Origin of the sequence: Kitasatospora sp. NPDC004799, from assembly GCF_040609095.1 — a bacterium.
Taxonomy (GTDB): domain Bacteria; phylum Actinomycetota; class Actinomycetes; order Streptomycetales; family Streptomycetaceae; genus Kitasatospora.
Map to the genome: position 1 here is coordinate 1 of NZ_JBEXJK010000022.1, position 42,705 is coordinate 42,705.

At 73.6% G+C, this 42,705-nt stretch carries 44 protein-coding genes, 2 pseudogenes and 1 riboswitch; of the genes and pseudogenes, 16 read left to right on the forward strand and 30 right to left on the reverse strand.

Annotated elements, in window-relative coordinates; translation table 11 throughout:
- Positions 1-311: 311 nt before the first annotated feature.
- From ABZW03_RS05240 to ABZW03_RS05275, 8 genes are all read left to right on the forward strand, one after another.
- Positions 312-1,520 (forward strand): serine hydrolase domain-containing protein, encoded by a 1,209-nt coding sequence (locus ABZW03_RS05240; protein ID WP_355252488.1) that lies wholly within the window; start codon positions 312-314, stop codon positions 1,518-1,520.
- A 44-nt stretch (positions 1,521-1,564) separates the two neighbouring features.
- Positions 1,565-2,494, forward strand: a complete 930-nt coding sequence (locus ABZW03_RS05245) for an aminoglycoside phosphotransferase family protein (RefSeq protein ID WP_355252491.1) — start codon at positions 1,565-1,567, stop codon at positions 2,492-2,494.
- A gap of 148 nt (positions 2,495-2,642) precedes the next feature.
- Positions 2,643-2,999: a DUF6204 family protein gene (locus ABZW03_RS05250; protein WP_355252494.1), complete on the forward strand. Its 357-nt coding sequence runs from the start codon at positions 2,643-2,645 to the stop codon at positions 2,997-2,999.
- A gap of 128 nt (positions 3,000-3,127) precedes the next feature.
- Positions 3,128-3,616 (forward strand): MarR family transcriptional regulator, encoded by a 489-nt coding sequence (locus tag ABZW03_RS05255; RefSeq protein ID WP_355252496.1) that lies wholly within the window; start codon positions 3,128-3,130, stop codon positions 3,614-3,616.
- 138 nt (positions 3,617-3,754) lie between these two features.
- Positions 3,755-4,441, forward strand: coding sequence for a class I SAM-dependent methyltransferase (locus ABZW03_RS05260; RefSeq protein ID WP_355252499.1), 687 nt, complete (start codon positions 3,755-3,757; stop codon positions 4,439-4,441).
- Positions 4,438-4,803: a sulfurtransferase TusA family protein gene (locus tag ABZW03_RS05265; RefSeq protein WP_355252502.1), complete on the forward strand. Its 366-nt coding sequence runs from the start codon at positions 4,438-4,440 to the stop codon at positions 4,801-4,803. The genes ABZW03_RS05260 and ABZW03_RS05265 overlap by 4 nt, the downstream gene beginning before the upstream one ends.
- A gap of 99 nt (positions 4,804-4,902) precedes the next feature.
- The gene (locus ABZW03_RS05270; RefSeq protein WP_355252504.1) at positions 4,903-5,859 is read left to right on the forward strand and encodes a polysaccharide deacetylase family protein; all 957 of its coding nucleotides are present in this window, start codon (positions 4,903-4,905) and stop codon (positions 5,857-5,859) included.
- A gap of 41 nt (positions 5,860-5,900) precedes the next feature.
- Entirely contained in the window at positions 5,901-6,350 is a 450-nt protein-coding gene (locus tag ABZW03_RS05275) for a hypothetical protein (RefSeq protein ID WP_355252507.1), read from the forward strand.
- Between the two features lie 51 nt (positions 6,351-6,401).
- Here the strand turns inward: ABZW03_RS05275 and ABZW03_RS05280 are convergent, their stop codons facing one another.
- The 4 genes from ABZW03_RS05280 to def all read right to left on the reverse strand — a co-directional run bounded on the left by ABZW03_RS05280 (position 6,402) and on the right by def (position 11,191).
- Positions 6,402-7,442, reverse strand: coding sequence for a MerR family transcriptional regulator (locus ABZW03_RS05280; protein WP_355252510.1), 1,041 nt, complete (start codon positions 7,440-7,442; stop codon positions 6,402-6,404).
- A gap of 674 nt (positions 7,443-8,116) precedes the next feature.
- Positions 8,117-9,550: a transcription antitermination factor NusB gene (locus tag ABZW03_RS05285; protein ID WP_355252512.1), complete on the reverse strand. Its 1,434-nt coding sequence runs from the start codon at positions 9,548-9,550 to the stop codon at positions 8,117-8,119.
- A 102-nt stretch (positions 9,551-9,652) separates the two neighbouring features.
- The gene (gene fmt / locus ABZW03_RS05290; RefSeq protein WP_355252515.1) at positions 9,653-10,591 is read right to left on the reverse strand and encodes a methionyl-tRNA formyltransferase; all 939 of its coding nucleotides are present in this window, start codon (positions 10,589-10,591) and stop codon (positions 9,653-9,655) included.
- Positions 10,592-10,645: 54 nt separating this feature from the next.
- Positions 10,646-11,191, reverse strand: coding sequence for a peptide deformylase (gene def / locus ABZW03_RS05295; protein ID WP_355252518.1), 546 nt, complete (start codon positions 11,189-11,191; stop codon positions 10,646-10,648).
- A 253-nt stretch (positions 11,192-11,444) separates the two neighbouring features.
- Between def and ABZW03_RS05300 the strand changes: the two are divergent.
- A pseudogene (locus ABZW03_RS05300) lies at positions 11,445-11,801 on the forward strand (hypothetical protein); the annotation flags it as partial.
- A gap of 613 nt (positions 11,802-12,414) precedes the next feature.
- On the opposite strand, the gene ABZW03_RS05305 reads toward ABZW03_RS05300, so the two are convergent.
- From ABZW03_RS05305 to pyrR, 14 genes are all read right to left on the reverse strand, one after another.
- The gene (locus tag ABZW03_RS05305) at positions 12,415-14,499 is read right to left on the reverse strand and encodes a primosomal protein N' (protein ID WP_355252521.1); all 2,085 of its coding nucleotides are present in this window, start codon (positions 14,497-14,499) and stop codon (positions 12,415-12,417) included.
- A 135-nt stretch (positions 14,500-14,634) separates the two neighbouring features.
- The gene (metK, locus tag ABZW03_RS05310; protein ID WP_355252524.1) at positions 14,635-15,858 is read right to left on the reverse strand and encodes a methionine adenosyltransferase; all 1,224 of its coding nucleotides are present in this window, start codon (positions 15,856-15,858) and stop codon (positions 14,635-14,637) included.
- Positions 15,859-16,009: 151 nt separating this feature from the next.
- Positions 16,010-17,245 (reverse strand): bifunctional phosphopantothenoylcysteine decarboxylase/phosphopantothenate--cysteine ligase CoaBC, encoded by a 1,236-nt coding sequence (coaBC, locus tag ABZW03_RS05315; protein ID WP_355252527.1) that lies wholly within the window; start codon positions 17,243-17,245, stop codon positions 16,010-16,012.
- 164 nt (positions 17,246-17,409) lie between these two features.
- On the reverse strand, positions 17,410-17,676 hold the full coding sequence (gene rpoZ, locus ABZW03_RS05320; protein WP_030056185.1) for a DNA-directed RNA polymerase subunit omega: 267 nt from the start codon (positions 17,674-17,676) through the stop codon (positions 17,410-17,412).
- Between the two features lie 37 nt (positions 17,677-17,713).
- Positions 17,714-18,271, reverse strand: coding sequence for a guanylate kinase (gmk, locus tag ABZW03_RS05325; RefSeq protein ID WP_355252530.1), 558 nt, complete (start codon positions 18,269-18,271; stop codon positions 17,714-17,716).
- A 49-nt stretch (positions 18,272-18,320) separates the two neighbouring features.
- Positions 18,321-18,647 carry an integration host factor, actinobacterial type gene (gene mihF / locus ABZW03_RS05330; RefSeq protein WP_030056187.1) on the reverse strand — a complete coding sequence of 109 codons (327 nt, stop codon included), beginning with the start codon at positions 18,645-18,647 and terminating at the stop codon, positions 18,321-18,323.
- A 361-nt stretch (positions 18,648-19,008) separates the two neighbouring features.
- Positions 19,009-19,842 (reverse strand): orotidine-5'-phosphate decarboxylase, encoded by an 834-nt coding sequence (gene pyrF / locus ABZW03_RS05335; RefSeq protein WP_355252535.1) that lies wholly within the window; start codon positions 19,840-19,842, stop codon positions 19,009-19,011.
- Between the two features lie 31 nt (positions 19,843-19,873).
- Positions 19,874-20,977, reverse strand: coding sequence for a quinone-dependent dihydroorotate dehydrogenase (locus tag ABZW03_RS05340; RefSeq protein WP_355252538.1), 1,104 nt, complete (start codon positions 20,975-20,977; stop codon positions 19,874-19,876).
- Positions 20,978-21,110: 133 nt separating this feature from the next.
- Positions 21,111-24,419 carry a carbamoyl-phosphate synthase large subunit gene (gene carB, locus ABZW03_RS05345; protein ID WP_355252541.1) on the reverse strand — a complete coding sequence of 1,103 codons (3,309 nt, stop codon included), beginning with the start codon at positions 24,417-24,419 and terminating at the stop codon, positions 21,111-21,113.
- Positions 24,412-25,569, reverse strand: a complete 1,158-nt coding sequence (gene carA / locus ABZW03_RS05350; RefSeq protein WP_355252543.1) for a glutamine-hydrolyzing carbamoyl-phosphate synthase small subunit — start codon at positions 25,567-25,569, stop codon at positions 24,412-24,414. The genes carB and carA overlap by 8 nt, the downstream gene beginning before the upstream one ends.
- The gene (locus ABZW03_RS05355; RefSeq protein ID WP_355252547.1) at positions 25,566-26,132 is read right to left on the reverse strand and encodes a hypothetical protein; all 567 of its coding nucleotides are present in this window, start codon (positions 26,130-26,132) and stop codon (positions 25,566-25,568) included. The genes carA and ABZW03_RS05355 overlap by 4 nt, the downstream gene beginning before the upstream one ends.
- Positions 26,129-27,433: a dihydroorotase gene (locus ABZW03_RS05360; RefSeq protein WP_355252550.1), complete on the reverse strand. Its 1,305-nt coding sequence runs from the start codon at positions 27,431-27,433 to the stop codon at positions 26,129-26,131. Before ABZW03_RS05360 ends, ABZW03_RS05355 begins: the two co-directional genes overlap by 4 nt.
- On the reverse strand, positions 27,430-28,434 hold the full coding sequence (locus tag ABZW03_RS05365; RefSeq protein WP_355252553.1) for an aspartate carbamoyltransferase catalytic subunit: 1,005 nt from the start codon (positions 28,432-28,434) through the stop codon (positions 27,430-27,432). The genes ABZW03_RS05360 and ABZW03_RS05365 overlap by 4 nt, the downstream gene beginning before the upstream one ends.
- Positions 28,435-28,439: 5 nt before the next feature.
- Positions 28,440-29,063 carry a bifunctional pyr operon transcriptional regulator/uracil phosphoribosyltransferase PyrR gene (gene pyrR / locus ABZW03_RS05370; RefSeq protein WP_355252556.1) on the reverse strand — a complete coding sequence of 208 codons (624 nt, stop codon included), beginning with the start codon at positions 29,061-29,063 and terminating at the stop codon, positions 28,440-28,442.
- A gap of 330 nt (positions 29,064-29,393) precedes the next feature.
- Here pyrR and ABZW03_RS05375 point away from each other — a divergent pair, with 330 nt between their 5' ends.
- On the forward strand, positions 29,394-29,897 hold the full coding sequence (locus ABZW03_RS05375; RefSeq protein ID WP_030056198.1) for a transcriptional regulator: 504 nt from the start codon (positions 29,394-29,396) through the stop codon (positions 29,895-29,897).
- Positions 29,898-30,039: 142 nt separating this feature from the next.
- Here the strand turns inward: ABZW03_RS05375 and ABZW03_RS05380 are convergent, their stop codons facing one another.
- The 10 genes from ABZW03_RS05380 to rpmB form a co-directional block, all read right to left on the reverse strand.
- Complete coding sequence (locus ABZW03_RS05380) at positions 30,040-30,957, reverse strand: hypothetical protein (RefSeq protein WP_355252559.1); 918 nt, start codon at positions 30,955-30,957, stop codon at positions 30,040-30,042.
- A 134-nt stretch (positions 30,958-31,091) separates the two neighbouring features.
- Complete coding sequence (locus tag ABZW03_RS05385; protein WP_355252561.1) at positions 31,092-31,919, reverse strand: thioesterase family protein; 828 nt, start codon at positions 31,917-31,919, stop codon at positions 31,092-31,094.
- Between the two features lie 139 nt (positions 31,920-32,058).
- Positions 32,059-32,496 (reverse strand): transcription antitermination factor NusB, encoded by a 438-nt coding sequence (gene nusB / locus ABZW03_RS05390; protein ID WP_316520206.1) that lies wholly within the window; start codon positions 32,494-32,496, stop codon positions 32,059-32,061.
- 4 nt (positions 32,497-32,500) lie between these two features.
- Positions 32,501-33,064 (reverse strand): elongation factor P, encoded by a 564-nt coding sequence (gene efp / locus ABZW03_RS05395; protein WP_355252564.1) that lies wholly within the window; start codon positions 33,062-33,064, stop codon positions 32,501-32,503.
- 76 nt (positions 33,065-33,140) lie between these two features.
- Positions 33,141-34,247 carry an aminopeptidase P family protein gene (locus ABZW03_RS05400; protein ID WP_355252567.1) on the reverse strand — a complete coding sequence of 369 codons (1,107 nt, stop codon included), beginning with the start codon at positions 34,245-34,247 and terminating at the stop codon, positions 33,141-33,143.
- 239 nt (positions 34,248-34,486) lie between these two features.
- The gene (rpmF, locus tag ABZW03_RS05405) at positions 34,487-34,660 is read right to left on the reverse strand and encodes a 50S ribosomal protein L32 (protein ID WP_355252569.1); all 174 of its coding nucleotides are present in this window, start codon (positions 34,658-34,660) and stop codon (positions 34,487-34,489) included.
- 10 nt (positions 34,661-34,670) lie between these two features.
- Positions 34,671-34,907 carry a 30S ribosomal protein S18 gene (gene rpsR / locus ABZW03_RS05410; protein ID WP_355252572.1) on the reverse strand — a complete coding sequence of 79 codons (237 nt, stop codon included), beginning with the start codon at positions 34,905-34,907 and terminating at the stop codon, positions 34,671-34,673.
- Between the two features lie 62 nt (positions 34,908-34,969).
- Positions 34,970-36,145 (reverse strand): GTP-binding protein, encoded by a 1,176-nt coding sequence (locus ABZW03_RS05415; RefSeq protein WP_355252575.1) that lies wholly within the window; start codon positions 36,143-36,145, stop codon positions 34,970-34,972.
- Entirely contained in the window at positions 36,142-36,447 is a 306-nt protein-coding gene (gene rpsN / locus ABZW03_RS05420) for a 30S ribosomal protein S14 (protein ID WP_355252578.1), read from the reverse strand. The genes ABZW03_RS05415 and rpsN overlap by 4 nt, the downstream gene beginning before the upstream one ends.
- Positions 36,447-36,683: a 50S ribosomal protein L28 gene (gene rpmB / locus ABZW03_RS05425; RefSeq protein WP_355252581.1), complete on the reverse strand. Its 237-nt coding sequence runs from the start codon at positions 36,681-36,683 to the stop codon at positions 36,447-36,449. Before rpmB ends, rpsN begins: the two co-directional genes overlap by 1 nt.
- Before the next feature lie 123 nt (positions 36,684-36,806).
- On the opposite strand from rpmB, the gene rpmG reads away from it, so the two are divergent.
- A complete protein-coding gene (rpmG, locus tag ABZW03_RS05430) occupies positions 36,807-36,971 on the forward strand; it encodes a 50S ribosomal protein L33 (RefSeq protein ID WP_097238718.1) in 165 nt (54 codons plus the stop codon).
- A 47-nt stretch (positions 36,972-37,018) separates the two neighbouring features.
- The gene (locus ABZW03_RS05435; RefSeq protein ID WP_355252585.1) at positions 37,019-37,267 is read left to right on the forward strand and encodes a type B 50S ribosomal protein L31; all 249 of its coding nucleotides are present in this window, start codon (positions 37,019-37,021) and stop codon (positions 37,265-37,267) included.
- Positions 37,268-37,331: 64 nt separating this feature from the next.
- Here the strand turns inward: ABZW03_RS05435 and ABZW03_RS05440 are convergent, their stop codons facing one another.
- A complete protein-coding gene (locus ABZW03_RS05440) occupies positions 37,332-37,904 on the reverse strand; it encodes an XRE family transcriptional regulator (RefSeq protein ID WP_355252588.1) in 573 nt (190 codons plus the stop codon).
- Between the two features lie 153 nt (positions 37,905-38,057).
- Here ABZW03_RS05440 and ABZW03_RS05445 point away from each other — a divergent pair, with 153 nt between their 5' ends.
- On the forward strand, positions 38,058-38,915 hold the full coding sequence (locus ABZW03_RS05445) for an EamA family transporter (protein WP_355252591.1): 858 nt from the start codon (positions 38,058-38,060) through the stop codon (positions 38,913-38,915).
- Here ABZW03_RS05445 and ABZW03_RS05450 read toward each other — a convergent pair.
- A complete protein-coding gene (locus ABZW03_RS05450) occupies positions 38,912-40,030 on the reverse strand; it encodes a HoxN/HupN/NixA family nickel/cobalt transporter (RefSeq protein ID WP_355252594.1) in 1,119 nt (372 codons plus the stop codon). The two genes, ABZW03_RS05445 and ABZW03_RS05450, sit on opposite strands and share 4 nt — an antisense overlap.
- Before the next feature lie 30 nt (positions 40,031-40,060).
- A riboswitch (cobalamin riboswitch) is annotated at positions 40,061-40,274 on the reverse strand.
- A gap of 81 nt (positions 40,275-40,355) precedes the next feature.
- On the opposite strand from ABZW03_RS05450, the gene ABZW03_RS05455 reads away from it, so the two are divergent.
- The 3 genes and pseudogenes from ABZW03_RS05455 to ABZW03_RS05465 form a co-directional block, all read left to right on the forward strand.
- Complete coding sequence (locus tag ABZW03_RS05455) at positions 40,356-40,739, forward strand: metalloregulator ArsR/SmtB family transcription factor (RefSeq protein ID WP_355252597.1); 384 nt, start codon at positions 40,356-40,358, stop codon at positions 40,737-40,739.
- Between the two features lie 90 nt (positions 40,740-40,829).
- Positions 40,830-42,503 carry a hypothetical protein gene (locus ABZW03_RS05460; RefSeq protein WP_355252600.1) on the forward strand — a complete coding sequence of 558 codons (1,674 nt, stop codon included), beginning with the start codon at positions 40,830-40,832 and terminating at the stop codon, positions 42,501-42,503.
- Between the two features lie 53 nt (positions 42,504-42,556).
- Positions 42,557-42,705: pseudogene (locus ABZW03_RS05465) on the forward strand (IS701 family transposase); the annotation flags it as partial.

Sequence of the window (42,705 nt, forward strand, 5' to 3'; positions counted from 1 at the left end):
CCACCGGGCTCGCCCTGCGCAACACCGCCGGCCGCTACGGCTCCGGACTGGGCTGAGCTCGAACCCGCCCGGTCGGTGCCTCGGGATTCCTGCCGATCGGCACATGTGCGAACGGGGTCCGGTCGATCAATCTTGGAGTCACCGCGACGGCGGCCACCCGGGCCGCCGCAGAAGGGAGACCCCACCGTGTTCTGCCGCCGAGCCACCCACCTCCGCACCGGCGAGGTGCAACTGAATGATCGTCAGCTTCGTGTTCTCCAGGGTGGCGGTCCTGTCCGCCCCACACCCGCCCCTTCGGCACCGGAGCGCCCATGGCCGTCACCAAACCCGCCGCCCTCGCACTCGGACTCGGCCTCGCCGCCCTGCTCCTCGCAGCCGCGCCGGCCGCACCCGCCTACGGCCGGGCGGCACCCACCGGTCCCGGTCCGGCCGTCCTCGACGCCGCGATCGCCGCCCGGCCGGGAGATCCGGCGGCAGGCACGGTCGCCCGGGTGACGGTCGACGGAGCGGTCTGGCGCGGCAGCGCCGGCGATCCGGTGAGCGGGCGGCCGGTGGCACCGAACGCGGCGTTCCGGATCGGCAGCATCAACAAGACCTTCGTCGCCGCGGTGCTGCTCCAACTCGCCGCCGAACAGCGGATCTCCCTGGACGGCACCGTCCAGCAGTACCTGCCCGGCACCCTGCCCGCGAGCTTCACGCTGCCGATCACCGTCCGCCAACTCCTCGACCACACCAGCGGGCTGCCGCAGGCCGTCGAGGGCCCGGAGGTCGAGGACGGCGACCGCGACGGCCTGATCGCCCACCGGTTCGCGATCGAGACGCTCGACCAGGTCATCCAACGGACGCTGCGGCCCCACCCGGAGAAGGGCCTGCCCGAGGCCGGCCCGGCCTTCGATCCGGGCACCGAGCAGGAGTACAACAACTTCAACTACCGGCTGGCGGGCCGGATCGTCGAGCAGGTGACCGGACACACGATCAGGGAGGAGGTGACGGCCCGCATCCTGAAGCCGCTCGGCCTGCGGCACACCGAGGTGACGGAGGGCAGGCCCTCCATGCCCGATCCCCACCTCGCCGGCTACTTCCCCGACAACGCCGACGTCCCGACGGACGTCTCCGAACAGGGCGGCAACCCGGAGTCGATGGTGTCGACCCCGGCCGACCTGGACCGCTTCCTGCGCGCCCTGCTGGACGGCGAACTCCTGCCACCCCAGCAGCTGCACGACCTGCTCACCCTGCCGCGGGACGCCTCCGGCCGGCTGCTGCCCGTCCGTGGGGCGGGGGAGTGCCGGTTCGGCCCGGACAAGGGGCGGGCCTGCTACAGCGCCGGGCTGATGACCATCCCCCTCGAGGACGGCACGGCACTCTGGGGCAAGACGGGGCACGACCTCGGGTACTCCGACGGCTTCTTCACCACGCCCGACCTGCGCAGGCGACTGGTCTACTCCGTCGGCACCGGCGGCGGCACCCCGGCACCGGCGCTCCGCCTCGCCGTCACCGCCTTCGGCCCCTTCGCCCCCTGAATCGACCGGGCCAACGACCACCCAACCACCCGAAAGGAGCCTGCATGATCATCGTCCCCGACGGGCTCGCCCGTACCACCGTCGACCGCGAGGGAGCCCCCGGCGCCGCCTGGATCGCCGAACTCCCCGGCCTCACCGCCGAACTGCTGGACCGCTGGGGCTGCGTGCCGGACGGCGCGGCCACCCACGGCGGCGTCGGCCTGATCCTCCCGGTCCGGCAGGCGTCGGGGCGCGAGGCCGTGCTGAAGGTCTCCTTCCCCCACCCCGGCAACGTGCACGAGCCGGACGCCTTCACGGTGTGGGCGGGCCGGGGCGCCGTCCGGCTGTACGAACGGGACGACGAGCGCTTCGCGATGCTGCTCGAGCGGGCGAGCCCCACCACGCTGGCGGAGGTCCGGGACGGCGACGAGGTACTGACGGTCGCCGGGCGGCTCAGCCGTCGGCTCGCCGTCCCGGCGGCTCCGGGCCTGCCCCGGCTGAGCGAGCAGGCGGCAGGCTGGGAGGCTGCTCTTCGCACGGACGCCGCGTCCCTGCCCCACCCCCTGCCGGCCCGTACGGTGGAGGCCGCCCTCGCGACCGTCCGCGAACTCGCCCGCGACCAGCCGGAGGTGCTCGTCCACGGCGACCTCCACCCCCGCAACATCCTCCGGGCGGAGCGCGAGCCCTGGCTGGCGGTGGACCCCAAGGGCTACGTGGGGGACCGCGCCTACGACGGCGGCACCTTCCTCAAGGTGCACGCCCTGACCCTGCTCGGCGCGACGGACGTGCACCGCGCCCTCCTCCGCGCGCTCGACGTCTTCGCCGAGGCCGCCGAGCTGGACCGCGAACGCACCCGCCGCTGGCTCCAACTCCACGCTGTCCAGGCCGCGTTCTGGGGCCGACGGCACGGCTTCCGGCGCGCCCGAGGAGGCTCCGAGCTGGACCGACTCACCCGCTACGCGGACGGTCTCGCGGTAGCACTCACCCCCGCCTGAAAGGACTGCCACGACCACCGAAGCCCACCTGACCACACCCCGCGCCCCGTGATCACGCCCCGCGCCCCGCCGGCCTCCCGTACGGTTCCGCACCCTGCGTCCGGAATCGCATTGGCGGTCAGTGGCCCGCGCTGCCTATGGTCGGGGGATGACCATTCGAACCTTCCGCATCATGGTGCGCGGTGTCTTCGACGGCCTGACCGACGAACAGCGCGCCGACCTGCTCGCCGCCGCACCCGAGCACGACGTGCTGCACGCCGCCTTCAACCGCGAGGGCCACCTCAGCTACGACCTCTCCGCGCGGGCCGCCTTCACCTTCCGCTTCCTCGACGAGGGCGAGGCCGAGGAGGACATCCTGGAGGCCACCGAGCGGGCCGAGCAGTCGGCGCAGAACTGGCTCGCCGAACGCGGCTACGGCTACAAGAACCTCCGCTCCCAGGCCGAGGACCTCTCGCAGGCACCGCTCGGCAAGCGTCAGCGCCGCGCCGCCGGCACCGGGTACTGACCCTCCCCCTCCCCCTCTGCCACCTCCTTGACGGCTCTCCCTAGGGATATACTTGAGCAGTCAAGGAGGTGGCAATGACAGAGCAGCCAGGAACCCGGTCAGCAGCACGGCCGGAACAGGAGCCGCAGGTGGAACGAGCCGCGACCGCACCGGCCCCCGCCGGCCCCGGCCCCGACCCGCTGGACACCGCCCTGCGGCTGGTCCGCGCCCAGACCGCCGTGGTCAAGCGCTTCGACGCGAGCCTCAGCGGCCTGCACGGAGTCAGCCTGGCCGACTTCACCGTGCTGCTCCACCTCTCCCAGGCCCCCGGAGCCCGGATGCGCCGGGTCGACCTCGCCGAAGCCCTCGGGCTGACGGCCTCCGGCGTGACCCGTGGCCTCGCGCCGCTGGAGCGGATCGGCCTGGTCGCCCGCGAGTCCGCCGCCCGCGACGCCCGGGTCGCCTACGCCGCCCTCACCCCGACCGGCCGCGAGCGGCTCGCCGAGATGCTGCACACCGCCCGCCAGGTCGCCGCCGACCATTTCGCGGCCGAGCAGTGGAGCGTCGAGGACCTCGGCCTGCTGTCCGCCCTCCTCACCCGCCTCGGCGGCACCGCCCCCGGCCAGCGCCTCAGCTGAGCCGCCCCTCCCCGCACCCGCCCTGCCGCATCCCCGCACGCACACCCCCGCCCCACCCGCCGCCCGGCCCCACCTCCTAGGCTGGCCCCGAACGACCGCACCACCCGCACCACCCGCACCCCCGCGAAGGGCAGCACCATGACCGACACCCCCGGCACCGGGCCCGGCTCACGGCACACCCTCGCCGACACCCAACGCACGCACTGGCAGCAGACCTACACCGCCAACCCCGGGATGTACGGCGAGCGGCCCTCCGCCCCCGCCGAGTACGCCGCCGAGGCGTTCACCGCCGCCGGGGCCCGGGAGGTGCTGGAACTCGGTGCCGGTCACGGCCGGGACGCCCTGCACTTCGCCCGTACGGGCTTCCGCGTGCTGGCCGCCGACTTCAGCCCGACGGGCCTGGACCAGTTGCGCGCCGCCGCCGCGGAGCAGGGCCTCGCCGACCGGCTCTCCGTCCTCACCCACGACGTCCGCGAGCCGCTGCCCCTCCCCGACGCCTCCGTCGACGCGGTCTTCGCCCACATGCTGCTCTGCATGGCGCTCTCCACCGAGGAGATCGAGGCACTCGTCGCCGAGGTCCGCCGGGTCCTGCGCCCGGGCGGCACCTTCGTCTACACCGTCCGCCACACCGGCGACGCCCACTACGGCGCCGGCACCGGCCACGGGGACGACATCTGGGAGCACGGCGGCTTCGCCGTCCACTTCTTCCCCCGCGAGCTGGTGGACGAGCTCGCCGACGGCTGGCACCTGACCGAGGTCCACCCCTTCGAGGAGGGCGAACTGCCCCGCCGCCTCTGGCGCATCACCCAGGAGACGCCCCGATGACCGCCCCCGACACCGCCACCCCCGAGGTCCCCGCCCCCGAGGCCGCCGAGCCCGGCGCCGCCACCCCCGCCCAGTCCCCCGACCTCACCATCGACGGCACCGGCCTGCTCTGCGTCCAGCTCCTGCTGAAGCTGCGCGCCCGGATCGCACACCTCCCGGCCGGCGCGGTGGTCCACATCCACACCACCGACCCCGCAGCCCCGCTCGACCTCCCCGCCTGGTGCCACCTGACCGGCCACGAGTACCTCGGCCAGGTCCCGTACGAGGCGACCGACCGCGAGGTGTACGCGCTGCGCCTCACCTCCGCCCCGGTCCGGACCCGCCCCGACCGCCCCTGGCACCCCGCCCCCGACGCCGACTGACCGGCCCGCCCGTCACCTCCTGCCCGCCCACGCCCCGCCCGAGCGCGCGCCCCGGAAAACCCCGCGCGCCCACCCCCGCCGCCGGGCCAGACTGCACCCGTGCCCGCAGCCGACGCCACCCCCGCACCCCGACCCCAGCCCCCATCCGCAAACGCCGCCACCGCCAACCACCTCCTCGGCCACCCGCCCGACGCCCGCCTCCTGCTGCTCAACTGCGACGACCTCGGCCTGACCGAGTCCGCCAACCTCGCCGTGATCGACGCCGTCCGGAACGGCATCGCCGCCTCCTGCAGCCTGATGACGCCCTGCGCCGCCGCACCGCACGCGCTCCGCCTGCTGCACCGGCACCCGGAGGTCCCCTTCGGTGTCCACCTCACCCTGGTCTGCGAGTCTGCGGCGCGCCGCTGGGGCCCGCTCGCCGCCCGCGACCGGGTGCCCTCCCTCCTCGACGCCGCCGGCGAGCTCTTCGCCCCCACCCCCGCCGGACGCGCCGAACTGCTCGCCCGGGCCCGACTCGACGAGGTCGAGCGCGAGTTCCGCGCCCAGATCGACGCGGTGGCGGCGGCCGGCCTCGCCCCGACCCACCTCGACTTCCACTGCCTGGCCGACGGCGGCCGCGAGGACATCCTCGACCTCACCCTCGCCCTCGGCGCCGAGTACGGCCTGGCGGTGCGGGTCTGGCTGCCGACCGCACTGGCCCGGATGCGCGGGCGCGGCCTGCCGGTGGTGGACCACGGCTTCCTCGACAGCTTCACCGTCCCCCTGGCGGACAAGCCCGCCCACTACGCCCGTCTGCTCGCCGCGCTCCCGCCGGGCCTCACCGAGTGGGCCCTGCACCCCGGCCTGGCCGGCCCGAACCCCCGCGACCCGGACGACGGTTGGCGCGTCCGGCGCACCGACCACGCGTTCCTCGTCTCCCCCGAGGCCCGCCGGCTGCTCACCGAGCAGGGCATCACCGTCGTCGGCTACCGCGCGCTCCAGGAAGCGTGGCAGCGCGCCCGAGGACGGCTCACGCCTGACGACCCAGCCCCCGACCCGCCCGATGTGCCACGATGAGGAGGTACGAACGACCCAGCGCCACAGGGAGGTTGATCCCCGTGAAGCCGATCATCAGCTGCCGCTGGCAGGACCGGAACGGCGAGTGGGCCCTGACTGTCGGCCACAACGGCGACGACTGGGAGCTGCTCGCCTCGGCGCCCTACTGGTCGGAGTCGATCCCCTTCGCGAACCCCGACGAGGTCCGCCGGCTCGCCCAGGCCCTGCTGGACCTGCCGGCCGAACCCGAACCGTACGAGTTCGAATGGCAGCTCACCCGCACCCGACCGGCCGCCGCCGAGAGCGAGCCGCAGCCCCACTTCGCGACCTTCGCCGTCGGCCTCGACCCCACCGACGACCACCGCCCGTACCTCGCTTACCAGTCCTACTACGACCTGGGCCGGGCGACCGGAATCGGCCTGGAGGTGATCTGCGAGGACCCGCCGGTCGACCACCTCCGCGCCCAGGCCCACGCCTTCCTCACCACCTTCCCCGGGTCCGCCCGCCGGTAGCCGCACAGTCCGCCCCACCCACGGCCCCCACACCCGGCCCCCACGCCGGGCTCACGCCACGGCACGCACCGCCCAGTCCAGCTCGGCCTGCCAACTCTCCGGCGCGACCCAGTCGTTGACCACCGCCAGCAGCTCCAGGTACCGCTGCCGCCGCGGGTCGGCCATCGCCGTCAGCCGCTCCGCCAACCGGTCCCGCACCGCCCCGGCATCCCCCGGCACCGCCCCCGCGCACCACGGCCCGTACCGCTCCACCAGCGCCGCGACGACGGCCGCCCCCTCCGCCGACCCCGGCTCCACCCCGGCCGCGACCGCCGGTCCGGCCAACTCCCGTACCGCCACCGCCAGTCCGGGCCTCGGCACACCCGCACCGCCCCGCACCACCACGGCCGGCCCCGGACCAGACCCCGGACCAGACTCCGCCGACGTCACCGCGTCCGCCTCCGCGACCTCCGCCTCCGCGACCTCCGCCTCCGCGAGCCCGCGCAGCAGCTCCCGGAACCCGGCGTCCCCCGCCAACCGCGCCAACTCCACCCAGGCCTCGACCTGTTCGACCGAAGGATCCTCCGGAAGCTCCGGCGTCAACGAGCGCGCCGCGGCGGCGAACCGCCCGCCACTCCCGGTCCCACTCCCGATCCCGCTTCCGATCCTGCTTCCGATCCCGCCGAACACCCCTGCCAGGAACTCCCCGATCAGGCGCCCCCGTTCGTCCTCCGTGAGCCGGGCCAAACGATGCACGAGCGTCAACTCCTCTGCTGTCGACCCGAGTCCGGCCACCACCCCGAGCACCGCCCGCCGCAGCCGCAGCACCCGGATCTGGACGTCGATCACCTCCGCCTGCGCGGCGGCGACCTCGGCCGGCGTCAGTTCACGCTCCACCACCCGCCGGATCTCGGGCAGTCCGAGCCCGAGCTCCCGCAGGGTGCGGACCAGTTCCAGGCGCGCGACGGCGTCGGTGCCGTACCGCCGATGGCCGGCCGGGTTGCGGTCGGCCGGCGACACGATCCCCTGGTCCGAGTAGAAGCGGACGGTCTTGACCGTCAGCCCCGTCCGCCGGGCCAGCTCACCGATGGTGTACGTCGTGTCGCCGTTCATGTCCACCACCCTGCTACCTCCCCCTACGGGAGATGCAAGCCCCCGCCCCCGGCCGCGATCGCGCCTCACCCCCGGGGCCCGCGCCGACGGCCCTCCTCCCGCCCGAACCGCCGCGAAGGCCCCGATAGCCGTGAAGTCCCCGAAGGCCGTGAAGTCCCCGAAGGCCGAGGCGCCCGCCAGGCGGCGAACAGGACACCCGCCGCTCCGATGACCGCCTGAAGCGCCCCCGGCCCGGCCAGCAGAAAGATCAGGGCACACACCGCCAGGATCGCCAACAGGGCGACCAGATCGAGCCGGCGGCCGTCCGCCCCCGCCCGACGGCCGTCCGGCACGGCCCCCCACGAACCGGCGGGTCCGTCCTGCGCACGTCGAATCTCCGATGACACCGCACGCCTCCCAGGGTCCAGGAGGGCAGCCGCCGGGATCACAGCCCGCACAAACGCAACAGCCGCATCGCGCCGCATGTCTTGTGGGGTCGCTTCCCCGGCTCCGCCGCTCGACGCGACGAAAGCCTGCCCCCCAAAGTCATGCAGCCGAGCGGCTACACGAGGACCATGGAAGCCGACACCCGAAACGGTGTCAACCCCACCCCCGCACACGGCAGTTCCGGTGCCGCCTCCCCCACCGGGAAGGCGGCACCGGAACAACACCGGAACACCATCAGACCGACGACCTCAGGCCGTCCGCCGCAGCAGCGCCAGGTACATCGCGTCCGTCCCGTGCAGGTGCGGCCACAGCTGCACGTCCGGCCCGTCGCCGAGCGCCGGGACGCCGGGCAGCAGCGGACGCGCGTCGATCCACTCGACCCGGCCGCCCTCGCCCCGCAGCACGTCGTCCACGACCGCCCGGGTCTCCGCGAGGTGCGGCGAGCAGGTCGCGTAGCCGACCACGCCGCCGACCCGGGTCGCCTCGATCGCCGAGCGCAGCAGGTCCCGCTGGAGCGGCCCGAAGGCCGCCACGTCGGCCGGCCGGCGCCGCCAGCGCGCCTCCGGGCGGCGGCGCAGCGCGCCGAGGCCCGAGCACGGCACGTCGACCAGCACCCGGTCGAAGCCGCCGGACCGCCAGGCCGGGCGCGTCCCGTCCGCCGCGATCACGGTGTACGGGCCGGGGTTGCCCGCCAGCGCCCGCGCCACCAGCCGGGCGCGGTGCGGCTGCTTCTCGCTCGCGACCAGCGCCGCCCCCCGCTCGGCGGCCAGCGCGCCCAGCAGCGCGGCCTTGCCGCCGGGGCCGGCGCAGCCGTCCAGCCAGAGCCGGTCCGGCCCGTCCAGCGGGGCCGAGGCCAGCGCCAGCGCGACCAGCTGGCTGCCCTCGTCCTGCACGCCCGCCCGGTTCTCCTGCACCGCCGCGACCGAGCCCGGGTCGCCGCCCTCGGCGAGCCGCAGCGCGAACGGGGACCAGCGGCCCGGCTCGGCCTCCGGCAGCGCGTCGGCCAGCTCGCCGACGGTGGCGCGGCCGGGGCGGGCGACCAGGGTCACCTCGGGCCGCTCGTTGTCGGCCCGCAGCAGCTCCTCCATCGCGGTGCGCCCGGAGGCGTCCGGCTGCCAGCGGCCGAGCGAGTCCCAGAGCGCGGAGACCACCCAGCGCGGGTGCGAGTGCACGACCGCCAGGTGGTCCTCGGCGTCCTTGTCGTACGGCGGGGCGACCTGCTCGATCCAGGCGTCCAGGTCGTGGGCGCTGATCCGGCGCAGCACCGCGTTGACGAACTTGGCCTTGCCGTCGCCGAGCACCACCCGGGCCAGCTCGACGGTCGCCGAGACGGCCGCGTGGCTGGGGATGCGGGTGGTGAGCAGCTGGTGCGCGCCGAGCGAGAGCACGTCCAGCACCGGCGGGTCGACCTTGCTGAGCGGCCGGTCGATGCAGGCGGCGATGATCGCGTCGTAGGTGCCCTGCAGGCGCAGGGTGCCGTAGACCAGCTCGGTGGCGAGGGCCGCGTCGCGCCGGTCCATGCCCTTCTGCTCGGCCTCGCGGAGCAGCGAGGGCAGGATCAGGTTGGCGTACGCGTCGCGCTCGTCGACGGCGCGCAGCGCGCGGAACGCGACGATCCGGGCCGGGTCCTTCTTCGGGCGGCGGTGCGGGCGGGGGGCGCGCTGGGCGCTGGGGGTGGTCACAGGTGCCTCAAGGTGCTGCGGTGGTTATCGACAACATCGGACGAACACTGGCAAATCGAAAACGAACGGATCTCAAACGAACAGTAGCGCCAAACCGGAGCGTCAGCCCCCGAAGCGCTCCCCCGCCTCCAGCCGCGCGCCCCGGGCCCAGTCGGCGGCCCGCATCTCCTTCTTCCCCTGCGGCCGTACCTCCCCCAGCTCGACGTCGTGGCTGCCGGTGCCGACCCGGACGCTGTTCTTGCCCACCATCGCGACCTCGCCCGGCGCCAGCTCCGTGGAGTCCGGCAGCAGCTTGACCGGCCCGGTCACCTTCAGCCGCTCGCCCCGGAACTCCGTCCAGGCCCCCGGCGCCGGCGCGCAGCCGCGCACCACCCGGTCGATCCGCAGCGCGGGGTGGTTCCAGTCGATCCGGGCGTCCTCGACGGTGATCTTCGGCGCCAGCGTGACGCCCTCGGCCGGCTGCGGCACGGCGTGCAGCGAGCCGTCCTCGATGCCGTCCATGGTGGCCGCGAGCAGCCGCGCGCCGGAGATCGAGAGCCGGGTGAGCAGCTCGCCGCTGGTGTCGGTCGGGCGGATCTCCTCGGTGATCACGCCGTAGACCGGGCCGGAGTCCAGGCCCCGCTCGATCAGGAAGGTGGACGCGCCGGTGACCTCGTCGCCGGCCAGCACCGCGTGCTGGACCGGGGCCGCGCCGCGCCAGGCGGGCAGCAGCGAGAAGTGCAGGTTGACCCAGCCGTGCTTGGGGATCTCCAGGGTGCCGGGGCGCAGCAGGGCGCCGTAGGCGACCACCGGGCAGCAGTCGGGGGCGAGTTCGGTGAGCCGGGCGACGAAGTCCGGGTCGCTGGGCTTCGCCGGCTTGAGGACCTCGATCCCGGCCTCCTCGGCGCGCTGGGCGACGGGGCTGGCCACCAGCTTGCGCCCGCGCCCGGCCGGGGCGTCGGGGCGGGTGACCACCGCGACGACCTCGTGCCGGTCCGAGGCCAGCAGGGCGTCCAGGGCGGGAACGGCGACCTCGGGGGTGCCGGCGAAGACGAGACGCATCAAGTGCCTTTCTGCAAACGGAAGTTCAGGAGACCAGCGAGAAGAAAACCGAGGTCAGCGGGCGGAGCCGAAGGTGCTGTGCGGCGAGACCTTGACCACCGGAGCGGGCCCGCCGCCCCAGTCCGCCTCCCGGATCGCCTTCAGCGCGGCCTTGCGCTGCTCGCGGTCGAGCCGGTCGATGAAGACGATGCCGTCCAGGTGGTCGGTCTCGTGCTGGATGCACCGGGCGAGCAGCTGGGTGCCCTCCACCGTCACCGGATCGCCGTACATGTTGAAGCCCCTGGCCACCACGCCGTACGCGCGCCTGGTGTCGTAGCGCAGGCCGGGCAGCGACAGGCAGCCCTCGGGGCCGTCCTGCTCCTCCTCGCTCAGCGACAGGTCCGGGTTGATCAGGTGCCCGGTGACGCCGTCCACGTGGTACGTGAACACCCGCAGGGACACGCCGAGTTGGGGCGCGGCGAGGCCGGCGCCGGGGGCGTCCAGCATGGTGTCGGTGAGGTCGCCGACCAGCTTGCGCAGTTCCTTGTCGAAGGTGGTCACCGGCTGGGCGGTGGACCGCAGGACGGGGTCTCCGAAGAGACGGATCGGCTGGATCGCCACGGGGTACGGGCTCCTGTCCGTAGGGGCGCGGGCTGCGGTCGGCCGCTGGTTCACCCGCCAGTCTATGCAACCCGCGCGGCCGCCCGCCGGGGGCTTCCCCGGGGCCCGATCGGCGGCCGGTCCGGGCCGACTGTGCCGAGCCGCGTTACCCCGGCCCCCGATTCGGCGTTGGTCAAGAGAGATTGACCGGGGCCGGGCACACGGGACACCGAGTCCGGCCGAGCCGAACCGTACGGAAGGTGGCACGTAGGCCATGGCCGAGCAGATCAACCACGACGCCCGGGCGCGGGCGAGCCTGCACCTGCTGGTGCGGGACATCGAGCGGGTGAGGCGGCAGGTCGACGCGCTGCGGACGCTCACCGCTCAACTGGGCAACGTCTACCGTCCGCGCCGACCGAGCACCTCGGCCGGCTTCGTGGTGTACGGGCGGGCGCCGGCGCCGACCGTGCGCCTGGCGCAGGAGCTGCGGGAGAGCGTCGAGACCCTGGTCGCGGCGGCGGTCGAGTTCGACCGGGCGCTGGGCTTCTCCTGGGACTCGGTGGGCTCCGCCCTCGGGGTCACCAAGCAGGCGGTGCACCGGCGCTACGGCATGCGCCGTCCGACCAGCGAACTCCTCGCCGCGAGCGGTGCCGTCCCGGGCCAGAGCCGCCCGGACCGCTCCGAGGAGCTGCCGGCCGGCGCCGAGCGCACCGGGCTGGCCACGACCGTCCCGGCGGCCCGCCAGGGCGGCCTGGACCGCAGCAGCCTGGACCGCGCCCCGCTGGAGCGCGCCACGATGGACCGTCCCGCACTGGACCGCGCCCCGCTCGAGCGCACCACGATGGACCGTTCCGCGATCGACCGCACCCCGCTGGACCGTGCAACGCTGGACCGCACGACGCTGGACCGCACGACGTTGGACCGGTCGCCGCTGGACCGCACGGCGATCGACCACAGCCCGCTGGACCGCACCACGACCGACCGCGGCACCCCCGTCGACCGCTCCCAGGCGGACCGACCCGGCATCCCGCTGCGCGGCTGACCGAGCCGCCGCAGCCGGGCCGTCCGGGGCGGGGTGGCCCACTCACCCCGCCCCACCGGCCCCCCGGCCCCGAAGCCCGGCACACCCACACCCCTGCCCCGACCCGCAGCCCACCAGCCCCGAACCCGAACCGATCCCGCCCCGAGCCCGCGCCGAACCCCCACCGAACCCGCCCGAAGCCCCAGAGCCCCCGCACGCCCCCTCAGCCGATGTCCGTCGGATCCACCCGCACCCGCACCGGCTCCGCCGTCCGCAGCGCGATCCGCGCGATCTGCGCCGCCTTGAGCGCCCCCGCCAGCGCGGCCCCCTGCCCCGGCGGCACCCGCAGCAGCGCACGCTCCTGCTCCTCCCCCCGCAGCGCCGGCACCGGCACCGGCCCGAGCACGTCCGCCCCCTCCGGCAGCCGGATCAGGTTCAGCAGGTCCGCCACCGCCGCGGGGCTCCCGCTCACCGAGGCCATCCGGGACACCGGCGGGAAGTGCAGCTGCGCCCGTTCGTCCCGTTCCAGCCCGGCGTGCCCCAGCGGGTCCCAGCGCACCAGCGCCTGCACCGGACGGGCCGAGCGCTCGGCGACCACGACCACCGTCCCGCCCTCCGTCGAGGGCCGCACCAGCGCGGCCGCCGCGAGCCAGAGCCGCAGCGTCTCCTCCCCCGCCCGCAGGTCCGGCCGGCTGAGCAGCGCCCAGCCGTCCAGCAGCAGCGCGGCCCCGTACCCGCCGCCGCCCTCCACCACCGGCTCCGCGCCGGGCGTGGAGATCACCAGCGAGGGCTCGTCCGGCACCGTGGTCAGCACCGCCTCCCGGCCCGAGGTCCGCACCGGGATGCGCGGGAACGCCTTGCCCAGTTCCTCCGCCGTCCGCCGGGCGCCGACCACCTGGGCCCGCAGCCGGAAGGACCCGCACTCGGGGCAGTGCCAGTCGTTCTCCGGCTCCCCGCACCAGCCGCAGCACAGCGCGGCGTCCGCCGAGGGCGCCTCCAGCGGCCCCTCGCAGCGCCGGCAGCGGGCGGGGGTGCGGCAGCGCCCGCAGGCCAGCCGGGGCACGTAGCCGCGTCGGGGCACCTGGATGAGCACCGGGTGCCCGGCGGCCAGCGACTCCCGGGCGGCCTCCCAGGCCACCGAGGGGAGCCGGGCGGCCTGGGCGGCGGCGTCCCGGTGCTGGTCCTGGTCGGTGACGGTGCGCACCCGGGGCGCGACCTGCCGCACCGTCTCTCGGTCCGCGACCAGCGGGCGCGCCCAGCCGGTGCTGACCAGCTGCGCGCCCTCCACCGTCACCGCGTGCCCGCCGAGCAGCACCGCCGCGCCCTCCTCGGCGGCGCGCAGCAGCGCCACCTCGCGCACGTGCGGGTGGGGGGCGCGCGGGTCGCTGTGGCTGCCGTCCCCGTCCGACCAGACGACGACCAGCCCGAGGTCCCGGACCGGCGCGAACATGGTGGCCCTGGTCCCGATCACGGCGTGCACCGAGCCCCGGCTCACCGCGAGCCAGCGCTTGTAGCGCTCGCGCGGGCCGAGGTCGGCCTCCAGCGCCACGTGCATCCCGGGGCCGAGCAGCTCGGTCAGCGCCTGGTCGACCCGGGCCACCGAGCGCCCCTCCGGGAGCACGACCAGCGCCCCGCGCCCGCCCGCCAGCGTCGCGGCGACCGCCCGGGCGATCTCGTACGGCCAGCCGGGCCCGGGCAGCGCCGACCAGACCGCGCGCGGCGCGCCGCCCCCGGCGAGCGAGGCGAGGAAGTCGGGTCCGGCCGGGTAGCGCTGCCAGCCGCCGGGGGCCGGGGCGGCCGGGCGCGGCAGCGGCGGCGGCGAGGGTTCGGCCTCGGCCTTGGCGTGCCGGGGCGGGACGGCCAGCTGCAGCACGTCGGCCAGCGTGCCGGCGTACCGGTCGGCGACGGTCCGGCACAGCCGCAGCAGCTGCGGGGTGAGCACCGGCTCGGGCGAGAGCACCTGGGCCAGCGGGGCGAGCGGACCGGCGAAGTCGCTCTTCTCCAGCCGGGCGACGATGAACCCGTCGTGCAGTTCCCCGCCCTCGCGCTGGCCCTTCACCACCCGCGCCCCGAACCGCACCCGGACCCGGACACCGGGCTGGGCCTCCTCGGCCATGGCGGCCGGCACCTCGTAGTCGAAGAACTTGTCGATGGTGAGCACGCCCTTGTCCACCACGACCCGGGCCACCGGCAGGTGCTCGGCCCGCTTGGCCCCGCGCCAGCTGCGCGGCTTGGCCCGCTTGACCGTCTCCCGGATGAACGCCAGCTGCTCCGGCTCGCCGGCCCCGTTCTCCCCTGTGCTGCTCATCGCCACCAAGTACTACCAGGTCACACCGACAATCCACGAAGCGGCGCCATCGCACGAAGCGGCGGCACCAACGCACGAAGCGGCGCCCACCCCCGTACGGGGCGGGCGCCGCTCGGCGAAGCGACGAGCCGCGGGTCAGTCCTGGACGGCGGCCTTCAGCTGCTCCACCCGGTCGGTCCGCTCCCAGGTGAAGTCCGGCAGCTCACGGCCGAAGTGGCCGTACGCGGCGGTCTGGGAGTAGATCGGGCGCAGCAGGTCCAGGTCGCGGATGATCGCGGCCGGGCGCAGGTCGAAGACCTCGGAGACGGCCTTCTGGATGCTGAGGACCGGCACGGTCTCGGTGCCGAAGGTCTCCACGAACAGGCCGACCGGCTCGGCCTTGCCGATCGCGTACGCGACCTGCACCTCGGCGCGGCGGGCGAGGCCGGCGGCGACGATGTTCTTCGCCACCCAGCGCATCGCGTACGCGGCCGAGCGGTCCACCTTGGACGGGTCCTTGCCGGAGAAGGCGCCGCCGCCGTGGCGGGCCATGCCGCCGTAGGTGTCGATGATGATCTTGCGGCCGGTGAGGCCGGCGTCGCCCATCGGGCCGCCGATCTCGAAGCGGCCGGTCGGGTTGACCAGCAGGCGGTAGCCCTCGGTGGTCAGCTTGATGCCCTGCTCGGCCAGCGCCTTCAGCTCCGGCTCGACCACGAACTCGCGGATGTCCGGGGTGAGCAGCGACTCCAGGTCGATGTCGCTGGCGTGCTGGGTGGAGACGACCACGGTGTCCAGGCGGACGGCCTTGTCGCCGTCGTACTCGATGGTGACCTGGGTCTTGCCGTCGGGGCGCAGGTACGGGATGGTCCCGTTCTTGCGCACCTCGGTCAGGCGGCGGGAGAGGCGGTGCGCCAGGGTGATCGGCAGCGGCATGAGCTCGGGCGTCTCGTCGGACGCGTAGCCGAACATCAGGCCCTGGTCGCCGGCGCCCTGCTTGTCCAGATCATCAGTGTCGTCCCCCTGGGAGGCACCCTCGACCCGGGCCTCGTACGCGGTGTCGACGCCCTGCGCGATGTCGGGCGACTGGGCCCCGATGGACACCGACACGCCGCAGGAGGCGCCGTCGAAGCCCTTCTTGGAGCTGTCGTAGCCGATCTCCAGGATCTTGTCCCGGACGAGCTGGGCGATCGGCGCGTACGCCTTGGTGGTCACCTCGCCGGCCACGTGCACCTGGCCGGTGGTGATGAGCGTCTCCACGGCGACCCGGGACGTCGGGTCCTCCCGCAGGAGAGCGTCAAGGATGGTGTCGCTGATCTGGTCAGCGATCTTGTCGGGGTGTCCCTCGGTGACGGACTCCGAGGTGAACAGGCGGCGAGACACAGCGCTCCCTGGGGTTGCAGCGGCTGCTGACTGAAGTTCCCCGGCTGAACCGGGGAACTCCGGAAAGACTTGATTCCTGGAGTCTAACGGTCTGGTTCCGCCGAACGTCACCCGCTTCAGGAATTCTCGACCGCCGCGCGATCGGTTCCGATCAGTTGCCGCCCGTTTCCAGCCGCTTTGCGACCAGGTCCCAGACCACGTCCGCGAGCGCCTCCTTCGGACCCACCGGAACGGCCGTCTCACTGCCGTCCGAGCCCAGCACCACGGCCTCGTTGACGTCCGTGCCGAAGGCCTTGCCGTTGCCCACCTCGTTCACGACGAGCAGGTCACAGCCCTTGCGGGCGAGCTTGGCGCGACCGTTGGCGAGCACGTCGTCGGTCTCCGCCGCGAAACCCACCACGAGTTGACCCGAACGGGCGCGGTGGGCCGACAGCTCGGCCAGGATGTCGGGATTGCGGACCAGGACGACGGGCGGCTGCTCGACCCCCTCGACCTTCTTGATCTTGCCGGTCGCGTACTCGGCGGGCCGGAAGTCCGCCACCGCCGCGGCCATCACCACGGCGTCCGCGTCCCGGACCGCCTCCAGCGCCGCATCGCGCAGCTCCAGCGCGGTCGAGACGTGCACCACGTCCACCCCGGCCGGGTCCGGCAGCTCGGCATTGGCCGAGAGCAACGTCACGCGGGCCCCGCGCGCCGCGGCCGTCGCGGCGAGCGCGTAGCCCTGCTTGCCGGAGGAGCGGTTGCCCAGGTAGCGCACCGGGTCCAGCGGCTCGCGGGTGCCGCCGGCCGAGACCACCACGTGGCGGCCCGCGAGGTCGGTCGGCACCGCCCCGCCGCGGCGCAGCACGGCCCGGCAGGCGTCGAAGACCGCCGACGGCTCGGGCAGCCGGCCCTTGCCGGTGTCCTTGCCGGTCAACCGTCCGACGGCCGGCTCCAGCACGATGACGCCCCGGCGGCGCAGCGTGGCCACGTTCTCCCGGGTGGCCGGGTGCTCCCACATCTCGGTGTGCATCGCGGGCGCCACCACGACCGGGCAGCGGGCGGTGAGCAGGGTGTTGGTCAGCAGGTCGTCGGCGAGGCCGTGGGCGGCCTTGGCGATCAGGTCGGCGGTGGCCGGGGCGACCACGACCAGGTCGGCCTGCTGCCCGATCCGCACGTGCGGCACCTCGTGCACGCGCTCCCAGGTCTCGGTGGCGGCCGGGCGCCCGGACAGCGCCGCCCAGGTCGCCTCGCCGACGAAGTGCAGCGCGGCCGCGGTGGGCACCACGGTGACCTGGTGGCCGGACTCGGTGAAGCGGCGCAGCAGCTCGCACGCCTTGTAGGCGGCGATCCCGCCGCTGACGCCGAGGACGACGCGGGGGGCGTCCGCGTTCGCGTTCGCGCTCATCTACCGGTACCGACCTTTCTCCACATCGGGAACCCGCCCACCCTACGGCCCCTCAGCCGCCACCCGCACGGTGCCCCACCCCACCCGGAAACGCCCGGGGGCACACGCCGAAGGGCCCGGCGGAAACGATTCCGCCGGGCCCTTCCGGAAATTCAGCGACCGCCTCAGGCAGCCTCGACCGCCTCGGCGGTCAGCATGCCCGCGTTGATCTCGCGCAGCGCGATCGACAGCGGCTTCTCGTGCACGTGGGTGTCGACCAGCGGGCCGACGTACTCCAGCAGGCCCTCGCCGAGCTGGGAGTAGTACGCGTTGATCTGGCGCGCGCGCTTGGCGGCGTAGATCACGAGGCTGTACTTGGAGTCGGTGGCCTCGAGCAGCTCGTCGATCGGCGGGTTGATGATGCCCTCGGGCGCGGTCATGGAAGAGGACACGCTAAAACCTTCCGAAAGGGTGGAAAAGACAGACAGGTCAGGCTACACCGAGCAAGGCTAGCAGTTCGGCCGCTACCTGCTCGACGGAGGTGTTGACAAGGGTCGTGTCGAACTCGGGCTCGGCCGCGAGCTCGACCTTGGCCGCCTCCAGGCGCCGCTCGATCACGTCCGGCGACTCGGTGCCCCGGCCGGTGAGCCGGCGGACCAGCTCCTCCCAGCTCGGCGGGGCCAGGAAGACCAGCTGCGCCTCGGGCATCGACTCGCGCACCTGCCGGGCGCCCTGGAGGTCGATCTCCAGCAGCACCGGCTCGCCGCGCTCCAGCTTCTCCAGCACCGCCGCGCGCGGGGTGCCGTAGCGATTCCCGGCGAACTCGGCCCACTCCAGCAGCTCGCCGTTGGCGACCAGCTTGTCGAACTCGTCGTTGTCGACGAAGTGGTACTGGACCCCGTTCTTCTCGCCGGGCCTCGGGTGGCGGGTCGTCGCCGACACCGAGAGCCAGACCTCGGGGTACATCTTCCTCATATGAGCGACGACCGTGCTCTTGCCGACCCCCGAAGGGCCGGAGAGCACGGTCAGCCGCGGACGCTCACTCATGCACCGATTATCCCGGATCGCGGGGGATCCTGGGACCACGGGGGCACGGTCAGGCGGCGCCACCGCCGAACTCCCGCTCCAGGGAAGCGATCTGGTTCGTGCCGAGGCCGCGGACGCGCCGGCTCTCACTGATGCCGAGGCGCTCCATGATCTGCTTGGCGCGGACCTTGCCGACGCCCGGAAGCGACTCCAGCAGTGCCGAGACCTTCATCTTGCCGATGACGTCGTTGTCGGCCTTGCCGGCCTTGATCACCTCGTGCAGGGAGGCGCCGGAGTGCTTGAGCCGGTTCTTGACCTCGGCGCGCTCCCGGCGAGCCTCGGCGGCCTTGGCGAGCGCGGCGGTGCGCTGTTCAGGGGTAAGGGGCGGAAGAGCCACGCCGTTCACCTCAGGGTGTGGATGGATGGATGGAGCTAGGACTGGTTCGGTACCGAGGACATCGTCCGCAAGGGGGAACCACAAGGCCCTGACCTGCGGGAGCCACGGAAATCGCGGCTCGCCGATGACCTATCGCCGGACACTACCCGGATTGCGGCGCCACGTCAGGAAAAGAACACGAAAAGTCCTGGTCAGCCAAGGCCGACCAGGACTTTCCAGGGCAAAATGACCGCGATTGCGAGGCTTTGGCGGGGCCGATGTGACGGCGCTCACGTCCGCCCCACGGCCACCACGCCGCCACCGCGCGGTCCTGCGGACACTCCGCAGGGTCACCGAGCCGCTACCTGAACCACCGGTTCCGCTACTTGACGGCCTCCGCGAACTCCCCGACGAAGCGCTCCGCCGCCGCCCGCAGCGCCGGCACCGAGGGGCCGTGCTTGAGCACGTCCCGGCTGACGCTCGGCACCACGTTGATCACCGAGGCGCCGAACACCCGCGGCAGGTCCGCCATGGTCGCGCCCTGGGCGCCGATCCCGGGGGCCAGCAGCGGGCCGTTGATGGCCAGCTCCACGCCCGCGTCTGCCAGCGTCGCGCCGACCACCGCGCCGAAGGAGCCGAGCGGCGCCGCGCCCTCGTTCTCGGCCGCCAGCTGCCGCAGCACCGAGGCCGCGACCGGCTCGCCGTCCGCGCCCACCGCGCGCTGCACCTCGGCGCCCTCCGGGTTGGAGGTGAGCGCCAGCGCGAACACGCCGCAGCCCTGCTCCCGGGCCAGGTCCAGGGCCGGGCGCAGCGAGCCGAAGCCCAGGTACGGGCTGACCGTCACCGCGTCCGAGAACAGCGGGCTGGACGGCGACAGGAAGGCCTCGGCGTACGCGGCCATGGTGGAGCCGATGTCGCCGCGCTTGGCGTCCATCAGGACCAGCGCGCCGGCCGCCCGGGCCTCCTCGACGGTCCGCTCCAGCACCGCGACGCCCCGGCTGCCGAAGCGCTCGAAGAAGGCGGCCTGCGGCTTGAGCACGGCCACCCGGTCGGCCAGCGCCTCGACCACGGTGCGGCTGAAGGTCTCCAGCCCGGCGAGGTCGTCGCCGAGCCCCCAGGCGGCGAGCAGGGAGGCGTGCGGGTCGATGCCGACGCAGAGCTGGCCGCGGGTGTCGAGGGCCTGGCGCAGCCGGGCACCGAACGGGGCGAGGGTCATGTCGTCTCTTTCCGGAGGGGTGGGAGGGGGTTCAGGAGCTGCGCACGGCGCTGCCGACGGCCTCTGCCAGGCTGCGGAAGCCGCCCGCGCGGACCTTGGCGGACAGGCCCCGGTGGATCTTCCGGCACCAGAACGGGCCCTCGTAGATGAAGGCGCTGTAGCCCTGGACCAGGTCGGCGCCGTGGACGATCCGCTGCCAGGCGTCCTCGGCGGTCTCGATGCCGCCGACCGAGACCAGGGTCAGCCGGCCCTCGGTACGGGCGCGCAGCCGCTGGAGCACCTCCAGGGCGCGGGCCTTGAGCGGGGCGCCGGACAGGCCGCCCATGCCGATCTCCTCGACCCGCCCGGCGTCGGTGCGCAGACCCTCGCGGCCGATCGTGGTGTTGGTGGCGATGATGCCGTCCAGGCCCAGCTCCAGGGCGAGGTCGGCGACGGCGTCGACGTCCTCGTCGGCCAGGTCGGGGGCGATCTTGACCAGCAGCGGCACGTGGTGCGCGGTGGTGCGGTCGGCGGCCTCGCGGACGGCGGCGAGCAGCGGCCGCAGGTGGTCCACGGCCTGCAGGTTGCGCAGCCCGGGGGTGTTCGGCGAGCTGACGTTGACCACCAGGTAGTCGGCGTACCGGGCCAGCCGCTCGGTGGACTTGACGTAGTCGGCGACGGCGTCGGCCTCCTCGACCACCTTGGTCTTGCCGATGTTGACGCCGATCACCGGGGTGGAGCTGGTGTGCGGGCGGGCGGCCAGCCGGGCGGCGACCCGGGCCGAGCCCTGGTTGTTGAAGCCCATCCGGTTGATCAGCGCGCGGTCCTCGACCAGGCGGAACAGCCGGGGCGCCGGGTTGCCGGGCTGGGGCTCGCCGGTGATGGTGCCGATCTCGACGTAGTCGAAGCCGAGCATCGACAGGCCGTCGATGCCGACGCCGTTCTTGTCGAAGCCGGCCGCGAGCCCGAACGGGCCGGGCAGGTCGAGGCCGAGGGCCTTGGTGCGCAGGGCGCGGTCGCGCGGGGCGAGCACCAGCCGCACCAGGGTGCGCAGGCCGGGCACCGAGGAGGCCAGCCGGATCCAGAAGAAGGCCAGGTGGTGGGCCTTCTCCGGGTCCATCTTCTTGAAGACCAGGTCGAACAGAAGCTTGTACAAGGGTGGTTCAACTCCCGGAGCGGAGAGAGCGGGGGCGCGGCCCGTCGGACGAAGGGTGGCGGCGGGCGACGGGTGGGCGGGCATGGAAGTGGGGGGCACCCATCAGGTTCCGGTGCCCCCCACTGCGGTGGTGCTACTTGCGGCCGGCGTTGATCAGCTCGGCGTGCTCCTGGAGCGACATCACCCCGACCTCGTCGCGCAGCAGCCGGTCGATGCCCTGGACGGCCGCGCCCATCGCCTGGACGGTGGTCAGGCAGGGCACCGCGCGGGCCACGGCCGCGGTGCGGATCTCGTAGCCGTCGAGGCGGCCGCCGGTGCCGTACGGCGTGTTGATGATCAGGTCGACCTCGCCGTCGTGGATCAGCTGGACGATGGTCCGCTCGCCGTTCGGGCCCTCGCCCTCGCTGTGCTTGCGCACCAGCGTGGACGGGATGCCGCCGCGCTGGAGTACCTCGGCGGTGCCGGCGGTGGCGAGCAGCTCGAAGCCGAGGCCGACCAGCGCGCGGGCTGGGAAGACCAGGTTGCGCTTGTCCCGGTTGGCGACCGAGACGAAGACCTTGCCCTTGGTCGGCAGCGCGCCGTAGGCACCGGTCTGGGCCTTGGCGTAGGCCGTGCCGAAGACCTTGTCGATGCCCATGACCTCACCGGTCGAGCGCATCTCCGGGCCGAGCACGGTGTCCACGCCGCGGCCGTGGATGTCGCGGAAGCGGCTCCACGGCATCACGGCCTCCTTGACCGCGATCGGCGCGTCGGCGGGCAGCGTGCCGCCGTCGCCCTCGGCCGGGAGCAGGCCCTCGGCGCGCAGCTCGGCGATGGTGGCGCCGAGCGAGATCCGGGCGGCGGCCTTGGCCAGCGGCACGGCGGTCGCCTTGGAGGTGAACGGGACGGTCCGGGAGGCGCGCGGGTTGGCCTCCAGGACGTAGAGGATGTCCCCGGCCAGCGCGAACTGGATGTTGATCAGACCGCGGACGCCGACACCGCGCGCGATGGCCTCGGTGGAGGTGCGCAGGCGCTTGATGTCGAAGCCGCCGAGGGTGATCGGGGGCAGCGCGCAGGCGGAGTCGCCGGAGTGGATGCCGGCCTCCTCGATGTGCTCCATGACGCCGCCGAGGTAGAGCTCGGTGCCGTCGTAGAGCGCGTCGACGTCGATCTCGACCGCGTCGTCCAGGAAGCGGTCGATGAGCACCGGGTGCTCGGAGATCAGACCGGCGTGCCGCTCCAGGTAGGAGGCGAGCGAGGCCTCGTCGTAGACGATCTCCATGCCGCGGCCGCCGAGCACGTAGGACGGGCGGGCGAGCACCGGGTAGCCGATCTCGTCGGCGATCGCCTTGGCCTCCGCGAAGGAGAAGGCGGTGCCGTGCTTGGGCGCGGGCAGGCCCGCGTCGCGCAGCACCCGGCCGAAGGCGCCGCGCTCCTCGGCGAGGTCGATCGCCTCGGGCTGGGTGCCGACGATCGGCACGCCGTTGTCCTTGAGCGCCTGGGCCAGGCCCAGCGGGGTCTGGCCGCCGAGCTGGACGATCACACCGGCGAGCGGGCCGGCCTGCTGCTCGGCGTGGACGATCTCCAGCACGTCCTCCAGGGTGAGCGGCTCGAAGTAGAGCCGGTCGGAGGTGTCGTAGTCGGTGGAGACGGTCTCCGGGTTGCAGTTGACCATGACGGTCTCGTACCCGGCGTCGGCGAGCGCGAAGGAGGCGTGCACGCAGGAGTAGTCGAACTCGATGCCCTGGCCGATGCGGTTCGGGCCGGAGCCCAGGATGATCACGGCGGGCTTGGTGCGCGGGGCGACCTCGTTCTCCTCGTCGTAGGACGAGTAGAAGTACGGGGTCTTGGCGGCGAACTCGGCGGCGCAGGTGTCGACGGTCTTGAACACCGGGCGGATGCCGAGGGCGTGGCGCACCTCGCGGACCACGTCCGGCTTCAGGCCGCGGATCTCGCCGATCTGCTGGTCGGAGAAGCCGTGCCGCTTGGCGTGGCGCAGCAGCTCGGGGGTGAGCTCGGCGGCCTCGGCCAGCTCGGCGGCGATCTCGTCGAGCAGGAAGAGCTGGTCGACGAACCACGGGTCGATCTTGGTGGCCTCGAACACCTCCTCCGGGGTGGCGCCGGCCCGGATGGCCTCCATCACGGTGTTGATCCGGCCGTCGGTCGGCACGACCGCCTTGGCCAGCAGCTCCGCCTTGTCACCGACCGGTCCGGTCCAGGAGAACTGGGAGCCCTTCTTCTCCAGCGAGCGCAGCGCCTTCTGCAGCGCCTCGGGGAAGTTGCGGCCCAGCGCCATGGCCTCGCCGACGGACTTCATGGTGGTGGTCAGCGTGGCGTCGGCGCTCGGGAACTTCTCGAACGCGAACCGCGGGACCTTGACCACGACGTAGTCGAGGGTCGGCTCGAAGGAGGCCGGGGTCTCCTCGGTGATGTCGTTGGGGATCTCGTCCAGGGTGTAGCCGACGGCCAGCTTGGCGGCGATCTTGGCGATCGGGAAGCCGGTGGCCTTGGAGGCGAGCGCCGAGGAGCGGGAGACGCGCGGGTTCATCTCGATGACGATGACCCGGCCGTCGTCGGGGTTGACGGCGAACTGGATGTTGCAGCCGCCGGTGTCGACGCCGACCTCGCGGATGACGGCGATGCCGATGTCGCGCAGGATCTGGTACTCGCGGTCGGTGAGGGTCATCGCCGGGGCGACGGTGATCGAGTCACCGGTGTGCACGCCCATCGGGTCGAAGTTCTCGATGGAGCAGACGACCACGACGTTGTCGTGCTTGTCGCGCATCAGCTCCAGCTCGTACTCCTTCCAGCCGAGGATGGACTCCTCCAGGAGCACCTCGGTGGTCGGCGAGAGGGTCAGGCCCTGGCCGGCGATGCGGCGCAGGTCCTCCTCGTTGTGGGCGAAGCCGGAGCCGGCGCCGCCCATGGTGAAGGAGGGGCGTACGACGACCGGGTAGCCGCCGAGCGTGTCGACCCCGGCCAGCACCTCGTCCATGGTGTGGCAGATGACCGAGCGGGCGGACTCGCCGTGGCCGATCTTGGCGTTGACGGCCTCGACGACGCCCTTGAACAGGTCGCGGTCCTCGCCCTTGTTGATCGCCTCGACGTCGGCGCCGATCAGCTCGACGCCGTACTTCTCCAGCGTGCCGGCCGCGTGCAGCGAGATCGCGGTGTTGAGCGCGGTCTGGCCGCCGAGGGTCGGCAGCAGCGCGTCGGGGCGCTCCTTGGCGATGATCTTCTCGACGAACTCCGGGGTGATCGGCTCGACGTAGGTGGCGTCGGCGATCTCCGGGTCGGTCATGATCGTGGCCGGGTTGGAGTTGACCAGCACGACCCGCAGGCCCTCGGCCTTGAGGACGCGGCAGGCCTGCGTACCCGAGTAGTCGAACTCGGCGGCCTGGCCGATCACGATCGGGCCGGAGCCGATCACCAGGACGGACTTGATGTCAGTGCGCTTAGGCACGCTGGCCCTCCATGAGCTTCACGAAACGGTCGAAGAGGTAGGCGGCGTCGTGCGGGCCGGCAGCAGCTTCGGGGTGGTACTGGACGCTGAAGGCGGGGACGTCGAGTGCCTGCAGGCCCTCGACCACGTCGTCGTTCAGGCAGACGTGGGAGACCTCGACCCGCCCGTAGGGGGTGTCGCTCACCTTGTCCAGCGGGGCGTTCACGGCGAAGCCGTGGTTGTGGGCGGTCACCTCGACCTTGCCGGTGGTGCGGTCCTGCACCGGCTGGTTGATGCCGCGGTGGCCGTACTTGAGCTTGTAGGTGCCGAAGCCCAGGGCGCGGCCGAGGATCTGGTTGCCGAAGCAGATCCCGAAGAACGGGGTCCTGCGCTCCAGCACGCCCTGCGCGAGGGCGACCTGGTGGTCGGCGGTGGCCGGGTCGCCCGGGCCGTTGGAGAAGAAGACGCCGTCCGGGTCGACGGCGTAGACGTCCTCCAGGGTGGAGTTCGCCGGCAGCACGTGCACCTCGATGCCGCGCTCGGCCATCCGCTGCGGGGTCATCGCCTTGATGCCGAGGTCCAGCGCGGCGACGGTGAACCTCTTCTCACCGATCGCGGGCACCACGTACGGCTCGGTGGTGGCGACCTCGGCGCACAGGTCGGCGCCCTTCATCTCGGGCGACTGCTGCACCCGGGCGAGCAGGGCGGCCTGGTCGGCCAGCGCCTCGCCGGAGAAGATGCCGCAGCGCATCGCGCCGCGCTCGCGCAGGTGGCGGGTCAGCGCGCGGGTGTCGATGCCGCTGATGCCGACGACGCCCTGCTTCGCCAGCTCCTCGTCGAGCGAGCGGCGGGAGCGCCAGTTGGAGGCGACCCGGGCGGGGTCGCGCACCACGTAGCCGGCGACCCAGATCTGCTTGGACTCGTCGTCCTCGTCGTTCCAGCCGGTGTTGCCGATCTGCGGGGCGGTCATCACGACCACCTGGCGGTGGTACGACGGGTCGGTGAGGGTCTCCTGGTAGCCGGACATGCCGGTGTTGAAGACCGCCTCGCCGAAGGTCTCGCCGAGGGCGCCGTAGGCCTGTCCGCGGAAGGTCCGGCCGTCCTCCAGGACGAGCACGGCAGGCACTCGTTCCCGCCGTTGGCGCTGCGTGGTGGGGGCAGGTGCGGTCATTGCGCGGCCTCTTCCGTCTTCGTCTTCGTACGTGTTGCGAGCTGAGCGACCGCCTCGACCCAGGCGGCGTGCTCATCGGGGTGGTCGGCCCGGAAGCCGAAGTCCAGTTCGGTTCCCTCGTGCGTCCAGGTGACGACGAGCAGCCCGGAGGGGACGACCTTGCCGGCGATCCCGGAGTCGGTGCGGGCGCCGGTCAGGTGCTCGGCCGGGATCCAGAAGTCCTCGGCCCCGGGGCGCCGCACCAGCAGGCCGTCCTCGCCGAGGGTGAGGTCGGCGCGGCTGCGGGTGCCCAGGCCGTGCGCGACGACCCGGTCGAGCCAGTTCCCGGCGGTGGTCGTGCCGTGGTACCGGCCGCTGGTCTCCAGCAGGGTGCGGCCGGCCCGGGCCGGCACCGCGGGCAGCGGCGGGATGCCGGACTGCAGGGTGCGGCGCCAGTTCCAGCCCTGGCGCATCAGCCAGTAGACCAGGCCGATCACGATCAGCAGGCCGATCGACCAGCCGATGTAGCCGGGCCAGTCGGTGACCTTCGCCTGCTCCTGGGCGAGCGCGGCGTGGGCCGTCATTCCGTGCCGCCCTGCTCGGCGAGCTCGCCGGCCAGCACGGTGGCGCGGCCCCGCAGGAAGGTCGCGTGCACCCGTCCGGGCAGGTCCAGGCCCTTGTACGGGGTGTTGCGGCTGCGGGTGGCGAAATTGTCCGGGTTCACGGCACCACGGTACGCGGGATCGAACAGCACCAGATTGGCCGGTTCACCCACCGAGATCGGCCGGCCGTGGCCGGTGAGACGGCCGATCCGGGCCGGGCGGTGCGACATCCGGTCGGCGACGCCCTCCCAGTTCAGCAGGCCGGTGTCGACCATGGTCTGCTGCACGACCGACAGCGCGGTCTCCAGGCCGACCATGCCCATCGCGGCCACGGCCCACTCGCAGTCCTTGTCCTCGTCCGGGTGCGGCGCGTGGTCGGTGGCGACGGCGTCGATGGTGCCGTCGGCCAGCGCCTTGCGCAGCGCCTGGACGTCCTCGGCGGTGCGCAGCGGCGGGTTGACCTTGTAGACCGGGTCGTAGCTGCGGACCATCTCGTCGGTGAGCAGCAGGTGGTGCGGGGTCACCTCGGCGGTGACGTCCCAGCCCTTGGACTTGGCCCAGCGGACGATCTCGACCGAGCCGGCCGTGGAGAGGTGGCAGACGTGCAGCCGGGAGCCGACGTGCGCGGCGAGCAGCACGTCGCGGGCGATGATCGACTCCTCGGCGACGGCCGGCCAGCCGCCGAGCCCGAGCTCGCCGGAGACCTGGCCCTCGTTCATCTGGGCGCCCTCGGTCAGCCGCGGCTCCTGGGCGTGCTGGGCGACGACGCCGTCGAAGGCCTTGACGTACTCCAGGGCGCGGCGCATCAGCACCGCGTCGTCCACGCACTTGCCGTCGTCGGAGAAGACCCGGACGCCCGCGGCGGACTCGTGCATCGCGCCGAGCTCGGCGAGCTTCTTGCCCTCCAGGCCGACGGTGACGGCGCCGACCGGCTGCACGTCGCAGTAGCCGGCCTCCTGGCCGAGCCGCCAGACCTGCTCGACCACGCCGGCGGTGTCGGCCACCGGGGTGGTGTTGGCCATCGCGTGGACGGCGGTGAAGCCGCCCATCGCGGCGGCCTGGGTGCCGGTGAGCACGGTCTCGGCGTCCTCGCGGCCGGGCTCGCGCAGGTGGGTGTGCAGGTCGACCAGGCCGGGCAGGGCGATCAGCCCGGTGGCGTCGATCTCGATGTCCGCCTCGACCGTCAGGCCGGTGCCGATCTCCTTGATCACGCCGTCGGCGAGGTGGAGGTCCTGCGGGGCGCCGCCCAGGATCTTGGCGTTGCGGATCAGGTAGCTCGTCACTGGGCGGTCTCCACGGAGTCGGTACGGGGGGCGTCGGCGGGGGCGTCGGCGAACACGGCGCCGCCGAGGAGCAGGTAGAGGACGGCCATCCGGACGGAGACGCCGTTGGCGACCTGCTCGACCGCGGTGCAGCGCGGCGAGTCGGCGACCTCGGCGGTGATCTCCATGCCGCGGACCATCGGGCCGGGGTGCATCACGATCGCGTGGTCCGGCAGCTGGGCCATCCGGCGGCCGTTCATGCCGTAGCGGCGGCTGTACTCGCGCTCGGTCGGGAAGAACGCGGCGTTCATCCGCTCGCGCTGCACCCGCAGCATCATCAGCGCGTCGGTCTTGGGCAGCACGGCGTCCAGGTCGTAGCTGATCTCGCAGGGCCAGTTCTCGACCCCGATCGGCAGCAGCGTGGGCGGGGCGACGAAGGTGACCTGCGCGCCGAGGGTGTTCAGCAGGTGCACGTTGGAGCGGGCGACCCGGCTGTGCAGGACGTCGCCGACGATGGTCACCCGGCGCCCGTCTAGCCCTTGCCGAAGGGCATTGGCCGCCAGCCCCGGGTTGAGGTGGCGGCGCATGGTGAAGGCGTCGAGCAGCGCCTGGGTGGGGTGCTCGTGGGTGCCGTCGCCGGCGTTGATCACACTGCCGTGCAGCCAGTCGGACTGGGCCAGCCGGGCCGGCGCGCCGGAGGCGTGGTGGCGGATGACCACCGCGTCGGCGCCCATGGCCTGCAGGGTCAGCGCGGTGTCCTTGAGGCTCTCGCCCTTGGAGACCGAGGAGCCCTTGGCGGAGAAGTTGATGACGTCGGCCGAGAGGCGCTTCTCGGCGACCTCGAAGGAGGTCTTCGTCCGGGTGGAGTCCTCGAAGAAGAGGTTGACGACGGTGCGGCCGCGCAGCGTGGGCAGCTTCTTGACGGCCCGGCCGGAGAGCTGGGCCAGCTCCTCGGCGGTGTCCAGGATCAGCAGCGCGTCGTCGCGGCTGAGATCGGCGGCGGAGACGAGGTGGCGCTTCACGCGGGCTACTCCGGGAGGTGCGGTTCGGACGGCTGGGAGGCCAGGGCCTGCGAGGAGCGCGCGGTGTAGTCGCGGTCGCCGACCAGGACGGCGTCCACGCCGTCGCTGTCGGACAGGCGCACCTGCACGGCCTCGCGCAGCGAGGTGGGGAGGTTCTTGCCCACGTAGTCGGCGCGGATCGGCAGCTCGCGGTGGCCGCGGTCGACCAGGACGGCGAGCTGGACGGCGCGCGGACGGCCGATGTCGTTCAGCGCGTCGAGCGCGGCGCGGATCGTGCGGCCGGAGAAGAGCACGTCGTCGACCAGGACGACGAGCTTGCCGTCGATGCCGCCGGGCGGGATCTCGGTGTGCTCCAGGGCGCGGGCGGGCTTCAGCCGCAGGTCGTCCCGGTACATGGTGATGTCCAGGGTGCCCAGCGGGATCTCGCGCCCGGTGATCTGGGCCAGCCGGCCGTGCAGGCGGCGGGCGAGGTGGACGCCCCTGGTGTGGATGCCGAGCAGCACGACGTCCTCCGCGCCCTTGGCGCGCTCGACGATCTCGTGCGCTATCCGGGTGACGACCCGGGCGATGTCCGTGCCGTCCAGCACCTGGTGCGGCGGCCGGGGCGTCGGTTCATGGTGTGTGGTCATGCCGAAGCGGACCTCCTTCCCCGCCTCACGGGACGGGTCTTAAAGGATGTCTGGGACAGCCCCCGCCGACGTGGCGCGGGCTTCGGGTCATCCTACCAGCGCCCCGGTCGGCAAACAGACGTCCACCATTCCGCTTCCGCGGGTTAACACTCCGGACGCGCCGACGATGCGGGCCATTCGCACGACTGCCCCATTCAGCTTGACGCAACTACCTTACTCTACGTAACCTCACAGTGAGTTACGAGACGGACGTCGGACCCACCGGTAACGGCGTCGGCAATCGCCCGTGACCCACCACTGAACGCGAAGCAATCTCGTCCGGGGAGATCAATGTCCAGCGACTACGCGAAGCAACTCGGAGGCAAGCTCCGAGCGATCCGCACTCAGCAGGGTCTCTCCCTGCACGGTGTCGAGGAGAAGTCCCAGGGGCGCTGGAAGGCAGTCGTCGTCGGCTCGTACGAGCGTGGTGACCGTGCGGTCACCGTGCAGCGGCTGGCCGAGCTGGCGGAGTTCTACGGCGTCCCGGTGCAGGAGCTGCTGCCCGGCGGCACGCCGGGCGGGGCGGCCGAGCCGCCGCCGCGCCTCGTCCTCGACCTGGAGAGACTGACCCAGGTCCCTTCCGAGAAGGCCGGTCCGCTGCAGCGCTACGCGGCGACCATCCAGAGCCAGCGCGGTGACTACAACGGAAAGGTGCTGTCGATCCGCCAGGACGACCTGCGCACCCTGGCCGTCATCTACGACCAGTCGCCGTCGATCCTCACCGAGCAGCTGATCTCCTGGGGCGTGCTGAACCCCGACGCGCGCCGTGCGGTGCGCGAGGAGGATGCGAGCTGAGGCTCACCGCACCGGCTCCCGCCAGCGGATCCAGGCACGATCCAGCACTCGTCCCAGCAGTGCTGGCAAGCAGAAACGTCACGGCGCGGCCCCTCTGTCCGGGGGCCGCGCCGCGGTGTTTGGTCAGCTGACCGCGGAGGCGTCAGCAGACCGTGCCCAGGCTGTAGCCGGGCTGCGCCGACACGCCGTCCAGCCGCACCGGCCGGTCGGCCGGCGCCCACTCCTGCCCGCCGCTCGACCAGGCCCAGGAGGCCTGCAGGTACTCCCCGCAGGACGCCGCCGTGCCCTGCGAGCCGTGCAGCACCGCGACGCCCGGCAGCTCCAGGGCCAGCCCGGTGCAGAGCACCGCGCAGACCAGCTCCAGGTCCTCGTCGTTGATCCGGACCACGCCGTCCTCCCACTGGAGCACCCGCGCCGCGGCGGTCAGCGGCCCGCCGGGCGCGTCCACCCGCAGCCGCAGCTCGTACACCCCGGCGCCCGCGCCGACCAGCATCCGCCGGAACACCTCTCCCCCGCGCTGGTAGGCGGCGCGCACCCAGGCGGCGCGCTCCTCGTCGGGCGCGCCCGCGCCCCCGTACAGGCCCCCGTCGAGCAGCAGGTCGGCGTGGCAGAGCGTCAGCCCGTTCTCCCGGGCTCGCACCAGGCGCGGCACGAAGTCCCCGGCCAGCTCCTCGCCCTGATAGGCCAGCAGCTGGGTCTGCAGGGCCGGGTTGACCAGGTAGCGGTCGCGGGCGGCCGGCTCGGCCGGGTCCAGCCCGTGCAGCACGCAGAACTCCTCGAAGTCCTGCGGGTGGAACATCCGGGCCCGGACGCTGTCGAACCGCTCCAGCGCCTCGGCCAGCAGGTCCCCGGTGTCGGCCAGGTAGCGCTCGTGGTCGGGGGCGTCGGAGATCCCCCAGGCCCGGGCCCGGGCGAAATCCGCGGCGTTGGTGAGCACCCCGATGACGAACGCCTGCTCGGCGCCCTCCGCCCGCCGCGGCCGGTGCGAGGCCCGCACCACGGGCCGCGAGCCGCCGGCGGTGCAGTCGGAGTTACGGCGGGCGCGCCCCAAATGACTCATCGGTGGCTCCTGGCTTCGGAAGGCGGACGGTCGGCGACGTACTCGCCGTTGACCGTCTTCCTCCCCATCCGCGCGCGCCGCACACGTACGGCGTGTCACAGGAATGTAACCACCGGTAATGCGGGTGTTTCGGGTCAGGCCGGCCGGGGCGCCCGGGCCAGCTGACGGGACTGGGCGACCAGGCGGCCGGACTCGTCCCAGATCTCCGCGTCCTCCTCGAAGTAGCCGCCGGCCAGGTTGCGGGTCGCGTGGGTGACCCGCAGCCAGCCGGGCACGGGCCTGGCCCGCAGGTGGACGGTCAGCTCGACGGTGGGGGCCCAGCCCGGCAGGCCGAGGTCGAAGGTGACCGGCGGCAGCGCGTCGGCGACCAGCAGGAGCAGCAGCGGGTCGGGCTCGCGGCCGTCGGCGAGCCGGAACCAGCCCTGGATCCGCCCGGCGCCGGAGGGCTGCCCGAGCGCCCAGCCGATGGTGGCCGGGTCCAGCCGCAGGTCGAACCGCTCCAGCAGGGCGGCCTGGGCGATCAGCTCCTTGGGCGCGTGCTCGACGCCGACGCACTGGTCCGGCGGCGGCAGCTGCGGCGGCTGCGCACTGGTGCGCACCTCGCCCTCGGCGGCGGCGAGGTCGCCGTGGCTGGCCACCACGCGCAGCCGCTCGACGCCGTCCTGGCTGAGCGAGGCGGTGCCGGTGGACAGGCCCCGGCCGGTGCGCAGCACCTCGGTGCGGACGGTGGCCGGGCCGGGGGTGGAGGCGGACAGGTAGTAACCGCTGATCGACACCGGGTCCGGGTGGGTGCCGTGCTCCAGCGACAGCGCGTGTCCGGCCACGGCGAGCAGCAGTCCGCCGTTCACCCCGCCGCCGATCTGCCAGCCGGCGCCGAGCTCGGCCTCGTAGCGGCCGGCCTCCTCGGGGTGCCTGGTCAGGGCGATGCCCTGGTCGAACTCGCTGCGGATCGCCGTGGTCATGTGGGGGCCTGCCCTTCACGCGTGCTTCCGGACGTCAAGTTACTGACGAGTAGGCCCTCACCCTACGCCGCCCGGGTGAAACACGGAACGGCCGCCGGACACCTGTTCGGGTCCGACGGCCGTCCACGGGATCGACCTGCTACCGGCGGATGCCCGGCTTCAGCTCCAGGAAGCGGGCGAGCATGCCGTTGACGAAGGCCGGGGAGTCGTCCGTGGAGAACTCCTTGGCGATCTCGACGGCCTCGTCCAGGACGACGGCGTCCGGGACGCCGTCCTCCCAGATCAGCTCGTACGCACCGAGCCGCAGGACGTTGCGGTCCACGATCGGCATCCGGTCGAGCGTCCAGCCCACGGCGTACTGCTCGATCAGGTCGTCGATGCGGCGGGCGTGCTGGACGTACCCCTCGATGAGCTCCATGGTGTACTCACCGACCTGCGGCGTGCCCTCGTCGGGCTTGGGCTCGCGGGCGCGGGCCACCCAGTCGGCGAGGACCTGCTGCGGGTCGACCCCGCGGTGGTCGGCCTCGAAGAGGATCTGGAAGGCCCGGGTACGGGCCTTGCTGCGTGCGGCCGACACGGACTTACTTCACCCGGCCGAGGTAGCTGCCGTCGCGGGTGTCGACCTTGACCTTCTCACCGGTGGTGACGAAGAGCGGGACCTGGATCTCGGCACCGGTCTCCAGGGTGGCCGGCTTGGTGCCACCGGTGGAGCGGTCGCCCTGGACGCCCGGCTCGGTCTCGGCGATGGTCAGCTCGACCGCGGCCGGGAGCTCGATGTACAGGACCGAGCCCTCGTTGGTGGCGACCAGGGCCTCGAAGCCCTCCAGCAGGTACTTGGCGGCGTCGCCGACGGTGGCCGGCTCGACGGTGATCTGGTCGTAGGTGTCCATGTCCATGAACACGAAGTTCTCGCCGTCCTTGTACGAGAACTGCATGCCGCGCTTGTCGACGTTGGCGGTCTCGACCTTGGTGCCCGCGTTGAAGGTCTTGTCGACGACCTTGCCGGTCAGGACCTCCTTCAGCTTGGTACGCACGAAGGCCGGGCCCTTGCCGGGCTTGACGTGCTGGAACTCGACGACGGACCAGAGCTTGCCGCCCTCGAGCTTGAGGACCATGCCGTTCTTGAGATCGTTCGTGGAAGCCACGGGCGCACTTACTCCTGTATAGCTGTCAAGGAACCAAGGGGTTGCGTCCTGCCGCCCGCGGCCCCGGGGGCCGCGGTCACAGGGCGAGGAGCTCCTTGGTGGTGATGGTGAGCAGCTCGGGCCCGCCCTCCTCGAGGGGGCGCACGACGAGCGTGTCCTCGATCCGGACGCCGCCCCTGCCCGGGAGGTGGACCCCTGGGCCGACGGTGACCGGCACGCGGCTGTCCAGTTTACCCATGTCCGCCGGACCGAGGCGCGGGGCCTCCCGGATCTCCAGCCCGATGCCGTGGCCCACCGGGTGCGGGGAGGCCTCGGTGTGCCCGGCCGCCTCCAGGACCTGCCGGGCGGCCCGGTCGGGTACGCACTGCTCCACCCCTGGTCCGAGCGCCTCCCGCCCGGCCCGCTGGGCCCGGAAGACCAGCCGGTGCAGCTCCACCTGCCAGGGCGCGGGGGCCGCGCCGATCACGAAGGTGCGGGCGGTGGAGACGCCGTAGCCGCGGTACTGGGCGCCCATCACCACGGTCAGGAAGTCGCCCTCCTCCACCCGGCGGTCGGTCGGCTGGTGGGCGGCCTGGCCCGAGTGGCTGCCGGTGCCGACCGAGACCGGGAAGGCCGCCCGGTCGGCGCCGTGGTCGATCATCCGGCGCTCCAGCTCCATCGCCAGGTGCCGCTCGGTGCGGCCGACCAGGATCGACTCCAGCAGTTCGCCCAGCGCCTGGTCGGCGATCTCGGCGGCGATCCGCAGGTCGGCGATCTCGTGCTCGTCCTTGACCACCCGCAGCCGCTCGACCGTCTGGCCGAGGTCCACCAGCCGGGCCCCCTCGGTCAGCGCCCCCACCGCCCGGTGCCGGGTGACGGTCAGGTCGTGCTCCTCCACCGCCAGGTCCGACACGCCGGAGCGCGCGGCCACGACCGCGGCCGCCAGCGCGGTGTCCGACCCGGCCACCACCGGCAGTCTGGTGACGTCCGGAGCGATCAGGTGCTCCCCCGAGTCGTCCGGCGGGAGGTCGTCCGGCAGCGCGAGCAGGGCCCGCTCCCTGGTCAGCAGCAGGCTCGCCCCGCAGGGCGCGCAGCCCGTCAGGTACCGCACGTTCGCCGCACGGGTGATCAGCGCCGCATCGGCCCCGGCCGCGCTGCAGTGCTCCCTCACCCGCTCCCGCCGCCCCGCGTACGCATCCGCCATGCGTCGAGCCTACGAACCCCCGGCCCGAACCGCCCGCCGAGCACCCCCGACAGAACCCCCGGTGCCCCTTGCGCGCCCCCCGCGCGACCGCGCCGTCACCCCCGAGCGCGCGCCGTGCGCCCCGCCCCCGCACACGCCGGACCGCCGAGGGGCGCGGGCCCCTCGGCGGCTCTCCCCTACCGCTCCTTCGGGTCCAGCAGACCCCGCCACCGGGCGCGGGCCACTCCCCCCACCACCCCCTACCGCTCCTCCGGCTCCAGCAGACCCCGCCGGTACGCCGGGACGAGCTTCTGCGGAACCAGCATCTCCCGCCCGTTCAGCGTGATCGGGACCAGCTTCGGCGGCGTCGCCCGCCACTGGGCGCGGCGGTGCCGGGTGTTGCTGCGGGAGGTCTTGCGCTTGGGTACGGCCACGGCGGGCTCCTTATCGGGTGGCGTCGGAGGTGTACGGGAGCAGGGCCGTCTCGCGGGCGTTCTTGATCGCCCGGGCCATCGCCCGCTGCTGCTGCACGGTGAGGCGGGTGACCCTCCGGCTGCGGATCTTGCCGCGGTCGGAGACGAAGCGGCGCAGCAGGTCGGTGTCCTTGTAGTCGATGTACTCGATGCCCGCCGCCAGCAGAGGGTTGGGGCGGGGCTTCGGCGGGGCGGGTCGTCTGCGCACGGCAGGGCACTCCTTCGGTGGACGGGAACTTCGGTCGAGCGGGCCTTCAGTGGACGGGGCCCTCAGTGGACGGGGTCGAGCAGGTCCCGGAAGGCGTCCGGCAGGGCCTTCCAGCCGGGTTCGCCGCCGGCGAGTTCGGCGTCGGTGAGCAGGCAGGAGTCGAGCAGCTCGGTGATGCCGTCGACGTCAAGCCCCTCCGCGGTGAAGCTGAGCTGCTGCACCCGGTCGCCGTGCAGCGGGTGCCAGTCGAGGGCGGCGGCGGCCCGGCGCGCGGGCGGGTAGAGCTCCCAGGCCGCGTCGGGCAGGGAGGTCAGCCAGGGCCCGCACTCCTCGACCGCGAGGTTCGCCCCGGCGGCGTCCCAGGCCAGCATCAGGTCCGGCCGGTTGGCCAGCCAGAACCGGCCGCGGCTGCGCTGCGCCGCCGGGACGAGCAGTTCCAGCGCCCGGTGCAGCCGCTCGGGGTGGAGCGGTCGGCGGCGCTCCCACAGCAGGGTGGTGACGCCCGCCCCGTCCCGCTCCTGCGGCAGCAGCGCGATCGCCGGGTTGACCCGGTCGCGGGCGGCGGCCACGTCGAAGCCGCCGAGCGCGGCCCGGGTGAGCGCGCCGGTGCCGAGCCGGACGGTCCGGGCGGTGGCGTGCAGCTGACGCAGGAGTTCGAGCCCCGGCGCGTGCGCCGCGGCGCGCGGCACGGCGAGCGTGCCGGCGTACTCGATCTGGTGGGCGAGCGCCTCGGCGCGGGTCCGGTCGTCGCGCGCCGCGGTCTGCTCGCCGTGCTCCGCCAGGTCGTCGGGGACGGAGAGTTCGCCGATCAGCCGGTCCGGGTCGACGGCGGTGACCACGCCCGCCAGTTCGACGGCGTCGGCGAGCGGCCGCCCGTCCGCCTCGCCCCCGGCGATCACCTCGACCGCCGGGTGCGGGTCGCTGCCGCCCCACAGTTCGACGATCGCCAGTCCGTACCGGCCGCCGTCGGCGATCTCCAGCAGCCGGGGCAGCAGGTCCTCGCGCAGGGCGCAGCACGGGCAGTCGTTCACCAGCGGCACGTCGGCCACGTCGAAGGCCCCGCCCGCGTCGCGCAGTTCGCGGCGGACGGTGCCGAGCGCGGCGTCCCGCAGGTCGTGGTGCAGGACCACGGCGTCCACCGCGGCGGCCGCCAGCTCCTCGACGGCGGCGCGGCGCTGCTCCGCGTGCAGGCCGGCGACGACCACCACCGGCAGCCTGGTCCCGTCCACGGCGCTCACCAGCTCGCCTTGCGGACGCCGGGGAGGTGGCCGGCGTGGGCGTGCGCCCGCAGGCTGACCCGGGAGAGCCCGAAGGCCCGCAGGTAGCCGCGGGGCCGGCCGTCCACGGCGTCCCGGTTGCGGACCCGGGTGGCGCTGGCGTCGCGCGGCTGGCGGGCGAGTTCGGCCTGGGCGGCGGCGCGCTCGGCCGCTCCGGTGCCGGGGTGGGCGATGATCCGCTTGAGCTCGGCCCGGCGCTCGGCGTAGCGGGCGACGGTCGCGCGCCGCTGCTCGTTCTTGGCGATCTTGCTCTGCTTGGCCATCAGACCTTCTCCCCCCGGGCCCGGATCCGGGCGACGGCGGCCTCGATGCCGATCGCGTCGACGGTGCGGATGCCCTTGGCGCTCAGCGCGAGCCGGACGTACCGGCCCTCGCCGGGCAGCCAGTAGCGCTTGTGCTGGATGTTCGGGTCGAAGCGGCGGCGGGTGCGGCGGTGCGAGTGCGAGATCGCGTTGCCGAAGCCGGGCCGTCGGCCGGTGAGCTGGCAGTGGGCGGACATGGGTGCTCCCTGGCGTCCGGGAATGGGCAGGACCGGGCTCACGTTACACCAGATGAAAATGACTTCCATTTCGGTGTACGGTTTCGATCCGACGCCCCCGCCACCCCGTCAGGAGGACGCCCGATGGCCCGCAGCGAACTGCGCCCGGTGATCAAGCTCCGCTCCACCGCCGGCACCGGCTTCACGTACGTGACCCGCAAGAACCGCCGCAACGACCCGGACCGGATGGTCCTGCGCAAGTACGACCCGGTCGCCGGCCGGCACGTCGACTTCCGCGAGGAGCGCTGACCCGAACCCCGCCCCCGCCCCGCCCGCACACCCCGAGGAGCCCCGCCATGAAGCCCGGAATCCACCCCGCCTACCGCCCGGTCGTCTTCCGCGACAAGGTCGGCGACCTCGCCTTCCTCACGCGCTCGACGCTGACCAGCGACCGCACCGTCGAGTGGGAGGACGGCCGCACCTACCCGGTGATCGACGTCGAGATCTCCTCGGCGAGCCACCCCTTCTACACCGGCCAGTCCCGGGTGCTCGACACCGCCGGGCGGGTCGAGCAGTTCCGCCGCCGCTACGGCGACCGGCACTGACCACGGAACGCGAACGGCGCCTCCCCGCTCCGGGGAGGCGCCGTTCGGGCGTGCACGGGGAGGATCAGCGCGGCGGCGGGACCGACACCACCATGGTCAGCCGCAGCACCCCGTCCCCCGCGTTGCGGTAGACGTGGGCGTACGAGGCGTCGAAGGAGACGGTGCTGCCGGCCGGCACCGCGTGCTCGCGCTCCCCGTGCACCAGGGTCAGCTCGCCCTCGTCGACCCGGAGGATCTCCACCGTCCCGGCCGGGTGCGGCTCGGAGGAGTACTCCTCGCCCGGCTCCATCCGCCAGCCCCACAGCTCCAGCGGCCCGGGCGCCTCGATCCCGTGCAGCAGGACGCCCGTCCCGCCGGACGGCCCGGTCCACAGCGGGACGGCCTGGTCGCCCGGGACGACCCGGACGTCGGGCCCCTCCTCGTAGTCGAGCAGCGTGGCGATCGAGACGCCGAGCGCGTCGCCGATCCGGACCACGGTGGCCACGCTCGGGTTGGTGCGGCCCTGCTCGATCTGGACGATCATGCCGCGGCTCACCCCGGAGCGGGCGGCGAGGGCGTCCAGGGTGTGGCCGCGCTCGGTGCGCAGCCGCTTGACGTTGCGGGCGAGCGCCCGGGAGACGAGGTCGGGGTCCGGCACGCGGGCAGTCCTCCGGTGTCCACAGGTCGAGACCGATCACAATAGTGCTCGGCAGAGTTCAGTTCATTGCACTACGCTGCGGGTTCCGACAACGAGTCCACCCGACTGTACTGCGGAGTCCATTGTGCTGTCCTCACTCCCCGGGGGCCTGCGGTGACCGTCCTGCTCGCCCTGTCCGCCAGCCTGCTCACCGGCCTCGCCGACTTCGGCGGCGGCGTCCTCACCCGCCGGCTGCCCGCGCTCGCCGTGGTGGTCGCCTCCCAGGCCGCGGCCGCCGCCGTCCTGCTGCTCGCCGTCCTGGCCACCGGCGGCTGGACCGAGGCCTCCCCCGCGCTCTGGTACGCCGTCGCCGCCGGGGTGATCGGCCCGTTCGCGATGCTCGCCTTCTACCGGGCGCTCGCGCTCGGCCCGATGGGCGTGGTCTCCCCCCTGGCCACCGTCGGCGTCGTGGTGCCGGTCGGCGTCGGGCTCGCGCTCGGCGAGCGGCCCGGCCCCGGGCAGCTGGCCGGCATCGCGGTGGCCGTGGCCGGTGTGGTGCTGGCCGGCGGGCCCGAACGCGGCGGGCCGTCCGCCGCCCGCACGGCCCTGCTGCTCACCCTGGCCGCGGCGTTCGGCTTCGGCGCCACCATGGCCCTGGTCTCGCACGCCTCGGCGGGCGGCGGGCTGCTGCTCGTCCTGTGCGTCCAACGGCTCGTCAACATCGTCGTCGGCGCCGCCGCGCTGCTGGTCGGCCGGCGCGGCACCGACACCAGCAGCGCCGGGCCGCTGCCGGAACTGCGGGCCCGGCTGCCCCTGCTCACCGGCATCGGCCTGGCCGATGCCGCCGGCAACGCCACCTACGCGATGGCCTCGCACGGCGGCTCGGCGGCGGTGGCCGCCGTGCTCGCCTCGCTCTACCCGGTGGTCACCGCGCTGCTGGCGCGCGGGGTCCTGAAGGAGCGGCTGCGCCCGGTCCAGGTGGTCGGCGCCGGGCTCGCCGTCGCGGGCACGCTGCTGCTCGCGGCCGCCTAGGACTCCTGGGACGGCGTCCAGCGCTGCTCGACCTGGGCCAGCTTCCAGTACCCGATCGCGATCGCCCAGACCACCACGAACAGCCCGGCGATGGCGTAGCCGACGTTGTCCAGCGAGATGTCCGCGACGAACCCGGTGACCGGGTCGGTCAGGTCGAGCTTCTCGTGCAGCACCCCGACCAGCTCGATGGTGCCGATGATGAAGGCCACCGCGATCGACAGCCCAGTGATGGTCAGGTTGTAGTACACCTTCCGGACCGGATTGGCGAAGGCCCACTGGTACGCGAAGTTCATGAACGTCCCGTCCAGCGTGTCGAACAGGCTCATCCCGGCCGCGAACAGCAGCGGCAGGCAGACGATCGCGTACCAGGGCAGCCCGGAGGCCGCGCCGGAACCGGCCATCACCATCAGGGTGACCTCGGTCGCGGTGTCGAAGCCCAGGCCCAGCACCATGCCCACCGGGAACATCTGCCCCGGCCGGGTGATCGACCGGGTCGCCCGGTTCAGCACCCGGGCCATGAACCCGCGCGAGTCGAGGTGCGCCTCCAGCTCCCGCTCGTCGAACTGCCCGGCCCGCATCGCCCGGAAGACCTTGAGGATGCCGAGCAGCGCCGCCAGGTTGAGCGCGCCGATCAGGTAGAGGAAGACGCCGGAGGTGGTCGTCCCGACCATGCCGAGCCACTGGTGGGTGGTCGACTCGTCGTCCATCAGGGTGTTCGCCAGCTGCGCGCCGCCCGCCACCAGGGCGGCCATGAGCACCACCATCGAGGAGTGCCCGAGGGCGAACCAGAAGCCCACCGAGACCGGCCGCTTGCCGTCCGCCATCAGCTTGCGGGTGGTGTTGTCGATCACCGCGATGTGGTCGGCGTCGAAGGCGTGCCGCATGCCGAGGGTGTACGCGGTGATCCCCAGGCCCACCCCGAAGACCTGGGTACCGACCGCGTACCGCTCGGGCGCGACCAGGAAGACGAGCGTCCCGAAGGCCACCAGGTGCATGGCCAGGATCACCCCCATCAGCCCGGCCGTACGGATGGTGTCCTCGCGCCGCCACTTGAAGCTGGGCAGCACGGAGGGGGCCGCCTTCGCCCCGGCGGCAACGGTTTCGGGCAGGGTCATCTGCGGATCACGCTCCAGCACCTCGTGGAAAACCTCGTGAGATGCCGTGGCCGGTCTCCTGGCTGACGGGACGCCCGTACCCGCCTTCCCAGGCGCGCGAGGCGCCCAGTGGCTCCATGGGTCCGGACGACGTTCCTCCGTGGGCGGAGGAACGACCCGATCACAGTGGCGAGGGCCGCTCCGGGCTGGGACCCCTGAGGGTCCGTCACCGGTCTTCCCGAGCACCACGGCGGGGAACACCGTAGGGCCCCACCCCGACCCGTGCAAGGCTGCGCACCTGCGCAGGTGTCCAGGATCACAGGCCGCCGCCTGCAAGAATGTCCGCATGCATCTCGTACCGGCCGACCGCGCGGGCCACCGCACCATCGACGGGCACCGGGTCTGCGAGGCCATCGCCGCGATCGGCGACCCCGCGCACGTCCGGTCCTGGGCCGAGCGGTTCTCCCTGCTCGCCGACCCCGGGCGGCTCGCCCTGCTGCTCGCCCTGCACCGGGCCGGCCCGCTCGCCGTCACCGACCTCGCGGTCGCCACCGGCATGCGCGACCCCGCCGTTTCCCAGGCCCTGCGGCTGCTCCGGACGGCCGGCGTGGTCACCGGCGACCGGGACGGACGCGTGGTGCGCTACCGGCTCGTGGACGAGGCCATGCGCCCCCTCCTCGACGAGTGCGCCGCCGCCGAGCACCACGAGCCCACCGCCGCGGCGGGCTGACTCCTCCTCGGGCGGCCGGCCTCCGCCCGGGCCGCTGACCTCCGCCCGGAAAGGCGCGCCGGAGACGGCCCCGGCCAGTACGATCATGGTGTGCCGTCCCGCCCCCACGCCTGGCCCGCCGACCGGTGGAACACCGACCCGGTCAAGGCCCGCGTGCTGGCGGTCGCCCGCACCCTCACCTCGGCCACCCGGGTCCTGGACGTCCTCTCCCTGGTCCGGCCGCACGGCGTCGACCGGTACTTCACCGTCAACCCCGGCTCGGTCTTCGCCGACCGCGCCCTGGAGGAGTACCTGCGCGGCCTGCCCGGGTTCACCGTGCTGGACTGGGAGGAGGCCGTCCGCCGCCGCTTCGACCTGGCCGTGGCCTGCGCCGTCCACTCCTCCATGCACCGCCTGGACGCCCGGCTCGTCGTCCTCCCGCACGGGGCCGGCTACAACCGCCTGGTCACCGAGTCCACCGGCGACACGGTCAGCGCCGCCGGCCTGTCCCGCAACGAACTCACCCACCGCGGACGGGTGTTCGTGGACGTCCTCGGCCTCTCCCACCCCGAGCAGCTGGACCGGCTCCGGGCCTCCTGCCCCGAGGCGCTGGACGTCGCCCGGGTGGTCGGCGACCCGTGCTTCGACCGGATGCTCGCCAGCCGGCGCTCCCGGGACGGCTACCGCGCCGCGCTCGGCGCCGTCGGCGGTCGGCGGCTCGTCGTCGTCAGCTCCACCTGGAGCGAGCACTCGTTATTCGGCCGCCGCCCCGACCTGCCCCGCCGGCTGGTCCGCCAACTGCCCGCCGACGAGTACGCGGTGGCCGTCGTCCTGCACCCCAACGTGTGGAGCCGCCACGACCCCGAGGCGCTGCTCGACGACGCCCGCCGGATGGGCCTGCGCCTGATCCCGCCCCACCAGGGCTGGCAGGCCGCCCTCGTCGCCGCCGACTGCGTGATCGGCGACCACGGCTCGGTCACCGTCTACGGCGCCGCCCTGGAGCACCGCACCATGGTCGTCGCCACCGGCGCCGCCGAACTCGACCCGCGCTCCCCCAGCTACGCCTTCGGCCAGGCCGCGCCGCTGCTCGACCCGGACGGGGACCTCGCCGCCCAGCTGGAACGGACCCTCGCCCGGGACCCGGCCGACCTGCGCGGGATCACCGACCGCTCGCTCGCCCACCGCGGCGAGTCCGCCCGGGTGCTGCGCCCGCTGCTCTACTCCTTCCTGGACGGCCTGGACGAGCCCCCGGGCGAGCCGGTCCTGCCGCCCTACCCCCGGCCCGTCCCCTGCCCCGGCGCCGCCGAGGGGCCCACCGCGTACGACGTCGAGGGCAGGACCGAGGGCACCGAGGTGAGCCTGCGGCGCTACCCCTTCGACCCGCAGGACCACACCCCGCGCGGCTTCCACGCCCTCACCGACGAGCACCTGGGCGACGCGCTGCGCTACACCGCCGAGGTGCTCGCCCGGACCGAGGCCCACGCCGAACGCCCCGCCGCCGACTGGCTCGCCGACACCACCGCCGAACTGCCCGGCCTCACCGTCGCGGTGGCCGCCCTCGGCCCGGCCCGCCACCTGCTCCGGCTGCGCACCGGCCCGCTGCTGGAGGCCCGCGCCGAGCCGGACTTCGGCCACCCCGACCCCGGCATCGACCCGCTGCTGCTCGGCTCCGCCGTCGCCTGCTGGCTCGGCGACGGCGGCGACCCGGCCGGCCTCCCCGAGCACGGACTCACCGTCCGCACCGGCGAGCACCGCACCCGGGTGTCGTTCCGTACGGGCTCCTAGTACTGCAACGGTGCTTACCGTGACGTTCGTTGGGCTCGCTCGTTGGGCTGTTCATGGGTGGGGACATATCCGAGGTCGATGCTCGTTCCTGGTCGGACGGGTTGGCTGGGCTGCATGAGCGGTTTGCGCACCGGTTCGCGCGGAGTGAGTCGCGGGAGTCGGCGCTGGCGTATCTGCGGGGTCTGCTGGCGCCGTTGGAGCG

What these genes read in the sequence shown, in the direction of transcription:
- coaBC (WP_355252527.1), bottom strand. Translation starts at nt 17,245, where the DNA reads ATGAGCGCGAACGCGAACGCGGACGCCCCCCGCGTCGTCCTCGGCGTC.
- ABZW03_RS05250 (WP_355252494.1), top strand. Translation starts at nt 2,643, where the DNA reads ATGACCATTCGAACCTTCCGCATCATGGTGCGCGGTGTCTTCGACGGC.
- ABZW03_RS05240 (WP_355252488.1), top strand. Translation starts at nt 312, where the DNA reads ATGGCCGTCACCAAACCCGCCGCCCTCGCACTCGGACTCGGCCTCGCC.
- ABZW03_RS05280 (WP_355252510.1), bottom strand. Translation starts at nt 7,442, where the DNA reads ATGAACGGCGACACGACGTACACCATCGGTGAGCTGGCCCGGCGGACG.
- rpsN (WP_355252578.1), bottom strand. Translation starts at nt 36,447, where the DNA reads ATGGCCAAGCAGAGCAAGATCGCCAAGAACGAGCAGCGGCGCGCGACC.
- ABZW03_RS05385 (WP_355252561.1), bottom strand. Translation starts at nt 31,919, where the DNA reads ATGACCACGGCGATCCGCAGCGAGTTCGACCAGGGCATCGCCCTGACC.
- ABZW03_RS05455 (WP_355252597.1), top strand. Translation starts at nt 40,356, where the DNA reads ATGCATCTCGTACCGGCCGACCGCGCGGGCCACCGCACCATCGACGGG.
- ABZW03_RS05400 (WP_355252567.1), bottom strand. Translation starts at nt 34,247, where the DNA reads ATGGCGGATGCGTACGCGGGGCGGCGGGAGCGGGTGAGGGAGCACTGC.
- ABZW03_RS05435 (WP_355252585.1), top strand. Translation starts at nt 37,019, where the DNA reads ATGAAGCCCGGAATCCACCCCGCCTACCGCCCGGTCGTCTTCCGCGAC.
- gmk (WP_355252530.1), bottom strand. Translation starts at nt 18,271, where the DNA reads ATGAGTGAGCGTCCGCGGCTGACCGTGCTCTCCGGCCCTTCGGGGGTC.
- ABZW03_RS05355 (WP_355252547.1), bottom strand. Translation starts at nt 26,132, where the DNA reads ATGACGGCCCACGCCGCGCTCGCCCAGGAGCAGGCGAAGGTCACCGAC.
- ABZW03_RS05245 (WP_355252491.1), top strand. Translation starts at nt 1,565, where the DNA reads ATGATCATCGTCCCCGACGGGCTCGCCCGTACCACCGTCGACCGCGAG.
- carA (WP_355252543.1), bottom strand. Translation starts at nt 25,569, where the DNA reads ATGACCGCACCTGCCCCCACCACGCAGCGCCAACGGCGGGAACGAGTG.
- ABZW03_RS05305 (WP_355252521.1), bottom strand. Translation starts at nt 14,499, where the DNA reads ATGAGCAGCACAGGGGAGAACGGGGCCGGCGAGCCGGAGCAGCTGGCG.
- ABZW03_RS05260 (WP_355252499.1), top strand. Translation starts at nt 3,755, where the DNA reads ATGACCGACACCCCCGGCACCGGGCCCGGCTCACGGCACACCCTCGCC.
- rpmB (WP_355252581.1), bottom strand. Translation starts at nt 36,683, where the DNA reads ATGTCCGCCCACTGCCAGCTCACCGGCCGACGGCCCGGCTTCGGCAAC.
- ABZW03_RS05375 (WP_030056198.1), top strand. Translation starts at nt 29,394, where the DNA reads ATGTCCAGCGACTACGCGAAGCAACTCGGAGGCAAGCTCCGAGCGATC.
- pyrF (WP_355252535.1), bottom strand. Translation starts at nt 19,842, where the DNA reads ATGACCCTCGCCCCGTTCGGTGCCCGGCTGCGCCAGGCCCTCGACACC.
- ABZW03_RS05265 (WP_355252502.1), top strand. Translation starts at nt 4,438, where the DNA reads ATGACCGCCCCCGACACCGCCACCCCCGAGGTCCCCGCCCCCGAGGCC.
- rpmG (WP_097238718.1), top strand. Translation starts at nt 36,807, where the DNA reads ATGGCCCGCAGCGAACTGCGCCCGGTGATCAAGCTCCGCTCCACCGCC.
- ABZW03_RS05380 (WP_355252559.1), bottom strand. Translation starts at nt 30,957, where the DNA reads ATGAGTCATTTGGGGCGCGCCCGCCGTAACTCCGACTGCACCGCCGGC.
- pyrR (WP_355252556.1), bottom strand. Translation starts at nt 29,063, where the DNA reads ATGACCACACACCATGAACCGACGCCCCGGCCGCCGCACCAGGTGCTG.
- fmt (WP_355252515.1), bottom strand. Translation starts at nt 10,591, where the DNA reads ATGCGTCTCGTCTTCGCCGGCACCCCCGAGGTCGCCGTTCCCGCCCTG.
- ABZW03_RS05450 (WP_355252594.1), bottom strand. Translation starts at nt 40,030, where the DNA reads ATGACCCTGCCCGAAACCGTTGCCGCCGGGGCGAAGGCGGCCCCCTCC.